Source organism: Chitinophaga pollutisoli (genome assembly GCF_038396755.1).
GTDB lineage: Bacteria > Bacteroidota > Bacteroidia > Chitinophagales > Chitinophagaceae > Chitinophaga > Chitinophaga pollutisoli.
The window spans coordinates 3,689,561-3,747,231 of record NZ_CP149822.1 but is presented as its reverse complement, the minus strand read 5'-3'; the positions used below and the strand labels follow the sequence as shown (position 1 = coordinate 3,747,231).

Here is a 57,671-nt window from a genome sequence, read left to right as displayed (position 1 = left end):
GGTAAGGCCAACAGCATCAGCCGTAGGCGCTACGAAGTTGAACTGTCCGTTTGCGGTAGCCATGGCCTGCAGCGCGGCGATGCCTTCGTTGATCATGGCAGTACGGTCTGCGGCCGACAGCGGATCAGCGGGATATTTGTTACCGGTCACGTAGCGGGCGGTAGCGGAATCCGTGCTGAAAGGTTTGGTTACGGCAAATACGATATTGTTTTTCCATTTGCTCACGTTGTTTTTATAATCGTCCCAGGAAGCGGCAGACTCGATGGAGAAACCGCCTTTCTGGTTACCGAGCAGGATGGAGTTCACAAAAGTGAAGTTGGTCGCCCTTCTCCAACGGTTGCCCAGGTTGTGGTTGGACAAAGTACCGGTGGCATTGTTCGGGCCAACGATGGTCATGTTGGAAATAACAGGGTGCGTGCGGGGAGTGGCGGTGTTACCCTGGCCGTCGTTGTCGCACTCGATGCCGTTACCGGCATCTCCGGGATCCACGAAAGTGGGCTGGCGGAGCGCTACGGCGTATTGTACGGTACCGGTGTAGCCGAAATCGAAGTCGAAATCGTCGTCAGCGGTAGCGAAAGCAACCAGGTGGGTAGGGCTTACGGTGCCGCCGAAGAATTCGAAAGCATCGTCGTTTGCCCAGGAAGTCATCACGTGGTCGATCACGGTATTTTTACCAACTGCGCCCAGGGTGAGGGCGTTGATTTCGGAGTTGGGTTGTGCCGCGATACCTGCGTATTCGATACGCACATATTTCAGGATGCCGGAGTTGTCGTTATCGTCGGTGCCACCGTAGTAACGACCAACACCGCCTTCGATCTGGGGCTCGGTGCTACGGTTGGTTTTGGCGCGGCCCAGGATGATGATGCCACCCCAGTCGCCGGGTTGGCGCTGGCCGGCAGCTTTGCCGGAAGTGAAAACGATGGGTTTGGAAGCAGTACCTGTTGCGAAGATCTTCGCGCCGCGCTCGATGATCAGCGCGCCTTTCTCGGTAACGTCGCTTTTGATCACGGTGCCTTCCTGGATGGTCAGCGTCGTTCCTTCAGGGAAGTATACATAACCTTTCAGGGTCCATACTTTATCTGCGGTCAGCGTTTTGCTGGATGTTTGCACACCGCTCAGTACCGTAGGCTCGTCGGGCGTCAGATCGTCTTCGTTAGTGTCGTTGTTACGGCAGGAAGAAAGTGCCACCGCGGCCCCTAAAGTAAAAGCAAGGAATTTTACAAGTTTCATTCGAACAGATTTTCAGTGATTGAATTGCAGTGCAAAAGTGGTGTCTGAATGTTACGCGCACTTTAACACGGCGTTATGAAATTGTTACTGTCTCTGGTTTATTTCTTTTTGCCCAAACCGAACTGGTAAGAGAAGTTCAGGCTGATGTTGGTACCCTGGCGCTGTGATGTGATGATCTGGTCAACGCTTTCGTTATACGACTTCTTGTTGTCGTTGTTCTGGTAGAAAATAAATTTCTGGTTCAGCAGATCGCTCACGTTCAGCCGCAGGTCGCCACGTTTGTTGAGGATCTTTTTACCGATCTGCAGGTCCAGCAGGTCGCGGCCTCTTTCGTAAATGTGCGGATAACCTTCAAAGCCCACCAGGTAAATGCGCTGCCCCATTTTGTTATAGAGCAGGCCGAAAGAAAGATTCGTTTCGGGATGATCGTATTGCAGGCCGGCATTGATCAGATAGGGGCTCTGTCCCTGGAGGGACCGGGAAGGCCCGTCGGAAGAGCCGCCTACCAGGTTAACGGAAGAGTGGATGTACGAGAAGTTAGCAAACGCGGTCATATTCTGGAAGAAAGGCTCGGCGGAAATGAAGTCCAGCTTCTTGCGCAGCTCCAGCTCAAACCCGAACGCCTCGGCGTTGTCGGCATTCTCTACACGGATCTGGCGGCGGTTAGGCGTAGATCCCGCATCCACCGTTTGCTCGATCGCATTCTTGAAACGCTTGTAGAACACGGAAGCCGTCACCGCTTCACCCACACCCGGGTACAATTCGTAACGCAGGTCGGCATTGGTGATGAGGGCGCGCTTCAGGTCAGGGTTACCCTGCAGGCTGCTGTACGTCACAAAGTCATAATACACGAAGTTGCTCAGCTCGCGCAGCTCCGGACGCGACACCGTCCTGCTACCGCTCAACCGGATGTTCGATTTTTCGTTCACCGCGTAAGAGATATTGGCGCTCGGCAACAGGTCGAAGAACGTCATGTCTTTCTTGATCGATTTGCCGGAAGCATCCGCCGTGCTGATGTATTGATAGTAAGATTCTCCGCGCGCGCCCCAAACGATGCGCAGTTTGTCCGCGATCTTGTTGTCGAATTGAATGTATCCGGCGATCAGGTCGGAATTGGCTTTATAGCGATCGGAGTTGTTGGTGATCTCATCCATCACAAAACCATTCTGACCAATATTGGCGGGGTCGAAGATCTGGCCCGGCGCAAGCGTCAGCAGGTCGTCGTTGAAATCAGCCGTATTCGTGCGGATATAACCGAGTACACGGGCGCTGAAGTCACGCTCGCGGTACAGCTTCTGCCCGCCGATTTTCAGGTTCTGCTTCTGTCCGCTGATGGTGAACGGCACGGTCAGTGATCCCATTCCGCCAACGGCGTATTCTTCCAGGGTGGAATAGAAACGGGAAACGTTGCGCGCAGCCGTTCCGAAGGGCACCATCGCCTCGTAAGGCACGTTGCCGGTGGCATTCAGGTCGCGGCGGTAGCTCAACACTTTCATGTCGGGCTGGTTGCGGTCGGTCAGCGAATAGTTCAGGTTCCAATCCAGTTTCCAGTCGCGGGGATTGATTTTGTGGCTGCCTTCCAGCTGGGAATTGAGCATCGTTTTGATGGTCAGTTCCTGTCCGTGGCTCAGGATCTGCGCATTGGCATCGTTGTTGAGGCCGGAGCGGTAGATGTAATTATTATCGAGGATACGGTTAAAGATGTTCTTCAGGGAAATCTTGTTATTACGCTTCACGTAAGTGAAATTGGCGATGGCGCCGAGGCTGGAGTTGAAGCGGTTGATGTCTTCACTGAAGTTGAAGCTCCGCACTTTGCCGCTTTCGTAGTCCATCCGCTCGCCTTCATAAATGTTTTCCGAATTGCGATAGGTAAGACTGATAATGCTGCCGAAAGAGCCGTCGTTCTTCAGGCGTGTGCGGTTGCCCCAGGTAACCTGGTAGCTTTGCGCGGGGAGCGCTTTACCACGGTCGCCCACGCCCCAGGTATTGTTGAAATCGCGGGTGAGGCCGAATTTCTGTTCGTTGGATAGCGGGGCGTATTTGCCGCGGGAAGAAGGCCAGGAGCCCGGGAGCTTCAGCGTTCCGTCTTCCATCGTGAGCCACTCGCTTTTGCCGCGGTCCATGCCGCGGGTTTCCTTGAAAGTGGTTTGGGTGTTATATCCCAGCCCGATGTTGAAGGAAAGGAAGTTTTCGGTGGGGATGTCTTTGGTGATCACCTGGATGAGGCCCCCCGCGAAGTCGGCAGGCATCTCCGGCGATGCGGTTTTATTGATAACGATGTTATCGATGAGGTTGGAAGGAATGAGGTCGAAGGAAAACGCCTTGCGGTCGGGCTCGGTGCTGGGCAGCATGGCGTTATTGATCGTGGCGGTATTGTAACGGTCGTTGAGGCCGCGCACGATGATATACCGGTTATCCTGGATGCTGGCGCCGCTTACGCGTTTGAGCACGTCGGAGGTATTGCGGTCGGGACTGCGGCGGATGCTTTCGCCGGAGATGCCGCTGGAGATGCTTACGTTATTCTTTTGGGCAACGTACAGGGCGTTGATGGTTTCCTGCTTGTAAGAGCCGCGGATCACCACTTCCTGGAGCTCCTTGGATTTAGGCTCGTCCAGCGCGATGTCCAGATTAGTCACCTGGCCGGCTTTCACCACCACGTCCGCGATGGATTTGGTCTGGTAGCCCATGTATTTATAATCCAAAGTGTAGGTGCCGGGCGCAATTTGCAGCAGGTAGCGCCCTTCCACGTCGGTTACGGCGCCTTTGGAGGTATTCTGTACCATCACTGTCACACCGATCAGCAGTTCGCCTGTTTTCTTATCCGTCAGTTTCCCGGACACTTTGCCGGTTCCGTCCTGCGCGAAAGAAGGAAGGCAGGCGATACATAAAATCCCGATAATTTGTACAGCAGTAATAATGCGTTTCACGTATTTGTGTATTGATTACGGCCGCAAAACTACCATGGCGCCATTACGCCAATGTTAAGGCAATATTACCAGAATGTTAATTGTTAAGAAATCATTAAAGAATTATTAACAGATAGCCGAAACCCGCTACAGCACGTAATTCCATGCAAGAGCACAACGTTACAGTGCCGGGTTTCCGCCCTGACGCAGGAGCCATTCGATGGAGAGGTCGATGCCGCGGGCCGGCGGAGGCGGCGCTTCGGAGATGGGCGGTAACTGGAACAGGCGAAGGCTTTTGTTCATGAAGGGCTTCAGGTTCATGTTGCAGAGTTCCAGCGAAAAATGGAAACGTTCTTCCAGGTCTTCTTCGAACTCGCGCAGGCTGAGGGTTTCGTCTATAGGATATTCGATGAGCGCATCGTCTTCGAGACCTGCTTCGCGGAGGGTATTGAAACCATTGGCGAGGGAATGACGGATATACACGGCGGCATTACAGTGGAGGAGCCGCTGTATCTGCATCTGTAACAGGGATATCGTCATGAGTGGGTGTAGCTTGAGCGTCTTCATTATCATCGGATCGGTTACGCAAACTTAACCGCTCAGCGTTACCTTAATATTAAGCAAAAGTTATAAATGTGTGAAAATTAACGGGGGAAGGAAACCGTCCGTGCAACCGCGCTCCATTCCAGCTGCAGGGTTTCATCGTCTTCTTCCATCGCCGGCGCTTTCTTTTCGGCGTGCTGGTAGAGGCGCCACTGCCCGCCGGTGTACTCCAGGGCTGTGAGGCTTTCGACCCAATCGCCGGAGTTGAGGTAGGTGACGGTTCGCCCGTTCACTTGTTCTTCCCGGATCACCGGCTGGTGGATGTGCCCGCAGCAAACCACGTCTATTTCCTTATCCGCCGCGATCTCCACCACCGTTTGTTCGAAATCGGAAATGAACTTCACAGCCTGCTTGACGCCGGCTTTTACTTTCCGGGAGAACGACATTTTCTCCCGCCCCATTTTTTCGAGTAGATGGTTGACGAGGCGGTTGAGGATAATTAGGAGATCATACCCCTTTCCGCCGAGCTTGGCGAGCCATTTGGAATTCTTCATGGTCACATCGTACACGTCGCCATGGAAGAACCAGTGCTTCTTACCATCTACATCTAACATTAATTTATTATCTATCAGGAAATTCCCCAGGCCGAACCCGGCGTATTTGCGGAGGGCTTCGTCGTGGTTGCCGGTGAGATAATACACGTCGGTGCCTTTGCCCATCATTTTCAGGATGCGGCGGATGACTTTCGTGTGGGATTTGGGAAAATACCGTTTGCTGAACTGCCAGATATCGATGATATCCCCGTTTAGGATGAGGATTTTGGGCTGGATGGAGTCCAGGTACTGTGCGAGCTCTTTGGCGTGACAACCGTAGATTCCGAGGTGGACGTCGGAAATTACTACAATATCCAGTGGTCGTTTGTCTGACATTTGATGGATTATGAGGGTTTCTGCAACTTTTTTACATCATAATTGTTAATTATATGATACAGTTGTAAGGCCCTGGTATTCTGTCACAAAGGAAAAAATGCTATATTACTCTTATATTAATTCAATGTTACCAAAACATTAATTCTTACTTTTTCCTGGCTCCATTTCTGATAGAAAACTAATTTTGCGGCAAATTTTCAACAAACACTAATTTTTATGGGAGGCTTTAATTCTATTGTGAAACTGTTCATGCCGAAAGACAGGGTGTTCTATTCTCTTTTCGAGGACGTGGCGGCAAACCTGGTGGAAATGGGTAAAGTGCTGGTGGAGCTGGTGGAAACCAAGGACCCTGCGGTTCGTAAAGACAAAGTGCACCTGATCGAGCGGCTGGAGCACAAGAACGATGACCTTACGCATCGTATTTTCGTAGAATTGGGGCAGAACTTCATTACGCCTTTTGACCGGGAGGATATTCACTATCTCGCTTCTACGCTGGACGACGTGGCCGACTACATACATGGTTCCGCCAAGCGTATCGACATGTACAAGGTAGTGGAGATCAACGATAGCGTGCGAAAGCTGGCCGACCTGATCAACCAGGGTGTTGCGGAACTGGCGAAAGCGATTCCCGAGTTGCGCAACATGAGCAATATGCGTGCGATTACGGATGCATGTGTGCGGATCAACAGCCTGGAGAACCATGCCGACGATATTTACGACCGTGCGATCGCGGATTTGTTTGAGCAGGAAAGCAATGCGGTGGAGCTGATCAAGATGCGCGAGATCTATCAGGCGCTGGAAATCGCTACCGACAAGTGCGAAGATTCCGCCAACGTGATAGAAACCATCATCATTAAATATGCGTAGCCGCTAATCCCGACAGCTCATGACATTTCTGGTAGTCATCATTATACTGGCATTTATTTTCGATTATATCAACGGATTCCACGACGCAGCGAACTCAATCGCCACGATCGTGTCCACTAAAGTGCTGACGCCGTTCCAGGCGGTATTGTGGGCCGCGTTGTTCAACTTTGCGGCGTTTTTCGTTTCCAAATACATTTACGGGGAATTCAAGGTGGGTAATACCATCGCGAAATCGGTGTTTGAGGAGTTCATTACCCTGAAGGTGATTTTCTCCGGGTTGGTGGCCGCCATTACTTGGAACCTCCTGACCTGGTGGTACGGGATCCCGTCCAGCTCTTCCCACACCCTGATCGGGGGTTTCATTGGCGCTGCGGTTGCCAACGCCCACGGTTCTTTCGACGTTATCAACTTTTCCAAAGTGTTGCCTACGGTGTATTTCATCGTACTGGCCCCCTTCATAGGGATGGTGGTGGCTTTTATCATCACGGTGATCATCGTTAACATCTCCCGGAAAGCCAATCCTTACAAGGCGGAAAATTGGTTCAAGCGCCTGCAGCTGGTTTCGTCCGCTGCTTTCAGCCTTGGCCACGGCGGTAACGATGCCCAGAAGGTAATGGGCATTATCGCGGCGGCCATGGTGGCGCACGGGAGCATCGCCACCCTCAAGGATGTGCCCGATTGGGTGCCGTTCGCTTGCTTCGTGGCCATCGGCCTGGGCACCCTGAGCGGCGGCTGGAAAATCGTGAAAACGATGGGTACCCGCATCACCAAGGTAACCCCGCTGGAAGGCGTGAGCGCCGAAACCGCTGGCGCCATCACCCTCTACATGACGGAAAGCTTCGGTATCCCGGTGAGCACCACGCACACCATTACCGGCTCCATCATCGGTGTGGGTGCCACCAAACGCCTCTCCGCCGTACGCTGGGGCGTTACCGTGAACCTCCTTTGGGCCTGGATCCTCACCATCCCCATCAGCGCCGCCCTCGCGGCCGGTGTGTTCTTCATCGTGAACCTCTTCGTGAAATAAGCATTCGCACCCACTGCAATAGAAAAAGCTGTCCGCCTGGACGGCTTTTTTCATATATCATATTGATAATCAAATTTGATCGACTGAATGGGAGACTACAGCGGGACCTGGTACCCGCTCAGTAGGGATACAGTACAGATACAGTACAGATACCGTACTGTAACCGTACTAAGCCTACCGGCATGACAAAACCCCGCCACTGGCACAGGAATTGTCATAAAACAGGGTATGATGCATTTGAATATTGCATTAATTCACAAAATAATAGGGGAATAGGGACAGTTCGACTATTTTTGTGCCTCCAAAAACTGGTTTCAAGCCATGAAAGGAATAATTCTGGCAGGCGGCTCCGGAACCCGGCTCCACCCCATCACCTACGCGATCAGCAAGCAGATCATGCCTGTTTATGATAAACCGATGATCTATTACCCGCTTTCCACCCTTATGCTGGCTGGAATCAGGGAAATACTCATTATCAGCACCCCGCACGATCTTCCTGCTTTCCAGCGCCTTTTCGGTGACGGCAGCCAGTATGGGCTGGAGATTTCCTACGCGGAACAACCCGAACCCAACGGGCTGGCACAGGCCTTTGTGATCGGGAAGGACTTTATCGGTAATGATGCGGTGGCCCTTGTTTTGGGCGATAATATCTTTTATGGCGCCGGCCTTGGCAGGCAGCTGGCCAATAATACCACTCCGCAGGGCGGCATCGTGTACGCCTACCATGTGTCGGACCCGCAGCGGTATGGCGTGGTGGAATTCGACGCAGACATGAAGGCGGTTTCCATCGAAGAGAAGCCCGCCGTTCCCAAATCCAGCTACGCGGTACCGGGGCTTTACTTTTACGATAATGAAGTCGTGGAGATCGCTGCCGGGCTGAAGCCCAGCGCGCGCGGCGAATACGAGATCACCGACGTGAACAAAACCTACCTGGAAAAAGGCCGGTTGCAGGTTTCCATCCTCCCGAGAGGCACCGCCTGGCTCGACACCGGCACCTTTGATTCCCTTATGCAGGCCGGCCAATTCGTACAGGTCATCGAACAGCGGCAGGGCATCAAGATCGCCTGTATCGAGGAAATCGCCTGGCGGAAGGGTTTTATCAATAACGAACAGTTACTTAATCTCGCGCAACCGCTCTTAAAAAGCGGTTATGGCGCTTATTTGATGAATCTGATTAAATAGTCACTCAGTATGCAGAAAGTCCTTGTAACGGGCGGTTGCGGATACATCGGATCGCACACCATCGTAGATCTTATCAACAACGGCTTCGACGTGGTATCGGTCGACAGCAACATCCGCAGTTCCACACAGCTCCTGGAGGGAGTGGAAAAAATCACCGGGCGTAAGATCCGCAACTATAAAGTGGACCTTTGCAACCTGGAAGACACCAATGCCGTTTTTCATGAAAACCGCGACATCGTGGGCGTTATCCACTTTGCGGCGCTGAAGAGCGTGGGAGAATCCGTAAACGAGCCGCTGCTGTATTTTCAGAACAACCTCACATCGCTCGTCAACGTGCTGAAATGCATCCGTGAGTACAAGATCCCCAATTTCGTATTCTCCTCTTCCTGTTCCGTGTACGGCAACGCCACCGAGCTTCCGGTCGTGGAAACCACGCCGCTGGGTGAGGCCCAAAGCCCTTATGCCCGCACCAAACAGATGGGCGAACAGATCATCGAAGATTTCAGCCGGGTGAACACGGCCAACAGCATTCTGTTACGTTATTTCAACCCCGTAGGCGCCCACCCTTCCGCCCTTATCGGCGAACTGCCCCTCGGCAAACCCGACAACCTGGTGCCGGTGATCACGCAGACCGCTATCGGCAAAATCCCGAAGCTGACCGTATTCGGCTCCAAATACAATACCCGCGACGGTTCCTGCATCCGCGATTACATCCACGTGATGGACATCGCCAATGCCCATACCAAAGCGTTGCAATACCTCCTGGAGAAACGCAACAGCAGCAACCTGGATGTATTCAACCTCGGCACCGGCAACGGCGTAACCGTACTCGAAGCCATTAAAGCATTCGAAAAGGTATCCGGCCAGCAACTGAATTACGAAATGGGCCCCGAGCGCCCCGGCGATGTTATCGCGATTTATGCCAACAACAGTAAGGCGAAATCTTTGCTGGGATGGGACCCGCAAATCGGTATCGAAGACTCGATGCGTACCGCCTGGCAGTGGGAAGTTGCCCTGCGCGACCGTGTTTTACAGAATTAATTTATTTTATTTTCTAGCTTTGCGACACAAATTTCTGGCATTATGGTAAAAGACATACAAGTACTGAACGAGAAGGAAACCCGCGGCGGATTCGGCGAAGGTATCCTGGAAGCAGGCAAAAGGAACCCTAATGTGGTGGCCCTCACGGCCGACCTGCTCGGTTCCATGAAACTGCAGGCGTTTATCAAGGAATTCCCCGACCGCTTCGTTCAATGCGGTATCGCGGAAGCCAACATGATCGGCGTGGCGGCAGGCCTCACTATCGGCGGCAAAATCCCCTACACCACCACTTTTGCCAACTTCTCCACCGGCCGCGTTTATGACCAGATCCGCCAGTCGGTAGCCTATTCCGGCAAAAATGTTAAAATCTGCGCATCCCACGCCGGCCTCACCCTCGGCGAAGACGGCGCCACCCACCAGATACTCGAAGACATCGGGATGATGAAGATGCTGCCCGGCATGACCGTGATCGTACCCTGCGACTTCAACCAGACCAAAGCCGCCACCATTGCCCTCGCCGATCACGAAGGCCCCGCATACCTGCGCTTTGGCCGTCCCAAATGGCCCAACTTCACGCCCGAAAACCAGGAGTTCCAGATCGGCAAAGCCCAGATCCTGAACGAAGGTACCGACATCACCCTCTTCGCCTGCGGGCACCTGGTATGGAAATGCGTGGAAGCCGGCCGCATCCTTGAAGAAAAAGGCTACAGCGTGGAACTTATCAACATTCACACCATTAAGCCCCTCGACGAGGAAGCCGTGATCAAATCCATCACCAAAACCGGCTGCGCCGTTACTGCCGAAGAGCACAACGTGCTCGGCGGCCTCGGGGATTCCATCGCCCAGGTAGCTGCCCGCCACAATCCCATCCCCATCGAATACATCGGTACCAACGATACCTTCGGGGAAAGCGGCAAACCCAACGAATTGCTGACCAAATACGGTCTCGATACACCTTATATCGTAGCAGCGGCTGAAAAGGCCATTGCCCGAAAAAAGGTTAAAATGCTATAGCGACATTAAACCTTCGCCCGAAAAAACCATCTTAATGATGGTTTTTTCTGTTTTTACAGCAAACCCGGAACGCGGATAATGGTTATATTAGGTGTTAAAACCGGTATCCTCCAGGAGATTCCGCTCATATTATCGTAAAAACGCCTATGGGTGTAACGCAAGAAGATAAAGAACTACTGTCGATATTCAGACATCCGGATACCCGGGAGAAAGGTTTCACGCTCATTGTCAGGAAGTACCAGGAGAAGCTCTACTGGCACATCCGGCGCCTCGTGATCAGTCACGACGACGCCAACGACGTGCTGCAGAACGTATTCATCAAAGTCTGGAAGAACCTGGATAATTTCCGGGAAGACGCCCGGCTGTACACCTGGCTGTACAAAATCGCCACCAACGAATGCCTCACCTTCCTGGACAGCCTGAAACGGAAATCCGCCCTTTCCCTGTCCGACATGGAATCGGGGCTCGCCAATAAACTGGAGGCCGATCCCAACTACGATTCGAAGAAAATTGAATGGAAGCTGCAGAGCGCCATTCTCAGCCTCCCGGAAAAGCAGCGCACCGTTTTCAACCTCCGGTATTACGACGAAATGCCATACGAGGAAATGAGCCGGGTGCTGGACACTTCCGAAGGCGCCCTCAAGGCATCGTATCATCATGCCGTTAAAAAAGTAGAAGAATTCTTAAAAAATAATTGACAGTTAAACCATTCCCCTGTAGAATGGTCATACTTACATATGCCGCAGAAAGGAAAAGATATCGCAGATGAACTGAAGCAGGTTTCGCCGGGGCTGCCCGAATTGGGCGATACGCCCGGGTACGGCCTGCCGTATGCGTATTTCGACCGGTTCCCGGATATCCTCATGGACCGTGTACGCAACCTGGCCGCAGAAGAAGAAGTGACGGACGAACTGATGGAAATCGCGCCCATCCTCGCTTCCATTCCCCGCAAAACCGCGCCTTTCTATACCCCGCATGGGTATTTTAAAGGGCTGGACCGCCAACTGATCCAGGGCAGCGGCAAGGAGCCGACCACCAAAGTGATTCCTATCGGCCGGAAAATCCGGTTGTTCAAACGCTGCCTCGCGGCCGCGGCCATCGCCGGTGTGGTGGTAGTGTCCGCCATCTGGGGTGTAAGGGAATGGACAGGCAGCAGCATCGACCGAAAAATGGCACAGATCAGCGACCAGGAAATCGTAGATTTTCTGCAATACCGCTCGGATGATTTCGATGACGACAATATCTTTGCCAACGTATCGCTCGAAGCCGGCATGCCCTCGGTACTGCCCGAAGAGCTGAGTACAGAAGAAATCGATCTTATGCTGGAAGACAACCTCTTGCGGCAGACACAGTTAAATAATTGATAACCAGATGAAACGGATTAAGTTGATTGGGATATTATTCGGGTTCATCGGCATTTTCATGTTGCCGGCCATTTCCCTGCCTGCGCAGAAAGCGCCGCAGGAAAAGCCTGCCTCGAAAGAAGATAAGGTCAAATCCCTCGAAATCCTCTATATCTCCCGCGAATTGGACCTCACACCCGAAGAAGCCCAGAAATTCTGGCCCGTATACAAACGGTATTCCGAGGAAGTGAACCAGCTCATCGCCGAAAGGCGCAAAAAGAACAAGGAACTGAAATCCAACCCCCGCACCGATGCCCTCGCCAGCGAGGCCCTCGATAAGGAACTGGGTTTCGAGAAACGCATGGTGGATATCAAAACGCGTTACAAACAGGAGTTCCTCAAAGTATTGCCCGCCGCCAAAGTTACCCAGTTGTACCGCGCGGAAAGGGAATTCAGGTCCATGATGATCCGCCAGCTCAAAGAACGGCGCGAGCACCGGGACAACGATAATCGCCGGTAAACAAAATCCAGGATATAAGAAGCCCCCGTTTCAGCGGGGGGCTTTGTTTTATTGCTCTTTGTAATGCGCTCTCACTTCTTTCACTTTTCCATCCGGCCCCAGCACCATCATCTCGGCGGAAAGCCGGTTACGGATGCTTTTGTAAAATAACACCACCGAATCCACGCCTTCGAGCACGTGATACAGCTCGAAATGCAGATCGGGGTAAGCGGCCAGGCCTTTCTCGAAATAAGCGCGCAAGGCGGCCTTTCCGGTTAAACGGCCCAGGGGGTCGTTGTTCAGCTGCTGGATAACGGGGGAATGGAAAACAATATCGTCGGCATAATGTTCCATAATGGCGTCGAGGTCGTGGCTGTTCCACGCCTGCACCCAGGCTTCAGCGAAATGGTTCATGACTGGAATTTTGTAGTGGGTTGCTTGGTATCGTGATAGAATAAAAACGTCCATCCTTCCGTAATTCCCCGTTCCAAGTACGCCTGCCGCAATTCGCTCGCCCGCTTCCCGTCATAATCATACTTTGCCACAAAACGGCTCCGCATCTGGGAATTCTGCGGCGCTTCGTCCCCACCGAAAAATACTTTATCCTCCCCGTCGTCGATCAGGAACACCTGGTGCTGCGGGCAATGCCCACCCGACCATTCATAATGGATATACCCGTCGATCGTGCCTTCGCCTTCGGTGAACACCACGTTATCACGCTGGGCGAGCAGGTCGAAATCTTCTTTTTGGTAAGATTTCCCGTCGTGCGCAAAAGCGTAATCCAGCTCGGGTTTGGATACATAATAAGTGGCATGCGGGAAACTCAGACTGCGGTCGCCGGTAACAGGATCGGTGACGATGACGCCGCCGGAGTGGTCCTTATGCAGATGGCTCATCAGCACCTTTGTCACTTCCATGGGATTGATGCCATTGTCGATAAGGTTTTGATGGAGTTGCAGGATACCATCGGCATTGCGGAACCCCAGTCCCGTATCCAACAAAATAATATCCCGGTCTGTAATCACGAGAAAAGGCTGGATTTCTACCAGCAATGAGCCTGCGGCCCTGTCTTTCAGTTGATCGTTCCTGTCGTCGAATGGGACGAATTGCTTGGTTCCGTCTACGGTAAAGCTTCCTTCCGAAAGTGGTATGATACGTGCCATTGCACAAATGTAACAAATCGGCCCCTATCTCAGTACCATCTGCCGGTCGGCGTCCAGCCGCAGCATGATGAAGATGAGCATGGAAAATGTCATCAGCGACGACCCGCCGTAAGACACCAGGGGCAAGGGTATCCCGATAACCGGGGCCAGACCGATGGTCATCATGATATTAATCGCCAGGTGGAAAAAGATGATGGAAGCCACGCTATAGGCATATACGCGGCTGAATGTACTTCGCTGTCGCTCTGCGATGAAGATGATCCGTAAGAGCAGGGAGACGTAAATCGCCAGGAAAACAACGCTTCCGACGAAGCCGAAGTCTTCGCCGATGGTGCAGAAGATGAAGTCGGTGGATTGCTCCGGTACAAAGTCGAACCGGGTTTGTGTACCCTTGAGATACCCTTTCCCCAGCAACCCTCCCGAGCCGATGGCGATCATGGACTGGCGGGTGTTGTACGTGGCTTTAGGATCGTTTTCCTGCCCCAGCATCACGTAAATGCGGCGCACCTGGTAATCTTTCAACACGTTTGTGAACACAAAAGGTACGATATACATCACGAAGGAGGAGCAGAACGCCCATACGGCGATGATCACCACCAGCCGCGATTTGCTTCTTCTGATCTGGAAGCGGTTGAAATATACGACGAGTGCGGCCACGCCGGTAAAAATGTATAATAGAATGAATTTATCGATCAGCAGGGCACTCAGCACGAGTACGATGCCGGAGAACGCGATCACCAGCAATACGCCGGGCAGGCCTTCGCGGTACATCACCAGGAAGAAGGCGAGGTATACGAGCGCCAGGCCGGTTTCGTCCTGCAGGATAATGATCGCCAGGGGGAACATCACCATGCCCACCGCGATGAGGCGGGAGCGCAGTTTGGTGAAATCCGTTTCCATGGCCGACAGATATTTGGCCAGGGCCAGGGCGGTACATAGCTTGGTGAATTCCGCCGGCTGGAAGCGGAAGCCGCCTAGTTCGAGCCAGGAGTTGGATCCCTTCACCCCCGTTCCGATGGCCAATACTACGAGCAGGAGCAGGATGCCGAATGCGTAGAAGAGATTGGCGGTGGCGGTGAAGAACTTACTGTCGGTGAGCCAGATACCCGACGCCAGTACGATAGACACACCGAACCACAGTACCTGCCTGGCCCAGTTTTTATTCTGGGAAAGGAGGTTCTGTATCACATTGTCGCCTTCGCGGTATTCCGCGGCGAAGATCGCCAGGAAGCCGATGAATACCAGCGCGAGGTACATCCCGAGAACGGGCCAGTCGATGCCGGCGGTGAGTTTCGTTTGTGAGCGGTTCATGGTGTCTGTTTGCGCGTTTTATTTAGTGTCCGAGTATTTTCCGCATGATCACGGCTCCTTCGGCGCCAGCGTAGTTTACGCTGTTGAGGGAGTCGAGTTTCGATTTATTCTTGATCTCCTGGGAGAACGTATTGGCGGCGAGCATTTGTTCGAGCACGGGCTTACGTTTCGCGGAGATGGTATCCGTCAGGTATTTTTCCATGAGGATGCTGGCGATGGGCACGGCGTAAGTGGAACCGAAGCCCGCGTTTTCCACCACAACGGCGATGGCGATCTTCGGATTGTCTTTCGGCGCGAAGCCCACGAACAGCGAGTGGTCTTTCAGTTTCACCAGCTTCCCGGCTACTACGGCATTGTTTTCCGCCGTACCGGTTTTACCGCACACTTCGATCCCTTCGATCTGGGCTTTACGGGCGGTACCGCTGGTCACTACGTCGTGCATACCGTCTACCACCGACTGGAATGCGTCGTTGGAGATATGCGCAACGGAGTGTTTCTCCTTGTATTTTTTCAGCTTATCAGAGTTATCGGAATCGATGCTTTCCACGAAGTGCGGGATGTAATACCATCCGCGGTTGGCGATGATGCACATGGCATTGGCGAGCTGCATGGGTGTGAGGATGAGTTGCCCCTGGCCCATGCCTACATACATTTCTGAGCAGGAATTCCATACGCCGCGGTAAACGCGGTTCATGCGGGCGGTATCAGGAACCACGCCCGGCGCCTCCGAAGGTATATCGACGCCGATGCGGCGGCCGAGGCCCATGGCTTTAAGGTATTCCACCCATTTGGCCTGCCCGTTCTTGGTGCCGCCCCATTTTTTATTATCTACCGACAGTCGATAGATGTGCATGAAATAGCTGTTGCAGGAATTCGCCAGAGCAGTACGCATATTGGCAGCGTGGCCCGGGTTGCTGTGCGTACAGCGGGAGAAGCGGCCGCAAAGGCCGTATCCGCCGTGACAGGGGAACCCGAAACTCGGCGTGATCACCCCCTCGTCGAGCGCGATAAGTCCTGTAATGGGCTTGAATGTTGAACCGGGCGGATAAGCCGACTGGATAGCGCGGTTGAGCATCGGCTTCACGGTGTCGGTGAAGAGGATGCCGAGATTCTTGGCGCGGTAGGAGCCGGATAACAAGTTCGGGTCGAAGGTGGGGCCGCTCACCATTGTGAGGATGCCGCCGGTCTGGGGGTCGATGGCGACGATGGAGCCGATCTTTCCCGCCATCATTTTCTCGCCCAGCACCTGCAGATCGATGTCCAGCGCCAGTCGCAGGTTTTTACCGGCTACGGCGGCGGTATCGAATATCCCTCCTTCCAGGGAGCCTTGCGGACGGTTGAGGTTGTCTTTCACCAGGTACTGGATACCGCGCTGCCCCATGAGAATGTCCTCATAAGTACGCTCCAGCCCCGTCATACCGATATAATCGCCCTGTTGGTAGCCGCTGTATTTGCCGCTGGTATCGCCCAGCATGCCGGGCGTAATTTCGGAAATATAACCGAGGAAGTTGGCGCCCACGCCGTAGGGGTACGAGCGCACCGGCCGCTGCACCAGCTCGAAGCCGGGCTGGAACAGGTACATACTTTCCTGCAGCTTGCCGTACATATCTGGCGAGAGCAGGCTGGCAAACACGGATGGGCGGCGCGGCCCCTCGCGGTTCCTCGCCACCTGGATCCTGCGGAGGAATTCCTTCTTCTCGATCTCCAGTATCTCGCACATATAGGCCGTATCGATATTTTTAACGTTGATGGGCGTTACCATCAGGTCGTACAACGCTTCGTTCCGCATCACGGCGCGGCCATGGCGGTCGTACACGATGCCGCGGCTCGGGTAGATCACTTTGCGAAGGTGGGCGTTGGCATCGGCCAGTTTGGAATATTTGGTTTCCACCACCTGCAGGAAAAACAGTCTCGCCACGATCACCAATACGGTGCCGAGCATGATAAACTGGATGACGCGCTTTCTGGACTGATTAAAAACGGACATGGCAGGTTGCTGGATTTATAACTTAATGGTTCCCTATTTCCTGCTGAAGAACAACAACTCATATATCAGGATCAATAACAAGCTGGCTGCTGTAGACAACAAGATCTTCATCAGGAGGTACAGGGGGTCGGAAAAACTGAAAACGGACAAACAAAAATACGCGATGTGATGCAACAAGACCATCACGGTCACATAAATCGCGAACTGGGAAATCCCCATGGTGGTCACGGAAGGCGTTCGCTGGGGCCCTTCGAAGCCGCCCTGCGGACTGAGAACGTTGAGCACGAACGGGCGCAGGTAAGCGATGAAGACGCATGCCGCGGCGTGAATGCCCATGGAATCGGAGAACATATCGAGCGTGAGGCCCAGCAGGAGGCCCAGGAGCTGAAGCGCCGGGCGGGGAATGTTGAAAGGCAGCAGCAGGATGAAGAGCATGTAGAGATATGGGTTCACCATCTGGTGAACGAGTATCCGGTCCAGCACCAGTACCTGGAACAGGATTAGAAGGATGAAACGGATGATATTTCTTAACAGTATGCTCATTTCAACATTTTGCGTGTCGAATCTTCCAGTCTGGTTTGCTCATCGCGCAACAGGTTCTCGATCACGTACACGTATTGCAGGTTATAAAAGTTGGTAGCCAGTTTGAGGCGGATGGTGTAAGACGTGCTCGCCTTCTCGCCCGTATAAAACGTATCGATATACCCGATATTGATGTTTTCCGGGAAAACGGCCGAAAATCCGCTCGTTACCACCGTATCGCCCTTGTGCAGTTTGGCGCTCCTCGGCACGTCTTTCATAGTCACGTATCCGCCGTCGTACCCGTCCCAGTACACCGTCCCGATTTCGCCGGAGTTCCGGAGGCGGGAGCTGAAGCTGAAGGAAGACGTGCTGCCGTTGGATTTGGTGAGCAGGGAGATGATCACCGCGTAGTTTTCGCTGGCGGTGCGCACCACGCCTACCATACCGTTTGGCCCGATCACACCCATGTTGGGACGAATCCCGTCTTTGGTGCCGCGGCGGATGGTGATGAAGTTGGTGGTCTGGTTAACCGAGTTGTTGATGACCTTGGCCTCGCGGTAGAGGAACTTGCGCACCTCCGTGCTGAGGAGCTTGCGGGCCGTATCGTTGGTAAATTTCCGGAGGGTGTCCATGACGATGACTGCGGAAGTGTCGCGCTGGTCAAAACCCGTGGCCAGTTGCTGGCGGAGGGCCAGGTTTTCGGCTACGAGGCTGTCGTTGGTTTCTGCCAGGTGGAAATAATATTGAACGTCGTTGTAGCGGGAGTACAGTTTGCCGGAGACGCCGTTAGCGGAATTGAGGTAAACGGATCGTTGGAAATTGTTGGTCCGGAAAACGAAAATCAAACAAATCACTTCCAGCAGCAAAAACAGAAAGAAGTTGAAGTACCGCCGTAAGAAAATGATCAGATTGCGCACTGGATACGAGTCTTAGGATTCCGGATATCATCCCGGCATGCCTTGGGCATGCCGGGATGTGTTAGTTTTATTGCATCAGGAAAGGATACTTGCCGATGTGTTTCAGGGCAATACCGGTGCCTCTTACCACGGCGCGCAGCGGATCGTCGGCCACATGAACGGGCAGTTTGATCTTCTGGCTCAGACGCTTGTCCAGCCCTCGGAGCAGGGCCCCGCCGCCGGTGAGGTACAGGCCGCGGCGGTAAATATCCGCTGCCAGCTCGGGGGGCGTGGTTTCCAGCGCCTTCAGGATGGCTTCTTCGATCTTGAAGATCGATTTGTCCAGCGCTTCGGCTATTTCCTGGTACGATACCATGATTTGTTTGGGAATACCGGTCACAAGGTCGCGGCCGTTCACCGGAATGTCGTCCGGCGGATTGTCGAGCTCCTTCAGCGCAGACCCGATCTGGATCTTGATCTGCTCTGCGGTACGCTCACCGATCAGCAGCGAGTGGTAGCGGCGGAGGGCTTCCATGATGTCGGCGGTGAACTCGTCGCCCGCGATGCGGATCGACTGGTCGCACACGATACCCGCCAGCGCGATCACGGAGATACCGGTGGTACCGCCTCCGATGTCGATGATCATGTTACCTACCGGCTCCTCCACGTCTATACCGATACCGAGGGCCGCAGCCATCGGCTCATGAATGAGATACACTTCCTTGGCGCCCGCCTGCTCGGCAGAGTCGCGCACTGCGCGCTTCTCCACCTCCGTAATGCTGGACGGGATACAGATCACCATCTTCCAGCTGGGGGCGAACAACGGCTTCTTGGGATAAACCATCTTGATCAGCTCGCGGAGCATCCCCTCAGCCGCATTGAAGTCTGCGATCACACCGTCCTTCAGCGGACGGATCGTACGCAGGTACTCGTGCGTTTTCTCGTGCATCATCATTGCTTTCTTACCCACGGCAACGATCTTGCCACTGGCCCTTTCGATGGCCACGATGGAAGGTTCGTCTACCACCACCTGATCGTTATGAATGATCAGCGTATTGGCGGTGCCGAGGTCTATTGCAATCTCCTGAGTTAAAAAGTTAAAGAAGCCCATTGTTTGATACGGTCAAAAATATTTGAATGCAAAAATGAATAATTCTAACGAATATACGATGCAATTATTGGATTATTCAAGAGTTTAGCCGGAAATAAATAAAAGAAATGCTATATGCATATTTTCACTATCCGTGAACCCTGTACGACGAATTGCTTAGCGGAATTCATATCCAATATCACGACGATAATACTTGCCCCCGAACGAAATGCTTTCGGCAGTCTCTTTGGAATGCGCCAAAGCCTGCTGCAAATCGCTTGCCAAAGATGTGACAGCAAGCACGCGTCCGCCGTTGGTCAGCGTTTTGCCGCCATCGGCTTTGGTACCTGCCTGGAACACGATCTGATCGGCCGTGGGCGCGGGAATGCCGGTGATTTCCTTGCCTTTCTCGTAGGCTTCGGGGTACCCTCCGCTCACGAGCATCACGGTGGCGGCGGCTCTCGGATCTTCCGAAACCGTTACCTTATCGAGATTCTGCCCTTTCACTGCGGAGAACAGCTCCAGCAGGTCGTTCTGCAGGCGGGGCATCACCACTTCCGTTTCCGGGTCGCCCATGCGGCAGTTGTATTCGATCACGAAGGGCTCGCCTTCCACGTTGATGAGGCCGAAGAAGATGAATCCCTGGTACACGATGCCTTCAGCGGCCAGTCCGGCCACGGTGGGGCGCACCACCCGGTCTTCCACTTTCTTCATGAAAGCTGCGTCTGCAAAAGGAACGGGCGAAATAGCGCCCATGCCGCCGGTATTGAGGCCGGTATCTCCTTCGCCGATGCGCTTATAATCCTTGGCGGACGGCAGCAGTACGTAGTTCTTGCCGTCGCTCAGCGCGAAAACGGAGAGCTCGATGCCGGTGAGGAACTGTTCCACCACAACTTTCTTGCTGGCGTCGCCGAATTTGGCGGATTTGATCATTTCCGTGTATTCCGCGATCGCTTCTTCGTGGAGGGAAGAGATCACCACGCCCTTGCCCAGCGCGAGGCCGTCGGCCTTGAGCACGATGGGGAGGGAATGTTCGCTGAGATAGGCGAGGCCTTCTTCGAAATTGGCTTCGCTGAACTCGCGGTAAGCGGCGGTGGGGATATTATGCCGGAGCATGAACTCCTTGGCGAAGGCTTTGGAGCCTTCGAGCCGGGCGCCCGATTGGGAGGGGCCGATCACGGGAATGTGCTGCAGGGCGGGATCGTTCGCGAAGAAGTCGAAAACGCCCAGTACCAGGGGCTCTTCGGAGCCGGGCAGCAGCAGGTCTATTTTTTTATCGATGCAGAAGGCTTTGATACCTTCGAAATCAGAGACGGAAAGATGGACGTTCTCGCCATAGGCAGGAGTTCCCGCATTGCCCGGGGCGATGTAAAGCTTCGTACATGCAGGACTTTGAGCCATTTTCCAGGCCAGGGCATGCTCCCGGCCACCGCTACCTAACAGTAAAATGTTCATAATGGATTGAGACGTAAAATATTCGAGGAGATCCGTTTGCGTTGCGCGCGGAAATTTTTGCAAAGTAAGGTCAAAAAAACCGGTTTTTGGACGTGTTCTACCGAATTTCTTTATCTTTCCGCCTATTTTTAGCAAGTAACTGTATTCAGAAACTGTAATATCGTCAAGAAAGCAAATCTAAACTGACCATTTATGAATCAACGGGCTCCTCAAACCGGGCACCCAAAGGGGTTGTATGTGTTGTTTGCAACGGAAATGTGGGAAAGGTTCAACTATTACGGGATGCGCGCCATCCTCGTGCTGTTCCTGACCAAAGCGCTCGCTTTCGATAAAGCGTTCGCTTCCAGCCTTTACGGCAGCTATACCAGCCTCGTGTACCTTACTCCCCTCATCGGCGGCTTCGTAGCCGACCGCTACTGGGGCAACCGCAAATCCATCATCATCGGCGGCCTCCTGATGGCGCTGGGCGAATTCCTCCTGTTCGGGTGCGCATCCGTTTACACTTCATCGCCACAACTTTCCACCTTCCTCTTCTTCTCCGGCCTCGGCTTCATGATCGCAGGCAACGGGTTCTTCAAACCCAATATCTCCTCGATGGTAGGGCAATTGTATCCTGAAGGCGACCGCCGGATCGATGCGGCCTACACCATCTTCTACATGGGAATCAACGTGGGCGGAGCCCTCGGCCCCGCCATCTGCGGCGCCGTAGGCGACACCGGCGACCCCACCGACTTCAAATGGTCCTTCCTCGCCGCCGGTATCGCCATGCTGCTCAGCGTGATCGTTTTCCAGTGGCTGAAAGACTTCTACATCCGCCGCCCGGACGGCTCCCCGCTCGGTGTCCGCCCGGCAGACGCCAAGGAAGGCAAAGCCATTCTGACTTACATTGGTCTGTTCGTCATGTCTGCCGCCATGATCGGCATGCTGTATACAGATGCGCGGATCGTTCCGTTCATCACCTATCTCCTGCTTATAGCCGTTCTGGCGATCGGGTACATGATTTTCTCCGACAAGAAACTTACCAAGGGCGAAAAAACCAGGATCCTCGTGATCTTCATCGTCGCCTTCTTCGTGATTTTCTTCTGGTCCGCCTTTGAGCAGGCCGGCGCTTCGCTGACCTTCTTCGCCGACGAGCAAACCAACCGTATGCTCAACTGGAATATCCCGGTATGGCTAATTTCGGCGCTTTCCGCCGCACTGATCTATCTGCTGGCCAAAGCTTATATGGGCGCGCGTAAGCACCTGCAAAACGATCCCCCGGGCGTTCGATACATCATTTACATCCTGCTGGCCGCCTGTATCGGGTACCTGGTGTATGTCAATATCGGTTTCCTGGTGAAAGGCCAGTCCACGATCTTCCTGAACGAGATCCCCGCTTCCACCTTCCAGTCGCTCAACTCGATCTTCGTGGTAACCTTTGCACCGGTATTCGCTTTCCTTTGGCTGAAACTGGGCAAATACGAGCCTTCATCCCCCACCAAAATGGCGATTGGCCTGCTGCTGCTTTCCATTGGTTACCTGGTTATCGCTTTTGGCGTGAAAGATGTGGCGCCGGGCGTGAAAGTGACCATGATGTACCTGATCGGCATGTACGCCCTGCATACCTGGGGCGAGCTTTGCCTCTCGCCCATCGGCCTGGCACTGGTGAACAAACTGGCGCCCGCCAAATTCGCTTCGCTGCTCATGGCTGTTTGGTTCCTGGCCAACGCCATCGCCAATAAATTAGCCGGTGAGCTCAGCGCACTGTACCCCGATGGCAAAACCACTGTTTTCCTGGGCTACCATATGAGCAACCTGTATGAGTTCTTCATGCTGTTCGTGGGCATGTCGGGCGTGGCGGCGCTTATCCTGTTCCTGCTGACCAAAAAACTGCAAAAAATGATGGCGGCGGCGTAACCGTGCCATCTCCAGTTGATAAAAAAGCATGCAGCGCCCTCCGGCCCTGCATGCTTTTTATTTACACAACACGATAAAATCCTATATTTAGCCTTTGCAATAACCAACAACTGCTTATGTCGTCGAAATTCAAACCTTTCGTAGCCCCGGAAATGAAGATGAAGGAGCTGACGCTCAAGTCGATCCTCCTGGGTTGCCTGGCCGGCATCATCTTCGGCGCCGCTACTGTTTACCTGGCGCTCAAGGCCGGCCTTACGGTATCGGCATCCATCCCTATCGCGGTAATCGCCATTACTTTGGGCCGGAAGTTCTTCAAAACCACTATCCTGGAGAATAATATCATCCAGACCACCGGCTCCGCGGGCGAATCCATAGCGGCGGGCGTGGTGTTCACCTTGCCGGGGTTCCTCTTCCTTTCCGCCGGCGAAGGCGGCATCAGCAGCGGCGAAAAGTATTTCGATTACCTTACCATCCTCGTGCTGGCCATTTTCGGCGGTTTGCTGGGAACGCTGATGATGATCCCCCTCCGGCGGTCGCTCATCGTAAAAGAGCACGAAACCCTGCCTTATCCCGAGGGAACGGCCTGCGCTTCGGTACTGAAGGCGGGCGAAAAGGGCGGCACCTTCGCCAAAACGGCCTTTATCGGGCTGGGCGTGGCGCTGGTATATGCCATGTTGCAGAAAGTACTGCACGTGATCGCGGAAACACCGGCGTACATGACCAAACAGGCCAACAAGATTTTCCCCTCCGCCAAAGTTTCCGGTGAGATCACGCCGGAATACCTGGGCGTAGGCTATATCATCGGGCCTAAAATCGCAGGCGTGCTCGTGGCTGGCGGCGTACTGGCGTGGCTTTGCCTCATCCCCTTGCTGGCCTCCCTCATCCCCGGCGACATCGTAGCCGCCCAGCTCGTAAAACTCGGCATGCTGGCGAATCTCCAGACGCCTGGCGGGCCCGGCGCATGGGATCCCTCCACGCATACATTTAACGACTGGTCACTGGCCATCTACCAGGCCTACGTTAAACAAATCGGCGCGGGCGCGGTGGCGGCGGGCGGTTTCATCACCCTGCTCAAAACCATTCCCACCATCATTTCTTCTTTCAAAGACAGCCTTGGCTCCCTGAAAGAGAAAGGCGAAACCGGCAACGTACCCCGTACCGAAAAAGACATCTCTTTCAAATATGTTATCATTGGCAGCATCGTGCTGGTACTCCTCATGGCGTTCCTGCCCCAGCTGCCGGGTGAATCCATCCTTAATAAGTTGCTGGTAGGCCTGCTGGTGGTGATTTTCGGCGCGTTCTTCGTCACGGTGAGCTCCCGCATCGTGGGGCTGATCGGCTCCAGCAACAACCCCATTTCCGGGATGACTATCGCCACTATCATGGGCACCTGCCTGATCTTCATCGCCGTTGGCTGGACGGGCAAAGTATATGAGCCCATGGCCCTTGTGGTGGGTGGAATGATCTGCATCGCGGCTGCCAATGCCGGCGCTACCTCTCAGGACCTCAAATCCGGGTACATCGTGGGCGCTACGCCGCGCAACCAGCAGATCGCGCTGTTCGTTGGCGCCATCGTTTCGTCGCTGGTGATCGGTTGGACGGTCCACTACCTAGACACGCCCACCAAAGCCATGATGGACCAGGGCATCACCCACGCCATCGGATCCCCCACCTATGCTGCGCCCCAGGCAACGCTCATGGCCACGCTCATCAAAGGAATCCTCGGCGGGGATCTCGACTGGCAGTTTGTACTGGTCGGCGTTTTCATCGCTATCACCCTGGAACTCTGCGGCGTAAAATCCCTCTCTTTTGCAGTAGGCGCTTACCTTCCGCTTTCCACCACATTGCCAATCTTTATCGGCGGCGCCATCCGCGGGCTGGTAGATTGGAGGCAGAAACGCTCCGGCATCCAGCTTTCCGCTGAAGAAGAAGAACTCGGCAAGGGCAACCTCTTTGCCACGGGGCTCGTGGCAGGAGGCGCGGTAGCCGGGGTGATTGTTGCGATCCTTTCCGTGAACGACAATATTTCGGCAACGCTCGCCAAAGTGAGCGCGCACGAAGGGCTCCAGCGGGCGCTCGGCGCAGGCGGGTACCAGCTGCTGGGAGTATTGTTCTTCGGCGCCATGGGCTATATGCTGTACCGCATCGGCCGCCAGAAACAAGTTTCTATTGATAAACTATAAATTTTAACCTCCTATGCCCCTCCGTTCCATCACCCTCGCGTTGCTCGCCACCTTGCTTTTCTGCACGGGTTGCAGCTCCGAAACCGAGGAACCCGAGCGCCGGTTCATCTCCTTCCGGATGAACAACGAAGTCATACTGTCCGAACAAACAAACCTGGCCTATTACTCACCCGGGGATATAACCGACACCGACCCCACGAACGACAAGGCCCAGTTGCTCATCCAGGGCGCAACAAAGACAAAAGACGTTGTCTATATCCACGTGCTGGCGCATAACGAAAAGCTTGTGCCCGGCGTTTATACCAACGCCCAGCCCGGCAACGCATTCACCATGGAAAGATTTCCCTCAAGGGATTTCCTCAAAGCCGACGAATCTTCCGGCACATGGTCGGTCACCGTTCACCGTGTTTCAGGCGACCTCGTGGAAGGCGAATTCCTCGGATCGGCAGTGTCGATGGATCTGGGAACCATACACACCATCACGCACGGTTATTTTAAAGTCAAATACAGGGTGGCCACATCGCCCGCCATACCATAATAGAAAATCCCCCCGCAATTCCGGGGGGATTTTTCTTTTCAGCCTCCACAACGGAGCAAAAGAAAGCCCCCGGCCGGAATCGGTGAGGGGGTTTCACTTTCGGACGTTATCGTATCCACGTTACTAAAGCTGGTAAATCTGTTCCATCCCCACCCATTTCTCGTTGCCGGTAGCCCAGGGCAGGGGTTGCTGGTATTTCCACATCAGCATTTCCCATTCCTGGACTTTCGGATTGGCGGCGTCCAGGGCGGCTTTTTCTTCGCTCCGGTAATCGTCGGCCGTTTCCATGATCATGAACAGGCGGTTACCGGTGCGGTAGATTTGCATGTCGTAAATGCCGGCGTCGAGGATGCTTTTGCGGACCTCCGGCCAACCGTTTTCGTTTTTGTGCCAGTGCTCGTATTCGGCGATCAATTGCGGATCATTCTTCAGATCGAGGGCAAAACAGTGTCTTTTCATATGCGATAGCTATTCGTAAAGATAGGTTTCCGCGAATCCCGCATCGATCAAGCCCTGCGCCACCAGCTGTTGCCAGAATGCAAGGGGGATCTGGGTTTGGGCTGTAGCGGCATGGTGCTTCGCGCTATGGCGGCGGCTTATATTCAGCGCGATGCTCTGAACGCCTGGCGCCCTTTTCGCAAAAGCGATGCAGGCCGCGGCGGGGCTTACATCAAACTTATCGCAGACCGCGTACAACCATTTGCGCCAGCGGAAAAGTTGCGGATGGGTTATCGCAGCAACGGGTTGATAATTGTAATAATCCAGGCCGGTAAGGAATCCGCCGTTGAAAACCGCCGCATTGATGATGGCGACCCCCATTTCCTGCAGCTGCAGCAAGAATTCCACGAGGCTTCCGGGATGGGAATGCATCGTCATGCTATTTGCAATCATCACCCAATCGGGTGTTGTATGGCGGCATATTTCCCGGATAACCGTCCAGTCTTTGGCGCCGATACCCACCGCTGTCACCTTTCCTTCCCGCTTTAATTCCTGCAGCGCAGCGCAGGCGCCCAAAATGTCGCGGAAGCGTTCCGTCTTTTCCTGGAGCGTCGGCGCCGCGGCAAGATATTCATCGGGATCGTGAATAGATACCCAGTTGGCCCGGTAATCCCCCAACAGCTTGTCCCCTTGTTCATAGCAGGCCAGGATGCCATCGTAGCTGATGGATTGCACCGCGTCGTGCTGCAGGTTTTTCCACACGCCCGGCTCGAAAGTTGGTTCCGGTGTTTGCAGCGGTGTTCGCAGCCAACCTAGTTTGTTGCTGATGACGACATCGCGCGGCGCCACGCCGGCGGCTTTCAGTCCGGCCCCGAGCGTTTCAAGCGCCATGCCCGCGCCGTACTTCCCGGCGGAATCAAAAACCAACGGCCCCGGCGCATGTAGCACGCATTCGCCGATGACTTCCATCTTGACGCTTTGTGGCCATGCTTCGTAAAGGTTTCCCAGGCCGCTGGTTCCGAAGATGATCTCCGGAAATTTCAATTTATACATAGAGGAGTAGCACGAGTGGATCAGTAATCCGGGTTCTGTTTCAATGCAGGCGCATTCCGGTCGATTTCTGTTTGCGGAATGGGCCAGTATTGGTATTTGTCTTCATATTTCAGTTTGATGTTCGGCGCGAGCGGATTGGTCACGAAACCATTGAGCTTTTGCGTGGCGATGCCCCAGCGGCGGAGATCGAAGTACCGCAATCCTTCCAGCGCAAATTCCACCCGCCGCTCCTTGCGGATCCGTTCCCGCATCTGCGCCTGCGACAGCCCTGCCGGCAATCCCGGCATGTTCACGCCCGGCCTGTCGCGCACTTCATCGACCTGCTGGTAAACGGAAGCATCGGCACCTACCGCTTCGTTCTGCGCTTCGGCGTACATCAGCTTCACGTCCGCGAAGCGCAACAGCACGAAGTCGTTGTCGTCCAGCGTGCCGGAAGACGGGTTTTCGATCCCCGGCGTCAGCCATTTCTTCGGCATGTGATAACCCTGCAGCCATCCGCCTTTGCCGGGCGTCGCTACGGACATATCACCCGTAAAGGGCCAACCTTCCGCCTTGGTATCGCCGTCCGAAAACCAGGTCATCGTTTTGCGGGGATCGTTGGCTTCGTATTCGTTGAGGAGGTCCTGGGTGCCGAGGTAGCCGCCCCAGGCAAACGTGGTAGCGGCCAGCGGCGCATCCTGGTGCGGAACGTTGGGCAGGAGGTATTTCACAGAGAACATGATTTCCCTGCTGCTGTTCTGCCCGGGCTTGTAGAAGTTAGCGGCATAATTATCATTCAACGAAAACTTTTGCCCGTCGATGATCTCCTTCGCCAGCGCCGCGGCTTCCGCGAACTTCTTCTCGAAAAGCAACACCCGCACTTTATACCCCTGCGCCGTTCCCTTCACCGCGTGGCCGTTCGAATATCCTACATCCGGCAGCCCGGCAATAGCGAGATCCAGGTCTTCCTTCACGAAAGCCAGCACCTGTTCGCGCGTGGATTTCCCCAACACCGTGGTGTAGTCGATGGTGAAGGGATCATCTTTCACGATGGGCACATTGCCATACAGCTGTGCCAGCCAGAAGTAGTTGAAAGCGCGCAGGAAATACGCTTCCGCTTTATAAATTTTCAGTTTGTCGCCGCTGATCACCTTCTCCACGTTTGCAAGGAAGTGGTTCGCGGCGGCGATGGCTTTGTAGTTGTTCGTGTAATAACTTTCCACATACGCCTTCGTGTTGGGCGTAAGACCGGAACTGCCGGCGCTTCTCCCACCGCCATAATCATGCTGGCCATAGGCGTCGTCGGTATAAGTGTCCCACGCGTAAATGTTGTATTGCGAACACGCCCAGTTCCCGCCGGGCATATACAGGAAATTGTAAAGCCCCGTTAATGCGAAATCCGCATCTGCTTCCGATTTCCAGAAAATGGACCGGGGCAGCCTGTCTGTAGGCGATACGTCCAGGTCTTTGCACGCGCCGAAAACCAGCACGCAGCCCAATGCGATGTATATATTTTTGATAATTGACTTCATGATAAAAAATTTAATAACCCAGTAATCAGAATTGCACCATCGCTCCGAAAGTGAATGTGCGGACCTGCGGATACGTCACATACAAACCATCTCCTGCCCTTTCCGGATCCAGCCCGGGATAATCGCTCACCGTGAAAACGTTGTCGGCCGAGAAGTACACGCGCAGCGATTTCATGGCGGCTTTCCGTGTGAGGCTGGATGGCAGTGTATATCCCAACTGCAGGTTTTTCAACCGCAGGAACGACGCGTCTTTCAGGAAGTAGGTGGAAGCGTAGCCCTGTACTGGGTTGTAGCTGTCCGCGATGTAAATTTTGGGCATCGTGTTGGTGGGGTTGGTGGGCGTCCAGCGGTTGCGCCAATCTGTTGTTGGCATCGATCCCTGGCGGAAAGGCTCCGCACCCCATCCGTTCACATAGATCTTCTGCCCGGCGGAACCGAAGAGCATTGCGCTGAAATCGAATTGCTTCCAGTTGAGGCCGAGGTTGGCGGTATACTGGAAGGAAGGATACTTCCCGTTGACGTATGTGCGGTCCAGGTCGCTGATGATCCCATCGCCGTTGACGTCTTTGATCTTCAGATCGCCCGGGCTGGGCGCGATCGGCTGCTTGGGAGAACGGGCGATTTCATCCACGCTTTGGAAGATGCCGTCCCAGATATAGAGGTAATATTCGTCCAGTGGCTTGCCTTCTTCCCGGATATTATTGCCGAGAATTTCGCGCTTGCCGTATTTCTCCAGCGTGTTTTTGTACATCTGGACGTTGCCGCCGGCGGAAAACATCAGGTCTCGCGTGATATTGCCCCTGTAATTCACACCGACTTCAATGCCCTTATTGCGGACGGAACCGTTGTTGAGAACAGGCGCATCCAGGCCAAGCCAGAGCGGCACCTGCGACTTGCGGAGGATGTCATAAGTGTTTTTATTGAACCAGTCGAAAGTGACGTTCAGTTTATTATTGAAGGCGGTAAGATCGGCGCCGATATCGAGCACCTGCGTGGTTTCCCAGGTGAGCGTGGGCTCCACGAGCATGCTGGCGCTGTATCCGGGAATCACTTTCCCGTCGAAGGCATAAGCCCTGTCGTCAAGAACAGCCTGGTACGGGTAGGTACCGATGTTCTGGTTACCCAGTTTCCCCCAGGAACCGCGCAGCTTCAGATCGTTGATCCAGCTTACGTTTTGAAGGAATGATTCTTTGGAGATGCGCCATCCCGCGGAAAAGGAATAAAACAATCCCCAGCGGGTATCGGAAGGCAGACGGGAGGTGCCGTCGTAGCGGACGCTGGTGCCAAACAGGTATTTATCCTGGAAGTCGTAGTTGGCGTTGCCGTAGAAAGAACGGATGGCCCATTCGGAAGAAGCGCCGCTGTTCGTCATGCCGGGGTTGGGCCCCGCGTTCAGCTCATGCAGGAAATTCGTGGTGTATTGCAATCTTCCCGCCGAAAGGTTGCTGCCTTTGTTGTACTCCTGCTGGTAGCCCGCCAGCGCCGACAGGGAATGCTCTCCGAAAGTCCTCCTGAAATTCAGCTGGCTGTAATACACGAGATAAGCGCTATCCGTCCTCTTCACATTGAAGCCTGGCGTCCCTACATCCAGGGGCCCGGCATAAGACATATCGTTGTAGTAGTAGATGGGTACTACCGGGCGGAAATCGCTGAACTTGAAAGCATCAAAATTGCCGCCGGCCCTGTTCTCCCAGGTAAGCCCGCGGATTAATTCCACGTCCAGGGAGATATTCCCCTGGATATAAAAATCTTCGCTCCGCGCGCGAACGTTTTCGCCCACAATTGCCGGGATATTCTTGTTACCCGCTTCGCCCGGATACGCTTTCATGATCCAGCGCCCGTCTGCCGCGCGGGGTGGATATAAAGGCGACTGCGCCAGCGTGGAAAGGAAGCTATCGTCGGCCCCCTGCCGCGGATTCACTTTGTTACCGTAATTCAATTGGATGTTGGTGCCCAGCGTCACGCGCTTGTTTACTTTAGACGACAGCCCCAGGTTCATCGTATATTTCTTGTATTCGAACCCGATCATCGTGCCAGGCTGGTCGGTGTACCCGATCCCGAGGTTGTATGTTGTATTGTCCTTGCCGCCGGACATATTCAGGTAATGATTTTTGGTATAGGCGGTCACGAAGAGATCGTCGAGCCAGTTGTGGTTGGGATACTTCACGCGGTCGGTGGCGTTTTCGTACAGATCGATCTGCGCCTGGGTGTAGATGGGTTGCTTGCCGGAGTTGGCGGAAGCTTCGTTGGAGAGGCGCATGTATTCCGCGGAGTTCGTGATCACGTCCGGGATGCTGGTGGGGTTGGAAATGCCCAGGTTGAAATTGTAACTGAGCGTGAACCCGCCTTCGCGCCCTCTTTTGGTTTTGATGACAATGACGCCGTTGGCGCCGCGCGACCCGTAGATAGCGGCCGATGCGGCGTCTTTCAACAGGCTGACCGATTCTATGTCGTTAGGGTTCAAAGCCGCGAGGTTCCCTGGCAAACCGTCCACGATCACCAGCGGATCGTTGCCTGCGCCGCTGAAGGTGCTGATACCGCGGATGCGCAGCCGGACGTTTTCCCCACCCGGTTCTCCCGATCCCTGGACCACCTGCAACCCGGGCAGTTGCCCTTGCAACAGGGTTGTTGGGTTGGTGGCCACCCTTTTATTCAGTTCTTCGCCCGACACGGTGACTACCGCGCTCGTGAGCTTCCGCCGTGATTGCGTGCCGTAACCTACCACCACCACCTGGTTCAGTTGCTGATCGGCGGACTGCAATGCGATGTTGAGATTGGACTGCCCGCCCACGGGCACTTCCATCCCTGCGAACCCGATGGCGCTCACGAGCAGTATGCCATTGCCCGGTGCGTTGATGCTAAATTCCCCGCGGGCGTTGGTTTGTGTGCCCACGGCAGTGCCCTTCAGCTGGATGGTCACGCCACTCACCACGGTGTCCGCGGAGGTTACGCGGCCCCTGACCGTTTGCTGCGCCGAAGCGTGAGAAAAATGTAATAACAATAAAGTAAGTAAGGCGATGCCACTACGCACGCCTGGAACATTCCATGATATGCCGGGAGGGATCACCCTCTGCAAGCAATTTTTCATAACGTCTGTTTTAGATGATTTGTGGAATTGGAGTATGTATTGATTTTGATTGATATTCCTGGCAGATGGCAATGGCATTCCCTTCCGGTCCACGGGAACCGGTTTGGCAAGGTGGTGTTGTAAATTTCCGACTTTGGCTTTTCGTCAGGCGATGGCGCCTTCTATTTTCAGCACGAAGGCTTCTTTGCCCGGGGCGCTACCGGGCAGCCGCACTTCCAGGCCGTTATCGTTTTGATGGAAAGTAAGCATTGCATCATGCCCCAATAACCGCACTGCCGTTACTTTTCCTTTACCGGCGAGGCTGCTGATGAGGGTTTTGTTGTCCGCTGGCCAGCCCAGCAGGATGGCGTAAAGCGTACCTTGTTTTTTGGTGAAGCGGATGTCTTCGGCTGTGAAAGCTTTACCTTTTCCTTCGTTGAAGTTCTGCGCGCCGAGCGCCGTAGCCGCGGCTATGGCGGGCCCTTCACCGAACACGTCCCAGGGCCGGGTGCCGTAGATCGCCTCGCCGTTGACTTTCAGCCAGGCACCGATGTTTTCCACGATGGCGCGTTCCTTCTCGTCGATGGTGCCGTTGCCGCGCACGGGAACGCTGAGCATGAGGTTGCCGTTTTTGCTCACCACATCACACAACGTATGGATGACGGTTTTAGCCGATTTATAGCGGTCGTTTTCGTAAATCCGCCGGTCGTAATGCCAGCCGCCGATGCAGGTGTCTGTTTGCCAGGGCAGCGGTTCGATGGCGTGACTTTGCCCCCGCTCGATATCCCAGACGAGGCATCGGCGTTGCTGCGGATCAAGCCCTTTTCCGGTGAGCACCGCTTCCAGCTTGCCTTTCATTTGGATGCTGCGGTTGTAGAGATGCGCGGCGATGCGCAACCCCACATCGCTGACAGGCCACAACGGCAATACGGAATCATCGAAATACACGAGATCCGGATCATAATTATCGATGAGCGCAAGGGTGCGTTTGTAGAATTTATCGGCGTAAGCTTTCGAAGGAACGGAAGCGCCGTCGGCCCAGTCCCATTTCTTCAGATGGTCGCCTCCCGGCTCGCTCAGCGGATGATCCTGGGCGTAAAGCTCCTGGGGATCCAATCCCTCCCACCAGGTCCCTTTCCCGTCTGCAGCGGTTAGTTTTCCATCGTAAGGGACGCCGGCGAGCGGACCGTTCTTATCCGCCTTCTGCGCAGCTTCGAACCATGTCCAGGCGTGGGAGGCATGTACACTCACGCCGAAAGGAAGCCCTGCTTTTCGTGCCGCGGCCGCCCAGCCGCCGATGATATCTTTGCGGGGGCCAACGCGGGTGGAATTCCATTGCTGATATTTGTTCGGATAGAGGTCCAGGTTGTCGTGGTGATTGGCCATGGCCACGAAGAATTTCGCGCCGGCGCTTTTGTATAAAGACAGCAGTTCTTCCGGGTTCCAGTCCTCCGCTTTCCATTCGTTGATCACATCCTTGAACCCGAATTTGGAAGGATGCCCGTATTTTTCGCAATGATACTTGTACACCGCACCACCTTCGTGGTACATCTGCTGACCGTACCAATCCCCGAATTCCGGCTGGCACTGCGGCCCCCAGTGCGCCCACAAGCCAAACTTGGCGTCGCGGTACCATTCGGGAACAACATAATTTGAAAGGGATTGCCAGTTGGCCCGGAACGGACCCGCCATTTCCGCCATCAGCGTATCGGTCAGCGAAAACGAACGACCGAAAGCGCCGGTAATCAATAACGATGGAATGCCGGTAAGTACGCCCTTTACCAAGGTTCTTCTTTTCATATCAATGCAAAACTTTTAGCCGTAAATCAATGATGCCGATGCAGCCGCGTGGCCGGCCTGCCGTTTAGTATTTCTTAACGTGAATTCAAACTTACTACGAATCGCCGGCCAATAACTTGCCTCAAATGGACTTTTTTTGTACAAATCCGACCTGCTGTTTACATTAATCACATGTTTATCCTTAATTTGACCTTACATTCTCCACGACATGATCAAAAGAAAATTCCAGCATACTTTCACCTTGTTGAATGTAGACCGCGTGATGCTCGACACCCGGTGGAACTACCAGCACGTTATCAGCCCGTACTACCGCATTTACTATATCCACGAGGGCGAAGGCATCCTTTCCGGTGCGGGAGAAACGGTAAAACTGGAGCCGGGTTTTCTTTACATCATCCCCAGCTTCACGCTCTGCAACATGCGTTGCGAGAATTATCTGGACCAGTATTTCGTGCAGTTCTTCGAAGATTCCACCGACGGCATTTCCCTGTTTGCGCAACATCGCAGCATCGGGAAGTTAACGGCCACGGAAACCGACCGGCTCCTGTTCAACCGCCTCCTGGAAATCAATCCTGGCCGGGGCATCAACCGGTCCGACAATCCGAAGGTGTACGAAAAAGACGTGTACTACAAAGAATACCAGGAGTTGAACAACCTCCAGAACATTTCCGTGTCCATGGAAACGCAAGGCATCCTCTGGCAGCTGACCGCCAAATTTCTCAACCCGAACATCCCCGATAGTCAGCCCGCGAAGATGATCCCGCTTAAACTGGCGGAAACGCTGGATTACATCGAGCTGAACATGCATGCGGAGCTAACGGTCAATTTCCTCGCTTCCCGCATCAACCTGCACCCGGATTATTTTTCCCGGCAATTCAAAGCCTACACGGGCACCCGGCCGCTGAACCATATCCATGAAAAAAGGATCGAACGCGCGCAATACCTCATGGCCACCACGCGGATGAACTACGCGGAAATCGCCGCCAAGCTTGGATTCAGTGATCTTTCCCACTTCTCCAAAGCTTTCAGGAAATCGACCGGCATGGCGCCCAGGGATTACCGGAAACAGATGTACCTCGTCGGCTTCCATCATCACCCGAAAAAAAATCAGGGATAACGGTGCGGTCCAAAAATCATTTGGCTTAATTTGCCGGCCTAAACCCACACTCAATATGCGACCCGTCATCATTTCCGCCGCCGCCCTCTTCCTCCTGTCTGCCTGCGCCAATAGCGGCAAACAGCCTGCGTCCGACAGCCTGACCGTTTCTTCCGTTCCCGCATCCACCGATTCCCTCCGCCAGCAGATCGCCACGATCGCTGCCGAAGCCGGCGGCACCGTGGGCGTATCCATCCGGCACCTCGGCACCGGCGATACCCTCACCCTTAACGATACCGCGCGCCTCCCCATGCAAAGCGCTTTCAAATTCCCCATCGCCATGGCTGTCCTCAAACAGGTCGACGAAGGCAAACTGAAACTCGAACAAACCGTTCCCGTCTCCACCAAAGATTATTGGGACACCTACAGCCCGCTGAAAGACAGCTTTCCGAAAGGCACGAAAGAGAAAACCATCGCCAATCTCATCTACCTGATGGTTTGCAAAAGCGATAACGTGGCCTGCGATGTGCTGCTGGCACTAACCGGCGGGCCCAGGTTCACCAACGATTTCGTCCATGGGCTCGGCGTCAGCAATATGGGAATCGCTTTTTCCGAACAGGATATGCAACGCAACTGGGAGAACCAGTTCCTGAACTGGGGCAATGCATCCGCCTACACCCACCTGCTCGATATCCTGCATAAAGGCACCGCGCTTTCCAAAGCCAGCAACGATTTCATGATGAATACCATGCTCGCCACCACCACAGGCGCCAAACGCCTGCCCGGACTTTTGCCTGCCGGCACTCCCGTTGCCCATAAGACCGGTAGCGGTCCCACCAAAGATGGTATCTGTTCCGCCACCAACGACGCTGGCATCATCACCCTGCCCAACAACGAACAGGTAGCCGTGGTCGTATTCGTTGGCATGAGCCCGGCGGAAGAAAGCGTCCGCGAATCCGTGATCGCTAAGATCGCAAAAGCCGTATACGATCACTATTCAAAATAACATGACGTTTCCCGCAATAAAACAGGCCTCCCGCAAAAGCAGGAGGCCTTCATTTTTTGGTTTGTATACGCGGTCAGATAAATGACAAATGTTCGTAGGATTGCTGCAGGATGGCCTTGTCGTCGGCTCCCAGCCACTTTTTCAGCAGCGTGGCGTACACTGATTTGAAATCCACCTTGTACTGGAGGTCGCCGTCTTTCAGCTGCGTAAGGTCCGGCCCGGCGTTGAGGACGCCTTTTTCTTTGAGCCCGCCGCCGATAAGGAACATATTATTCGCCGTTCCATGATCGGTGCCGCCGCTGGCGTTTTGCGCCACCCGCCGTCCGAATTCGCTGAAAGTCATCACCAGTACATCGTCGAACCGGTGGTTCTTTTTCAGATCCGCCACAAAGGGCTCCAGTGCATCGCTGAGTTGCGAGAATAGCCGCTGCTGCTGGTTTTGCTGGCCCACATGCGTATCAAAGCTGCCATGGGAAACGTAATACACGCTGGTATTGATATCGGTCATGATCAGCTCGGCTATCGTTTTCATATTCTTTCCCAGTTCGCTGTTGGGATAGTTTTCCTTGCTTTTGTACGTTTTGAATTGCTGCTGGATATAGCCCGCCGAAGAGATCGTCTCCGCCATGGTTTTGTAGAGGTAATCCACGTTGTGGTGCTCGTCGTCGTGCCGTTGCTTAGCGAGCAGCTCCCGGAAATACTTATCATTGCTGGCGCCGTACAGCCGTTGCGGATCGGTGAGCGCGAGCCCTTTCACTTCGTTGCCTTTCATGGCGAGGCTGAGGGTATCGTCGATCTCAAGGGCCTGCGTGGGTTTGTCGCACCCTTGGCATTGCGCGTCGAGGTAACGGCCCAGCCATCCGGTTCCCCAGTAGTCTTTGGAATCGCTGGCGCTTTGCCAGATATCCATGCTGCGGAAATGCGAGCGGTCGGGGTTGGGATAACCCACGTTGTTGAGGACGCCCAGGGCGCCGTCGTCGTACAGGTTTTTGAAAGATTTCAGGGCGGGATGGATACCCAGCTCGTCGTTGAGGGCGAGGGCATCGTTGCGCTTGATGCCCAGTTGCGGGCGGAGTTTGTAGTAAATATCGTTCCGGTAGGGGATGATGGTATTGAGGCCGTCGTTGCCGCCGGAGAGCTGGATAACCACCAGTACTTTATTGCCCGGGGGCACGAATTGCCCCTGTTCCATCGCTTTGAGGAATTTGGGGAGCATGAGGCTGGCCGAAGCCAGGGAACCTACCTGTAAAAATCGCCGTCTGTGAATGAGCATGTTCGATAGTTTCAGTGTTAGCACATTTGGTACTCCGGCGTGCTCATCACGTCGATCGTTACCGTTTTAATATAGTTCTCGCGCGTGGAAGCATCGGAATATTTTTCCAGCAGCTGCCGGTCGATACCTTTGCTGCGCACTAGCAGCGACTGCGCGATGGCATCCGCCAGTTCTTCCCGCTTCACGTCTTTATATCCGTCCACATACGGCTGCCAGTCGACCTGTGCGTTTACGCGACGGGCATATTGCCGTTTGAGCAATTCGTTCACCTGCATCGTCATTTTATAATTTTGCCCCTCACCCATTTCAGGTGTGATTTCTTTCGGTTTGACGTTCAGTTCCTGGGAATAGAGGATGATTTGCGGAACGCGCAGGCGGAACATGAGGCTGGAGCTGTCGATCCAGTTTCTGCCGCCGGGCCATCCGGCCACGTTGGGAGGATAGAAGAGTGTTTGCCCGAGTACGCGCTGGAACACCAGCATGGCCTCTTCCTGTTCGAATTGCATGGGCACGGCCCGGCGCAGGCCCACGATCAGTTCCACCGGCGATTTGATGCGGGTGCCCACGATTTTATCGTCATAAAACCAATCGGAAATGAAGATGTTCTCCATGAGCGCGCGGAGGTCGTAGCCGCTGCGGTAGAACTTTTCGGCGAGCTCCTGTTCGCGTGCTTCGTTGCCGTTTTCGTGTACGAAGTAGCGGTATATTTTTCCAGTGATGAACCGGGCGGTTTGTTTTTGTTCGAGGAGGATGTTGATGACGTCGTCGCCATTATAATTCCCGGTTTTGCCGAGGATGGTTTTGGCGCCTTCGTCGTGGACGTTCTTCCGGAACCGGAATTGTCCCATTTCGTCGTATCCCCATCCTGTGAAAGCCCTGGCGGCTTCCTTCACGTCTTTTTCCGTGTAATGCCCGCGCCCTAAAGTGAAAAGCTCCATCACTTCCCGCGCGAAGTTTTCATTCGGCCTTTGCTTGCGGTTTTGCTGGTTATTGAGGAAGCCCAGCATCGCGGGGGATTTGGACACTTCGCTAAGCAACATCCCGAAGTTACCCAGGCCATGGCGGCGCAGGGTATCGAGCAACTGCTGATTAAAGAGCACATTTTGCGTGCGGCAGGCGAAATGCCCGTGCCAGAACAACGCCATCTTTTCCTGTAGCGGATGATCGCTGGTGATCATGGCGTGCGTCCATAAAACATTGAGATCCTTAATACCGTCGGTATTGAGCTTTTGCACCATTTTGCGCTCTTCCGCACCCATGTTGCGCTGACGCTGGTAATCGGGGAGATCGGTTTCGTCCATCACGCGGATGGGCGACGGGGCAGACTGCGGGCCGAGGATCACTTTCTTCACCACTTCCTTACGCTTCTTCTTCATCCAGGACCGTATCTCGGGAAGGCCTTCGCCGAAACCGGCCCTCCAGCCCAGATGCTGCATTTGTGTCTGCAAGGGAACAACTGGCATATGCGGAAATATTTTCAGGTAAGACGGATCAACAATGACCAAAGTTTAACCGGCCATCCTCCGAAAGCTGAAAAAAACGCAAATACCGTTCCACCGTTCAATATCGCACCATGGAAAGGTCGATTTCGCTCGCCCAGGCATGTATCCCGCCCGTAACATTATATACGTCCGGGAACCCGGCCTGCAACAGCAATTCGGCCGTTGCCCGGCTGCGCATCCCGTGGTGGCAGATCATGGCTACCGGCGTATCGCGCGAAAGGGTGGACAATGAAGCCGCCACCCGCCGCATGGGAATATGGACCGCCCCATCGATATGGCAATAATCCCATTCGTCTTTCTCCCGGACGTCCACCAGCTGAAAGTCGCGCCCTTCATCGAGCCAGCTTTTCAGCTCCTGGACGGTGAGCAGCTGCAGGGTGCGCGCGTCGCAGACAAAGTTGCCGTAACTGTCCTGCAATGCGGTAATATCGTGGTTGCCGGGTTGCGGCTGGAAGGTGAACACCTGGTGGGAATTGTCTAGCAACTGGATCGTCAGCAACTGGTTCGCCAGCGGCTCCCCGATGCCGGTGAGTACTTTCACCGCTTCGGAAGCCTGGTAACAGCCGACAATGCCGGGGAGCACCCCAAGCACACCCACGTCGTTGCAATCCGGCGCGTCGCCCGGTTCGGGGAACAGGCAACGGTAAGTACCGCTGCCGTTGTAGTTCAGTACGCTGACCTGGCCTTCGTACCGGAAAATGGAACCGTACACGAAAGGCTTTCCGAGCAAAACGCAGGCGTCGTTGATGAGATAGCGGGTGCCGAAGTTGTCGGAGCAATCCACTACGAGGTCGTATTGCGCGATGATATCGAGAGCGTTTGCCGTGCTGAGATATTGGGGGTGCGGAACAAAAACGGTTTCGGGATTGAGCTGCTCCAGCCGCGCGATGGCCGCGGCGATCTTGGGCTTTCCTTCGTCGGCGACGGTATAGATCACCTGCCGTTGCAGGTTGGTGACGGCAACGGTATCTTCTTCCGCGATCCCGATCCGCCCTACACCCATGGCGGTAAGGTATTGGAGCACCGGCACGCCGAGCCCGCCGGCGCCTACCACCAGCACGGAAGCGGCACGCAGTATTTCCTGCTTTTCGATGCCGAAGCCGTCCAGCCTGATTTGTCTGTCGTAACGGTTCATTTTTCCCCTGCTTTTTTGCTACTTAAATTTCGTGAATATTTTTATTTCAAACCAGACCTGATCTGTTCCCAGGTTGCTGTAAGCACTGCCGGCATGGTCGGTTCGGGTTGTATGATCTTCTCTTCCACATATTTCGCGCGCCGGTCGAGGTCGGGATGCGAGCTAAGCCATTCCGAAGGCGCGCTGCCGCCGGATTCGCCGAGGGTTTTAAACAACAGTCCGAACCCATTGCCTGGTATCCGCTGGTTTTTCAGCATGATGAGGCCGTTGAGGTCCGCTTCCTTTTCGAGACTCCGGGAGTATTCGAGGCTTTTGAGCTGGCTGGCGTTCTCCACCAGCACGGCTCCCATCCCCGTTACATCCCCGAAAATCAGGCTTACCGCGGTAAAAGTGCCGAGGCTCTGCATCAGGGAGCGGGTGGTGTGGCGCAGGTTGATGTGCGAGCTTTCATGCGCCAGCAGCGCCGCCAGTTCTTCGGGATGCCGCATGCGTTTGAGCAGGCCGCTGTATACGACGATATGCCCGCCGGGAACAGCGAACGCATTCGACTGGTCGAGATCCACCACGGTAATTTTGATGGGGTACGGCGACGAAACGCCCATCTGTTTGTAAAAAGTATTAACCTGTTCCGTCTCCTTTGGCAGGATTTTATATGCTTTGATGAGGGATTGATACGCCTCCTCGCCTATGGAAACTTCGTATTCCACCGGCAGCGCGTTGGCCGCTTTGCCGGCCAGCCAGGGTACGATCCAGACAAAAGCGGCCACCACGAGCCCCACTACGATGAGCGCCGTGGCGAAGAAAGTCACATACGCCACGGGGAACACCCTGCGTTTCTTCGCCATTTGCATGGCTGCGAGCGGCGCGAAATCGCCGTTGGGAACGATCAGCGTTTGCAAGGGCCGGCCGGTGTGATGGAGGACGCACCCGCCCGGGCGCTCCTCTCCCTTCACCACATTTTCCCAATACCAAAACACGGTGCGGGGATTGCCATGCGCATCCTTCAGATGGATTTCTATGCGTTTGTTCGTAACGGTTACATCGGCGCCCTGGATATGGTCGGGCGTTTCATAGGAGTAATAACCCTGAAAAGCTTTCATCGGTCGTTATATGGGTTTGATTCTTTTGCTCATCACCACGAGGTCCACCGTGGAACCATCCGGCTGGATGATACCCTGGGGAATGCGGCCATGTTCGGTAAAATTGAAATTCCTGTACAGCTGGATCGCCCTTTCGTTGTTGGCCAGCACTTCAAAATGAATGATGGCGATGCGGGGATGTGCTTCCGCCCAGCGGATGGCCGACGTCAGCAAACGCCGCCCGATGCCCATGTTCCAATACCTATGCAGTACCGCGATGCCCAGCAGCGCCATGTGGTGCTGCTTGCGCGTACGCCCCTGGTTGAGGCTCACCATCCCGGCGATATCCCCTTCCACATCCGCCACCAGAAACATGTTGTTCGGGTTATCCATGTAAGCACGGATAAACGCTTCTTCCTTCGCCAGGTCGTACTGCAACGATTCCTCATGCGTAAACAACAGGAAATCCGTTTCCCCCGTTACCGCCTGGAAAGTGTGTAAACATGCTTGCGCATCCGTAACCTGGGGAGGACGGATGACCAGTTGTTTACCATTGGGAAGGAAGTGGCGCATGCGACAAATATACTGCACCCGTCTGGCTTACGGGCATAAAAAAGGCGGCTTTTCGGCCGCCGGTTCATTGCATTTGCGCTGGTTATCAGGATGCCTTGGCGTGTTTGGTCACAAACGCCACTACAGCCGCTTTCTGGTCGTCGTTCAGCTTGGCTTTGCGGGCCATCCTGTCCATGATACCTGGCCATTTCTCCGCGGTTTTGGTTTCGGGGAGTTTGTAGTGGTGGCATTTGGCGCATTTCTCACGGAAAATGGCCTTGCCGTCCGAATCTTCATACTTCGCGAAAGCTGCTTCCACCTTGGCCGTGTTCTTGGGGTTGATGCCACCGGCACATCCCCACAGCACTACGGCGAGGAACGATAACTGGATGAGTTTTTTCATAATTTGCATTTTTGACCTGCAACAAATTAAAGGAAAATTTTCAAAGCCGGTCCATTAAATCCTGTTGTAACGCATGGCTATACGCATAAAAAAAACGCCCGGTTGCCTGACCGGGCGTTTTAATTGAGGACTGCCGAAGGGCGGATTACGCGATCCTGTCGGCCCCGAAATATTTGTGCAGTGCTTCCGGCAGCAGGATGCCGTCGGGCGTCTGGTTGTTTTCCAGCAATGTGGCCATGATGCGGGGGCAAGCGAGCGAACTGCCGTTCAGCGAGTGCACCAGCTGGTTCTTGCCGTTTTCGTCCTTGAAGCGCACCTTCATCCGGTTCGTCTGGAACGTTTCGAAATTGGAAACGGAAGATACTTCCAGCCACTTCTCCTGCGCGGCGGACCATACCTCGAAATCGAAAGTCTGCGCAGAAGCGAAGCTCATATCGCCGCCACAAAGATTCAGGATGCGGTAAGGCAGGTTGAGGCTCTGCAACAGTTTTTCCACATGCGATACCATTTCCTGCAGGGCCTGGTACGATTTGTCGGGATGTACGATCTGCACGAGCTCTACTTTTTCGAACTGATGGAGGCGGTTGAGGCCGCGCACGTCTTTGCCGTAAGAACCAGCCTCCCGGCGGAAACAGGGGCTGTAAGCCGTGATCTTCACCGGCAGCTCGCTTTCTTTGAGGATCTCGTCCCGGAAAACGTTGGTCAGCGGCACTTCGGAAGTGGGGATCAGGTAGAAGTTATCTTCCTGCATGTGGTACATCTGGCCTTCCTTATCGGGTAGCTGGCCGGTGCCGTATGCCGAAGCCTCGTTCACCATAAACGGCGGCAGGAATTCCGTGTAACCGTTACCTGTGTTGAAATCGAGGAAATAGCTGATGAGGGCGCGCTGCAGGCGGGCGCCTTTGTTTTTATAGAAAGGAAATCCGCTGCCGGTCACTTTATTGCCCAGCTCGAAATCGATGAGATCGTACTTTTTTGCGAGGTCCCAATGCGGAACGGCGCCCTCCGCCAGGGTGGGGATATCGCCACCACGGCGGATTTCCAGGTTATCTTCCGGCGTTCTGCCATTGGGCACGTCGGCGCCGGGCAGGTTGGGGAGCTTCACTAGGGTATCGTGCAGCAATTTTTCCGTCGAACGCAGTTGCTCGTCGATCGGGCCCAGCGCCTGCTTGAAGGCAGCCACCTCCTGCTTGCGGGATTCCGCGCCCGACTTATCGCCTGATGCCATGAGTTTTCCGATCTCTTTTGATGCGGAATTCACCTTGGCTTGCGTTTCATCGTATTCGAGCGTCAGTTTCTTGCGCTGATCGTCGAGGGCCAGCACTTCGTCTACTACCGCAACCGCGTCCGCGAAATGCTTCACGGCCAGCCGTTCGAGTACCAGCTCCTTGTTTTGACGGATAAATTGTACCTGTAACATTTTATAATGAATATTGAATTTGGACAAAGATAACGGGGTTCTCCCTTAACTCAAATATTTCCCTACAATGGGCACCCGCCTGCCAATCCCGAAGGCCTTGGACGACACCCGGATGATCGGGCAAAACTGGTTCCGCTTGTATTCGTTGGTATTCACCAGCTTCAGCGTGCGCGCTACCAGCGCGGCGTCGAACCCCTGGGCGATAATCTCCTTCGGCCCTTGCCGCCGCTCAATATACTGATACAGGATGCGGTCCAGTATCGCATATTCCGGCAAACTGTCGGAATCTTTCTGGTTGGGCCGCAACTCCGCCGAAGGCGCTTTGTCGATGATATTCACCGGGATGATCTCCCGCTCGCGGTTAATGTGCCGCGCCAGGGCGTAAACCTGCATCTTGTAGAGGTCCCCCAGCACTGAAAGCCCCCCGCCATATCGCCGTACAACGTACCGTAGCCGGTCGACAACTCGCTTTTATTGCTCGTATTGAGCAATATGTACCCGAATTTGTTCGACAGCCCCATCAGCAGGTTGCCCCGGATGCGGCTTTGTGTGTTTTCCTCCGCCACGTTGAAAGGCAGCCCCTTGAAATGGGGCTCCAGCGTCTGCAAAAAGCTTTCGTAAATATCGTTGATGCGGATGATGTCGTAAGGATTCTCCAGGTTTTTCGACAGGGCCACGGCATCGTCTACCGAATGCTCCGTGCTGTAAGGCGAAGGCATGAGGATGGCGCGGACGTTCTCCTTGCCCAGGGCCTCCACGGCCAGCGCCAGCGTCACAGCGCTGTCGATCCCGCCGGAAGAACCCAGGATAGCCTGCTTGAAACCCATTTTATGGAAATAGTCGCGGATGCTGAGCACGATGGCCTGCCGGATGCGTTCAATGTTATGGTCGAACACCAGCTCCTCCATCACCGAATTCGGGACGATCACCGCATTGGGATTGGGTTTCTTCTTCCCGAGGGCTTCCAGCTCCACGCCCGCCATATCTTCTTCGAAAAACGATAATTGCTTCACGATCTGCCCTTCCGCGTCAAAGACCATCGATCCTCCGTCGAACACAATCTCCGTTTGCGAGCCTACGGTATTGCAATAATACATGGGCAGGCCGTACTTCTTCACATTCTCCCGGATGATCTCGCGGCGGCTCTCGTCGTGGTCGTAATCGAAGGGTGAGGCCGACAGGTTGATCATCACATCCGGGTCCTGGAGGATGAGGCGGTCCATGGGACAGATCCGGTACAGCGGGTTGTCGCCCAGGTTCCAGATGTCTTCACAAATGGTAACTGCCAGCTTTTTTCCTTTAAAAGGGATGACGTTCCATTCGAACGCCGGTTCGAAATACCGGTATTCGTCGAATACATCGTAGGTGGGGAGCAGGGTTTTCTGCACCACCTGTTTGATTTCGCCTTCGTAGAGGAAGAATGCGGCGTTGAAGAGATCTTTCCCTTCGCGGTGGGGATTGCGCTGCGGCCCTCCCACCAGTACGGCGGTTTTCTGCGTATGCTTCCGGATTTCGTCGATGGCGGCGTAACTCCGGGCGATGAAGTCTTCAAACTCCAGGAAATCCCGGGGCGGGTAACCGCACACGCATAGTTCGGAAAACACGACCAGGTCGGCCCCACGGGCCTCTGCGGCGTGGATCGCTTCGATGATCCGGGCCGTATTGGCTTCGAAGTTGCCGATATGATAATTCTGCTGGGCGAGAAATATGTTCATCCGTACTTTTTTTGTCTGGCAAAGGTACGGACTAAAGAGGGTTAAAAATATATCCCGAGCCGTAAAATGAAGCTGTTGGCGGTCACCCGGCCATCGTTCCATTTGCCGTTGCGGGTGATATCCACGAAATTATTCTGGTAATTGATGCCCACCACGCCGGTGAGGGTTTCGCTGAGGGGATATTCGATCCCCGCGCCCAGGAGCATCCCGGCGGTCAGCGGCTGTATCTGCCGGAGCACGCCTTGTTTCTCGAACCGCTGCATGTTGCTGATTACATTGGCGCGTGCGCGGATGGGCATGCCCACGATTCCGCCGAACTGCCCGTAAAAGTCGAAACCTTTCTCCGCGGTGGTCCGCAGCTTCAGCATCACCGGCACTTCGATATATTGCAGCCGCAGATCGTATTCCGCGGAAGTGGTCGCAAAACCGTTGAGACCTTTGCCGGCTTCGTATTGCATCACGCTGCCAAGATGGGTAACCTGGACACCAGACGCCACGGCATATCGCTCTTCATTATCGATAAACCAATCCGCCAGCACGCCGTAGCTGAAATAAAAACGGCCGCTGTTGCGGGTTACGCCGGATTCCTGGGGATTGAGGAACGAAGCCCCGGGATCGATCTTAAAACCAAAACGCACCTTCCGGCCCGATTTTTCTGACATACGCTCGCTAAAAGACTGTGCGGAGAGGGAAGCGGCCGACGCCAGCAAGATGGCGGCCATCATAAAGGATTTCCGGAATACGCTCCGATGCAATATTTTTACCATTTCTAAAGTTATTATAGGCGATGCAAAAGTACCGTAAAATATATATCCTGTATACCCTGATCTTCATTTCCGCCACCATGGCGGGTTGTAGCCGTAAAAAACCCGTCCCCGACGTCAGTCACATTCCCATCACGGTCAAAATCGAGCGGTTCGACAGGGCATTTGCCGGTATCGATACCACTAACGTTGCCGGCGGTGTAAAATTGTTGCAGGAATTGTACCCCGGATTCACCAACGATTATTTCTCGCATATTCTTTTCCTGCCCAATACGGGAGACAGCGCCGGCCTCACCGCAGCGGTGCGCAGCTTCCTCACGAATCCGGACATCCGTTCCCTGAACGATTCGGTAGGAAAGCATTTCGCCGACCAAAGCCCGCTCGAAAAGGAGCTGCAGCAGGCCTTCCGCCTCGCGAAGCATTACCAGCCCAAATTCCACGCTCCCCAGGTGCTCACGTTCATTTCCGCCATCAACAACTACGGCGCCATTACCATGGATACCATCCTGGGAATCGGGCTGGATATGTACATGGGTGCGGATTTCCCGGTATACAAGCTCATCCCCGATTTGCCGGAATACATGGTGCGGCGCTTCACGCCGGAGAACATCCCCGTGAACGCCATGACCGTCCTCTACCAGCAACTCGACGCTCCCCGCGAAGAAGCCACCCTGGCCGAACAGATGGTGTACCTCGGCAAGCAACAATACTGGCTGGAACATGTATTGCCCGAAACGGACGAACACCTTCGCCTCGGCTACACACCGGCACAACTGAAATTCTGTAAGGAAAACGAGGAAATGATCTGGCAGTATTTCGTGGAGAATAAATTGCTGTATAACCGGGAAGGACAAACGATCGCGCGTTATATCGGAGAAGGCCCCTCCACGCAAGGGATGCCCGCAGAAGCACCCGGGAAAATCGGCGCGTATACCGGGTACAACATCGTACAGGCATTTATGGAGCGCCACAAAGATTATACATTGGAAAAACTCATGAACACGCAGGACGCGATGCTCATCTTCAACGGAGCCAGGTACAGGCCTTAGTTCATTTTAAAGGGAACCACCATCTGGAACTCAGGAATCTTCACATCGAAGAGTTTCTTGTTCAGTTGGTTTTCCATCTGGTAAGTACCGTACATCTTACCGATTTCGGTACGGAGGTTGGATCCGGAAACATACTGATAGCTTTCGCCCGGCGCCAGCAGCGGTTGAACACCTACTACACCCTCTCCTTCCACCTCACGGTGCGAGCCGTTGGAATCGATGATATACCAATGGCGGCGCAACAGTTTTATCGGGAAAGTATTATTGTTCTCGATAGTGATACGGTAAGCGAACATGAACTCACTGCCGATCGGATTGGAGTAATCCGGCTGGTAAAACGTCTCCACGCTTATCGTGATTCCCTCTGTGACCTTCTTAACCATAGAATCAGCCTTTACCGTAAAAATAAGGAAAAAAACCGCGTTGTAACATTTTTGTCTCCGGGGCCTGGCGTTTTAACGAATCTTTATCGTATTTCGACCCCTTCCAGCTCCCCGGCGTTCCCCTCGGCCCGCCGGGCATCCTGCTCATACGGAATGTTATAATAGCCATAGCGGGCCCAGTCCCGCACATAGCGCCACAGGAACCGCCAGTAGCCCGCTTCCCGGTACTGCCTCACGTGCCGCACCTCATGCCGCACCCAGGCCGTATTACCCAAAAATTGCTCCCGCGACACCCCGTGCAGGTGGATCACACTCCCGAAAACGATCGCGATGTTGTTACTTCCCATCTTCCAGGCGGCCAATCGTGCTACCATAGAACACTCACGGATACTGCATTTCAGTGTTGCCATGCATGCAATTTAACCGCTTTCATGCCAAAAACAGCACAATCGTACCTATTCACTTCCCATTAACCGATTAACGGCCGCCCAGCGCGAACCTCCGGGAGATGTTGAAACCCCACCGGAACTGCCCGTGCGTCCAGGTGCTGACGGTTTCCGGGATGAACTGGTTCTCCAGGATGGCCGTGGCATTCGTGAAATTCAGGTGGAACACGTGCCCGCCCGTCTCAATCTCCACCCCCACGCCCAGGGAATTGTAAAACTTCGTACCGCGCGATGCGTAATAATCCTTGCTTTCGCTATCCCGGAACGAATAGAAATAATCCGCCACAAAAGCCACGCGGTTGCTGAAACGCAGCCTGCCGCCCACGCCCATGGCAAACATATTGTTCATATCCTTGAAGCCCACCCGGTTGCGATGTACGAACGAAGGCGTCAGCGCCAGGCTGAAAGCATTGCCGAACTTCCGCGCAATCACCGCCTGGGCCACGTAGCTCACCCGGTCGGAGAATTGATCGAAATAATTGGGGTCCGCCTTATCCGGACTACTTTTCATGGACGAAGCCACCGCATTGGCAAACAGCGTCACCGCCACGGGCGACCGGTTGTCGTGCGTTTGTTGCAGCAGCCGGTATTTGCCCAGCACTTCCCACATCTGGGAGAAATTGCCGCTGCCTTTGGCCCGGCTCACCCCGGCCGTCAGCCGGTTGGTAATGCCGTATTCAAAGGCGATGCGGATGTCGGTGGAGTTGTCGAGCCCGAAAAAGTCGACGATCCGCCTCCGGAGCCGCCCATATCCCCGAATCGGTGCGCTACGCGGAAGTCGAGGTCGCGTTTGGCCAGGGTTTCGTTAGACTGGCCGTTGATAATGCGGGTGCTTTTGAAGGTGGAAGTCACAGGGTCGCGGCGGACGGAGTCCTTCCCGAAAATAGCCCCCAGGTCTTCCTGCGCCATGGCCGCGGGGGCCGTGAGCAGCAAGGCGGTGAGCAGGCGGAGATGCAACATATGCGCTGGTTTGATGGTCTTTTTCATGTCAAGGTTGGGTTGCGGCCTGGTATTCGGCGGTCATGGTCACTTCCACTACTTCCGCGATATTTTTTACCACCAGGCTGGGTATTTTGATGTGATGATCAGCTACGCGCACATTGAACTTCGCTTCGGCGGACATTTTGCCGCCGGAAACGGTGATAGTCCCGGCTACGCGGTAGTTTTTGGATACGCCGTGGATGAGCAGGTCGCCTTCCGTTTCCACGGGGTAGCTGCCATCTTTGGTGAGGTCGGCGTCGCCGAGGATTTTGCCTTTAAACTCGGCGTACGGGTATTTATCGCTTTCCAGGTAATTTTCGTTGAAGTGTTCCTGCATCAGCTTCTTTTTGAACTGGAAAGTGTTTACCGGCACTTTGAAGTAAATGGCGCGGGAGGCGGGATTGATGGCGGAGACGCCTTTGTTGGTGGTGGCCTCGATATCTTCCAGCGGGGCGCTGGAAAAGAAGCGCAGGCGTACGTTGCGGCACGATCGCACGTCTTGCCCCAGGGCAGTTGCGGCGCAGGCGAGAAAAACGGTGATGATGAAGATACGTTGCATGTGGCGGGTGTTTGATGAATCAATCCGGCATTCCCTTGTTAACCCAGCAGGCGATCGAATCGCGGACGGCCCTGGAGAGCGCGGGGTAGCCCTGGCTCTGGGGCATGTCGGCATTGCTGTGCGTAACCCTGAACATCCAGTTTTCGCCGTTGGCTGAAATGTAGTTCTTCAGCTTCGCCGGCGTGGAGAAATCGGAAATCAAGGGCGAGCTGCCGCCGGGATGGCAGTTGCGGTTGGTGCAGTTTTGCTGCACGATCTCGTAGATCCGGGTGGTTGTTACGTTAACGGAAGCACAATCCGCACTGGCGGAAGGCTCCGGGGCCTGTTCGGAGGTACAGGCGGATAGGAAGCAGCCGGCCAGTAAAACCGGCCAGATCCGGAAAAGTGTTTTGCGCCTGGGCATGGTGATATGGGTTTGCATAGTTTTCTGTACGATATAAGGTCGGGATAGGTTGCCTGCGAAAGATAATAAAGAAAATGAGGGCCTTCATTCCTTATTTTTGTGAGCAAATACCGAAGACGTGAACATCGAACAACTATACAGCATCTACCGCCTACACCCCTCCGTACAAACGGACACCCGCCAGCTCCGGCCGGGCGATATCTTCTTCGCCCTGCGCGGGCCCAACTTCAACGGCAACCAATACGCCGCCGCGGCCCTGGAAGCCGGGGCCAGCTTCGCAGTGGTCGACGATCCGGCGTTTCATACGCAGCCGGAAAAAATGATGCTGGTCGAAGATGCATTGGCGGCCCTGCAGGACCTGGCGCGCCATCACCGCCGGCAGTTCAACATTCCGTTCATTGCCATTACCGGCACTAACGGGAAGACCACCACGAAAGAAATGCTCCGCGCCGCGCTGGGAGCGGCTTTTCGTACATACGCCACCGAAGGCAACCTGAACAACCATATCGGCGTGCCGCTGACCATCCTCCGGATTCCTTTGGACGCGGAAATGGCCGTGATCGAAATGGGCGCCAACCACCGCCATGAGATCGCGGGATACTGTACCGTGGCGTTGCCCACGCACGGGCTCATCACCAACATCGGAAAGGCCCACCTGGAAGGGTTCGGCAGCGAAGAAGGGGTGCGCCTGGCCAAGGGCGAGCTGTACGATTACCTTCGCGAAAATGGCGGCACGGTGTTCGTTTGCAAGGATTATGATTACCTCGTGGAAATGAGTAAAGGCATCGGCACCGTGATCACTTACGGGCACGAACCGGCCGATTACGCCGGCGCTCCCTTCCCCGGGACCGCCCTCCTGGAGCTGGAAGCCGTGGAAGCGGGACATGTACGCACCCATCTCGTGGGCGCCTACAATTTCCCGAATGTGATGGCGGCGATTGCCGCGGGGCTGCATTTCAAAGTGCCGGCCGATAAGCTGCGCGCCGCGCTGGAAGCATATGTGCCCTCCAACAACCGATCGCAGGTAATGCGCAAGGGCACCAATACCTTCGTGATGGACGCTTACAACGCCAACCCGTCCAGCATGAAAGCCGCCGTGGAAAACTTCGCCACGCTCGACGCGAAGCAGAAAGTGCTGTTGCTCGGCGCCATGAAAGAAATGGGGCCCGACAGCGAGAAGGAACACCAGGCACTCGCAGATCTGCTCCAGCTGCACCATTGGAAAGCCGTGGTACTGGTGGGCAAGGAATTCTCCAAAACCCAGCACCCCTATATCTCGTTCGAAACCGCGGACGAAGCGAAGGAATGGCTGGCGCAGCAACGGTACGAGGACACCCATTTTCTCGTAAAAGGTTCGCGCAGCGTGGGAATGGAAAAAGTCGTGAATTGAAGTGAATACTAAATCCAATACGCCCTCGCCGGATAAGGAGGGGCTTTTTTATTGGACGTTCCCCCTTAGTTTTAAAAAAATCGCGGGCTTGGATGCTGGGTCGATAGTGCCCATATCCAGCAGGCGCGGGGATTTGACCATGTGCATCGTGGCAGTTTTGTACTTCAGGAAATGGGGCGTTTTCAGGTGATAGTCGTAGGCCTCTTTGCCGGCGTATATTTCCAGGATTTTTATCCGCGCGGGATCCGACTTTTCGAACATGGGGAATATAGCGATCACGCCGGGCTCCAGTTGCACGGAAGCGGCGGCTTCCTCGCGTAGGATTTCCTTGTATTTTTCCAGGTGAACGGTGTCGATTTCAATTTCCGCGATGCGGACCATCATGCCCTGTTGCGCCAATGCATCGTTACCCACCAGCAACAGGAGCGCCAGCAACGCGGTAAAAACCGGCAGAGAAAGTGATTTGCGTGCATTCATACAGACGAGTTTGTGGTTTTGACAAGTATCAAACGCCGGGTTCACAGTGAAGATAATGCATGTTGAACGTATCGAATGTCAGGACGGAAGCGATGTAGATAACAAAGCAAAAGTTGAAGTGTGCGACGCAACGGCGGTGGAAAGTTGAAAATCCGCCGGTTTCCATGCTATTATACCCCGAAATGCAGGACGATGGCGCAAAAAAAGAAACCTGCGAGTTAAAAAACTCACAGGTTTTCATAACCTATGCCAACTTTAGAGTATTGTTTGAAGCCTTGCGGCTGCATTCGCTCTAACCTATACCAATATCAACGCGGGATTAAATAAAAGGTTTAAATACCGCCAATTATTTTCTGGCTTTTTTCATAACAGGCTGATTTCGTTCTATCAGCTGCGTTCCTGCGTCAGCTCAATGAGTACGCTGTTGGTGCTTTTGGGATGGAGGAAGCAAACCAGTTTGTTATCGGCGCCGGGCTTGGGCTCGGGAGAAAGGAGTTCGAAGCCTTCTTTTTGCAGGCGGGCCATTTCGGCGCGGATGTCTTTGACTTCAAATGCGAGATGATGCACGCCTTCACCTTTCTTTTCCAGGAATCTGGCAACCGGGCTGGCGGGCGACAAGGCTTCCAGCAGTTCGATTTTTGTTTCGCCCTGGCGGAAAAATGCGGTGGCCACGCCTTCGGTGGCTACTTCCTCGGTTTTGTAGCATTCCGCGTCCAGCAGTTTTTCGAACAGGGGAACGGAAACGGCCAGCGACTTCACGGCGATGCCGATGTGCTCAACTTTTAACATATAGGTGTATGATTTAATGCCCGAAAGATGACCCTGCGGTTACCCGCACGTAAGGGCCCTTCCGGGTAAAAGTAGAACTTATATCGTAATTTTGCGTGGATGCAGACACTGCCCGTTTACCTTGACAACAACGCCACCACGCCCTGCGATCCGCGGGTGCTGGAAGCCATGATGCCTTACTTCACCCACCAGTTCGGCAATGCCGCTTCGCGCGCGCATGCCTGGGGCTGGGCGGCCGAAGAAGCGGTGCAGCAGGCGCGGGAAGAAGTAGCGGCGATGATCGGCGCGGAACCCCAGGAGATCGTGTTCACCTCCGGCGCCACCGAATCCCTCAACCTCGCGCTGAAAGGAGCTTTCGAGGCCTACGCTGTAAAAGGGAAACACCTCATCACCGTGCAAACGGAGCATAAAGCCGTGCTCGATACCTGCCTTCACCTGGAGAAAATGGGGGCCAGCGTTACCTATCTGCCGGTGGACGGCCGCGGACTCGTGAGCCCGGATGATCTGCAGGCCGCCATCCGTCCGGATACCATACTAACGGCGGTGATGTACGCCAACAATGAAACGGGCGTGATTCAGCCGATAGCGGAGATTGCCAAAGTAGCGGCGGACCATGACATTCTCCTGCTCACCGACGCCACGCAGGCCGCGGGAAAAATTCCGCTGGATGCGGGAAAGGAAGCCATCGGGATGCTGGCGCTTTCGGCCCACAAACTGTATGGCCCTAAAGGCGCAGGCGCGCTGTTCGTGCGCCGCAGATCCCCCGGGTAAGGCTGGCAGCCCAGCTGGACGGCGGCGGCCATGAGCGCGGGATGCGCTCCGGCACCCTGAATGTGCCGGGTATCGTAGGCCTTGGCAAGGCCTGCGCCATCGCGTCCGCCGAAATGGCAGGCGAAGCTTCCCGGCTGGCGAGCCTCCGTGACCGGCTGGAAATCGGCATTATCGCCCAAACGGGCGCCATCGTCAACGGCGGGGGCGCTCCCAGGCTGCCACACGTCAGCAACCTGCGGTTCCGGGATGTCAAGGGGGCGGACCTCCTGCGCGGGGTAACCCGGGAAATAGCCGTATCTTCGGGTTCGGCATGCACTTCCGCCAATCCCGAACCGAGCCATGTGCTCCTGGCCATGGGCGTCCCCGAAGATCTGGCACATTCTTCGCTCAGATTCGGATTGGGACGGTTTACCACCGAAGCGGAAGTGGACCGTGCCATTGAGACAGTCAATCAAACCGTGCGCGAATTGCACGCAATATATAACCTGTAAAAACGGATAAAATGATCTATATAAGTGATAAAGCCAAGCAAAAAGTAGATGCGCTCCGGGCCGAAGGGACCCTGGGGCAGGACTACTTCCTGCGCGTGTCCGTAGTGGGCGGAGGATGCTCCGGCCTTAGCTATAAACTGGATTTCGACAATGAAACCAAACCCAAGGACCAGGTGTTCGAAGACAAAGGCATTAAAGTGGTGACGGACCTGAAAAGCTTCCTTTACCTCTGCAATACCACCCTCGAATTCTCCGAAGGGCTCAACGGCAAAGGGTTCTACTTCAACAACCCCAACGCCGCCCGCACCTGCGCCTGCGGCGACAGTTTCGCCGTGTAAGCCTGAAAACACCTTCTTCAAACGATAATAGCCGCCCGGTCCACCATAACCGGGCGGCTTTTTTTGAATCGTTTACGGATGATTAAAAATTCAAATATTGTGGAAACGTAATTGAATTATATTTGCTTCCGTCATGTATGCCATTTTCAAGAAAGACATCCACCAATTTTTCAGCAGTATTACGGGCTATGTAGCCATTATCGGGTTCCTGCTCGCCAACGGGTTGTTCCTGTTCATCTTCCGCGACACAAGCCTCCTGGAGGCGGGGTACGCGGACCTGGACGGGCTTTTCGAGCTGGCGCCCATGATTTTCCTTTTGCTGATACCCGCCATCACCATGCGCAGCCTGTCGGACGAATACCGCAGCGGCACCATGGAGCTGCTGAGCACCAAGCCGGTGACGCCGTGGCAGATCGTATGGGGGAAATACTGGGCCTGCCTGCTGATCGTGGCCATTGCGCTCATCCCTACGACCGTGTACTATCTCGCCATTTCGCAGCTTGCGGCGGCGGGGAACGGTCCGGATACGGGGAGCATCCTGGGTTCGTACCTGGGGTTGTTTTTGCTGGGGGGCGTGTTTACGGCGATCGGGCTGTGGGCTTCGTCGCTCACGGGGAATGCGGTGGTAGCCTTCCTGGTGGCGATCTTCACCTGTTTCATTTTATACAACGGGTTCGATGCGCTGAGCAAATTGCCGGTGTTTGAAGGAGGAGCGGATTACTACCTCGCCATGGCCGGCATCCGTTATCATTATACTTCCATCAGCCGCGGGGTGGCAGACACGAGGGATATCGTGTATTTCGCCAGCGTGGCCGGACTCATGTTATATCTTACCAAAATATCGCTGGAAAGGAAAATCTGGCAGGGTTGATTTTATGGAACCAACGAGAAAGGACAAACGCAAACAATACCTGAAACGCACGCTGGGCCTTGTGGCTGTGATCGTGGCCATCAACGTGGCGGCGGGGTACTTCCATGCCCGGCTGGATCTTACTGCCGAACAGCGTTACACCCTGGCCCCCTCCACCCGCGAGCTCCTCCGCAAGCTGGACGCACCCGTTGAGATCGAAGTTTATCTTAAAGGCAAGTATCCCGCGGGGTTCCGTCAGCTGTCCAACGCCACACGCGAGCTGCTGGAAGAGTTCCAGCAATACGGCGGCACCAACATCCGCTTTACATTCCTCAACCCCGGCTCCGACCTCCCCGACTCCATGCGCGCCGCTTTCCAGGATACGCTCATGGCCCGGGGCATCCTGCCGTTTAACCTGCAGGTGCAGGACGACGGCAAGGATTCCTACGCCGAAAAGCTCATCTTCCCCGGGGCGATCATTCAATACAAAGACCGCGAAACCGCCATCAACCTCCTGAAAAGCCAGGGCGGCATGGATCCCATGCAGGCGCTCAACAGCTCCGAAGCCCTCCTGGAATATAAATTCGCCAACGCCATATACCAGCTGCAGCAACCGCACCGGCCGCTCATCGGCTACATGCTGGGGCACGGCGAGCCGGAAGGTCCCGAAGTCTACGACGCCCTTAAAACGCTCCACGAGCTCTACCAGGTGGATACCGTCAACCTCGCCACCACACCCGTCATCTCCGGGGAATTCGACGCGCTGCTGTTCGTGAGGCCCACGCAAACCTTCAGCGACGCCGACAAGCTGAAGATCGACCAGTACGTGATGCAGGGCGGCAACATCGCCTGGTTCATCGACAACCTGACCGCTTCTGCCGATAGCCTCCGCGGGCGCGACTTCGTGGCATTCGACCGCAACCTGCAGCTGGAAGACCTGCTGTTCAAATACGGCGCCCGCGTCAATCCCGACTTGATCCAGGATCTCCGGTCCGACATTATCCCGCTCGTGGTAGGCAATATGGGCGACAAGCCGCAGATCCAGCCGGTGCCGTTCCCTTATTTTCCGTTGCTATCCTCCACCAACGCCCATCCTATCGTCAAAAACCTGGACCTGGTGATGAGCCGTTTCGCCGGGTCGGTAGACACGGTGGCCGGCGGCGACGTGCATAAAGCCATTTTGCTCACATCATCGGACCACAGCCGCACCGTACGGAGCCCGGCGCGGATTACACTGGAAAGCGTACAGCAGCAACCCAACCCCAGGGAGTTCCGGCAGCGGAATTTACCGGTGGCCGTATTGCTGGAAGGACGTTTCCCGTCCCTGTTCCGCCACCGGATCGGCGCGGAAGCGCAGACGCAGTGGCAGAACGCCAGCGGGCAGCCCTACCGGGCGCAAGCCGATACAGCCGGGAAAATGATCGTTTCAGGAGACGCCGACCTGGTTTTGAATGCCGTGACAAGGAAAAGCGGTCCTTTGCAAATGGGCGTCAACGAGTTCAACCCCGATTACCAGTTCGCCAACCGCGACTTCTTCCTGAACGGTATGGATTACCTCGCCAGCAAGTCGCCGGTGATGGAAACGCGCAACAAAGAACTGACACTCAGGCTGCTGGATACGGAAAAAGTCCGTGCGGAAAAAACCAAATGGCAGATCCTCGCTTTTGCCCTTCCCGTGGGGGCTGTATTGCTGTTTGCCATGGCGTTCCAGTATTTCCGGCAGCGCAAGTATGCTAAATAAAGCTCCCGGAATCCATTATCTTTGCCATTCATTAAATTTTCCGATCTACATGACACCGCAACTATGGACGTATACAGTTTTTGGAATTGTCATCGTTCTGGCCCTGATCTTCGACCTGGGATTATTAAGTAAAAAAGGTGAGGTAATGTCCATAAAGAAGGCGCTCATCCAGACTTGTTTCTGGGTAGTGCTGTCTATGGGTTTTTGTGCATTCGTATGGTACGAAGCCGGCTCCAAGATGGCCGTCGAGTACCTCAGCGCCTACCTGATGGAATGGTCGCTGTCCATCGATAATATCTTCGTATTCATTCTCATTTTCGGTTTTTTCAAGATCAAGGAAACGAATTATGCGCGTGTGCTGCTGATTGGTATTCTGATGGCGATCGTGTTCCGCGCGATCTTCATTACCGTGGGCGTGGCCCTCATTCAGCAATTCGGATGGATCCTCTACATTTTCGGCGCCTTCCTGGTGTACACGGGTGTAAAGATGTTCATGGTAGATCAGCATGAGGAATTCAAACCGGAAGAAAATTTCGCCTATCGCTTCATGCAGAAGTACCTGCGGATTTCCAACCAGCCGAATGTGGATAAATTCACCGTCCACCAGAACGGCAAGGTGTATCTGACGACGTTATCGGTGGTAGTAGTGATGCTCGCCGTGACAGACATCGTGTTTGCGCTGGATTCCATCCCCGCCGTATTTGCTATTTCGAAAGAACCGCTCGTGGTATATACATCCAATATTTTCGCCGTACTGGGTCTGCGTTCTCTCTTCTTTTTATTGAGAGGTGCGGTAGACAAGTTCGATTACCTGCAGCAGGGCATCGCCATCGTGCTGGTATTCATCGGTCTGAAAATGCTCGCCGAGATCTGGCACTTCAAACTGCCTGTATGGGTTTCGCTCGTAGTGATCGTTACCTGCCTGGCGGGATCCATTGTGTATTCCATCCTTTTCGACAAGAAATTACCGGTTAAACCGACCGAGACGACAGAGAGTTAGTTGATCCGAACCAAAAGCGCCCGTACATGAGAGTCTGCGGGCGCTTTTTGATTAAAACCATATAACATTGTATACAGCAGAGAGTATCAGTAAGATCCTGAAGGGAGAATTGTTGCAACAGACCGGGCATCCGGAGATCGAACATATTTTGCTGGACAGCCGGAAATTGCTTGTTGCCGAAACATCCTTGTTCATTCCCCTCGTGAGTGAGCGCCGCAATGCGCATCAGTACATCGACGATCTGTACAAAAAAGGCGTCAGCAACTTTGTGGTCAGCGAGCCCATCGCTGCAGGCCTCTACCCGAATGCCAACATCATTTTAGTCAAAAACACCCTGCAAGCCCTCCACGCCCTCGTGGCCTGGCACCGCCAGCAGTACAACATCCCCGTGATCGGGATCACCGGCAGCAACGGCAAAACCATCGTGAAAGAATGGCTCTACCAGCTGCTGGATGAAGACTACAACATCGTCCGCAGCCCGAAAAGCTACAACTCGCAGATCGGCGTGCCGCTATCCGTCTGGCAGATGAAACCCGAAAACGAGCTCGCCATTTTCGAAGCCGGCAT

General features: G+C 54.5%; 51 protein-coding genes and 3 pseudogenes (2 of these 54 running past the window's edge). 21 read left to right on the top strand and 33 right to left on the bottom strand.

Translation table 11 applies throughout. The features are described 5' to 3' along the window. The 4 genes from WJU16_RS15750 to WJU16_RS15735 form a co-directional block, all read right to left on the bottom strand. On the bottom strand, window positions 1-1,230 hold the 5' portion of the coding sequence (locus WJU16_RS15750; protein WP_341834442.1) for a hypothetical protein. 174 nt of this gene lie to the left of the window's left edge; only the first 1,230 of its 1,404 coding nucleotides appear in the window; its start codon is at window positions 1,228-1,230; its stop codon lies beyond the left edge, outside the window. Window positions 1,231-1,328: 98 nt separating this feature from the next. Beyond that, entirely contained in the window at window positions 1,329-4,157 is a 2,829-nt protein-coding gene (locus WJU16_RS15745) for an outer membrane beta-barrel protein (protein WP_341834441.1), read from the bottom strand. Between the two features lie 159 nt (window positions 4,158-4,316). Next, window positions 4,317-4,703, bottom strand: coding sequence for a hypothetical protein (locus tag WJU16_RS15740; protein ID WP_341834440.1), 387 nt, complete (start codon window positions 4,701-4,703; stop codon window positions 4,317-4,319). 77 nt (window positions 4,704-4,780) lie between these two features. Beyond that, on the bottom strand, window positions 4,781-5,608 hold the full coding sequence (locus WJU16_RS15735) for a UDP-2,3-diacylglucosamine diphosphatase (protein WP_341834439.1): 828 nt from the start codon (window positions 5,606-5,608) through the stop codon (window positions 4,781-4,783). Window positions 5,609-5,824: 216 nt separating this feature from the next. On the opposite strand from WJU16_RS15735, the gene WJU16_RS15730 reads away from it, so the two are divergent. The 8 genes from WJU16_RS15730 to WJU16_RS15695 all read left to right on the top strand — a co-directional run bounded on the left by WJU16_RS15730 (window position 5,825) and on the right by WJU16_RS15695 (window position 12,602). Beyond that, the gene (locus WJU16_RS15730; protein ID WP_341834438.1) at window positions 5,825-6,475 is read left to right on the top strand and encodes a DUF47 family protein; all 651 of its coding nucleotides are present in this window, start codon (window positions 5,825-5,827) and stop codon (window positions 6,473-6,475) included. 19 nt (window positions 6,476-6,494) lie between these two features. After that, on the top strand, window positions 6,495-7,502 hold the full coding sequence (locus tag WJU16_RS15725; protein WP_341834437.1) for an inorganic phosphate transporter: 1,008 nt from the start codon (window positions 6,495-6,497) through the stop codon (window positions 7,500-7,502). A 321-nt stretch (window positions 7,503-7,823) separates the two neighbouring features. Next, complete coding sequence (gene rfbA, locus WJU16_RS15720) at window positions 7,824-8,684, top strand: glucose-1-phosphate thymidylyltransferase RfbA (protein WP_341834436.1); 861 nt, start codon at window positions 7,824-7,826, stop codon at window positions 8,682-8,684. A 9-nt stretch (window positions 8,685-8,693) separates the two neighbouring features. Further along, window positions 8,694-9,725: a UDP-glucose 4-epimerase GalE gene (gene galE, locus WJU16_RS15715; protein ID WP_341834435.1), complete on the top strand. Its 1,032-nt coding sequence runs from the start codon at window positions 8,694-8,696 to the stop codon at window positions 9,723-9,725. A 42-nt stretch (window positions 9,726-9,767) separates the two neighbouring features. Then, a complete protein-coding gene (locus WJU16_RS15710) occupies window positions 9,768-10,739 on the top strand; it encodes a transketolase C-terminal domain-containing protein (RefSeq protein ID WP_341834434.1) in 972 nt (323 codons plus the stop codon). A gap of 146 nt (window positions 10,740-10,885) precedes the next feature. Continuing rightward, entirely contained in the window at window positions 10,886-11,437 is a 552-nt protein-coding gene (locus WJU16_RS15705; RefSeq protein ID WP_341834433.1) for a sigma-70 family RNA polymerase sigma factor, read from the top strand. 39 nt (window positions 11,438-11,476) lie between these two features. Further along, the gene (locus tag WJU16_RS15700) at window positions 11,477-12,103 is read left to right on the top strand and encodes a hypothetical protein (protein WP_341834432.1); all 627 of its coding nucleotides are present in this window, start codon (window positions 11,477-11,479) and stop codon (window positions 12,101-12,103) included. 7 nt (window positions 12,104-12,110) lie between these two features. Continuing rightward, the gene (locus WJU16_RS15695) at window positions 12,111-12,602 is read left to right on the top strand and encodes a hypothetical protein (protein WP_341834431.1); all 492 of its coding nucleotides are present in this window, start codon (window positions 12,111-12,113) and stop codon (window positions 12,600-12,602) included. A 48-nt stretch (window positions 12,603-12,650) separates the two neighbouring features. Here WJU16_RS15695 and WJU16_RS15690 read toward each other — a convergent pair whose 3' ends face one another. From WJU16_RS15690 to purD, 8 genes are all read right to left on the bottom strand, one after another. Continuing rightward, complete coding sequence (locus WJU16_RS15690; protein WP_341834430.1) at window positions 12,651-12,995, bottom strand: nuclear transport factor 2 family protein; 345 nt, start codon at window positions 12,993-12,995, stop codon at window positions 12,651-12,653. Further along, complete coding sequence (locus tag WJU16_RS15685; RefSeq protein WP_341834429.1) at window positions 12,992-13,744, bottom strand: MBL fold metallo-hydrolase; 753 nt, start codon at window positions 13,742-13,744, stop codon at window positions 12,992-12,994. The genes WJU16_RS15690 and WJU16_RS15685 overlap by 4 nt, the downstream gene beginning before the upstream one ends. Before the next feature lie 24 nt (window positions 13,745-13,768). Continuing rightward, window positions 13,769-15,055: a rod shape-determining protein RodA gene (gene rodA, locus WJU16_RS15680; protein WP_341834428.1), complete on the bottom strand. Its 1,287-nt coding sequence runs from the start codon at window positions 15,053-15,055 to the stop codon at window positions 13,769-13,771. A 22-nt stretch (window positions 15,056-15,077) separates the two neighbouring features. Continuing rightward, on the bottom strand, window positions 15,078-17,042 hold the full coding sequence (mrdA, locus tag WJU16_RS15675) for a penicillin-binding protein 2 (RefSeq protein ID WP_341834427.1): 1,965 nt from the start codon (window positions 17,040-17,042) through the stop codon (window positions 15,078-15,080). A 33-nt stretch (window positions 17,043-17,075) separates the two neighbouring features. After that, complete coding sequence (locus tag WJU16_RS15670) at window positions 17,076-17,585, bottom strand: rod shape-determining protein MreD (protein ID WP_298708713.1); 510 nt, start codon at window positions 17,583-17,585, stop codon at window positions 17,076-17,078. Then, window positions 17,582-18,481 carry a rod shape-determining protein MreC gene (mreC, locus tag WJU16_RS15665; RefSeq protein WP_341834426.1) on the bottom strand — a complete coding sequence of 300 codons (900 nt, stop codon included), beginning with the start codon at window positions 18,479-18,481 and terminating at the stop codon, window positions 17,582-17,584. The genes WJU16_RS15670 and mreC overlap by 4 nt, the downstream gene beginning before the upstream one ends. 67 nt (window positions 18,482-18,548) lie before the next feature. Beyond that, the gene (locus WJU16_RS15660; protein ID WP_126244279.1) at window positions 18,549-19,571 is read right to left on the bottom strand and encodes a rod shape-determining protein; all 1,023 of its coding nucleotides are present in this window, start codon (window positions 19,569-19,571) and stop codon (window positions 18,549-18,551) included. A gap of 156 nt (window positions 19,572-19,727) precedes the next feature. Then, entirely contained in the window at window positions 19,728-21,005 is a 1,278-nt protein-coding gene (gene purD, locus WJU16_RS15655) for a phosphoribosylamine--glycine ligase (RefSeq protein ID WP_341834425.1), read from the bottom strand. A gap of 192 nt (window positions 21,006-21,197) precedes the next feature. Here purD and WJU16_RS15650 point away from each other — a divergent pair, with 192 nt between their 5' ends. From WJU16_RS15650 to WJU16_RS15640, 3 genes are all read left to right on the top strand, one after another. Then, the gene (locus WJU16_RS15650) at window positions 21,198-22,901 is read left to right on the top strand and encodes a peptide MFS transporter (RefSeq protein ID WP_341834424.1); all 1,704 of its coding nucleotides are present in this window, start codon (window positions 21,198-21,200) and stop codon (window positions 22,899-22,901) included. 116 nt (window positions 22,902-23,017) lie between these two features. After that, window positions 23,018-25,084 (top strand): OPT family oligopeptide transporter, encoded by a 2,067-nt coding sequence (locus tag WJU16_RS15645; RefSeq protein WP_341834423.1) that lies wholly within the window; start codon window positions 23,018-23,020, stop codon window positions 25,082-25,084. Window positions 25,085-25,097: 13 nt separating this feature from the next. Further along, entirely contained in the window at window positions 25,098-25,622 is a 525-nt protein-coding gene (locus tag WJU16_RS15640; protein WP_341834422.1) for a hypothetical protein, read from the top strand. Window positions 25,623-25,745: 123 nt separating this feature from the next. Here WJU16_RS15640 and WJU16_RS15635 read toward each other — a convergent pair whose 3' ends face one another. From WJU16_RS15635 to WJU16_RS15615, 5 genes are all read right to left on the bottom strand, one after another. Then, window positions 25,746-26,081, bottom strand: coding sequence for an L-rhamnose mutarotase (locus tag WJU16_RS15635; RefSeq protein ID WP_341834421.1), 336 nt, complete (start codon window positions 26,079-26,081; stop codon window positions 25,746-25,748). A gap of 9 nt (window positions 26,082-26,090) precedes the next feature. After that, a complete protein-coding gene (locus tag WJU16_RS15630; protein WP_341834420.1) occupies window positions 26,091-27,113 on the bottom strand; it encodes an aldo/keto reductase in 1,023 nt (340 codons plus the stop codon). Window positions 27,114-27,133: 20 nt separating this feature from the next. Further along, on the bottom strand, window positions 27,134-28,624 hold the full coding sequence (locus tag WJU16_RS15625) for a RagB/SusD family nutrient uptake outer membrane protein (RefSeq protein ID WP_341834419.1): 1,491 nt from the start codon (window positions 28,622-28,624) through the stop codon (window positions 27,134-27,136). 25 nt (window positions 28,625-28,649) lie between these two features. Further along, a complete protein-coding gene (locus WJU16_RS15620) occupies window positions 28,650-31,712 on the bottom strand; it encodes a TonB-dependent receptor (protein ID WP_341834418.1) in 3,063 nt (1,020 codons plus the stop codon). A gap of 144 nt (window positions 31,713-31,856) precedes the next feature. Next, the gene (locus tag WJU16_RS15615; RefSeq protein ID WP_341834417.1) at window positions 31,857-33,491 is read right to left on the bottom strand and encodes an alpha-L-fucosidase; all 1,635 of its coding nucleotides are present in this window, start codon (window positions 33,489-33,491) and stop codon (window positions 31,857-31,859) included. Between the two features lie 208 nt (window positions 33,492-33,699). Here WJU16_RS15615 and WJU16_RS15610 point away from each other — a divergent pair, with 208 nt between their 5' ends. Together WJU16_RS15610 and bla are read left to right on the top strand one after the other, a co-directional pair. After that, the gene (locus WJU16_RS15610; RefSeq protein ID WP_341834416.1) at window positions 33,700-34,608 is read left to right on the top strand and encodes an AraC family transcriptional regulator; all 909 of its coding nucleotides are present in this window, start codon (window positions 33,700-33,702) and stop codon (window positions 34,606-34,608) included. Window positions 34,609-34,663: 55 nt separating this feature from the next. After that, window positions 34,664-35,593, top strand: a complete 930-nt coding sequence (gene bla, locus WJU16_RS15605; protein WP_341834415.1) for a class A beta-lactamase — start codon at window positions 34,664-34,666, stop codon at window positions 35,591-35,593. A gap of 73 nt (window positions 35,594-35,666) precedes the next feature. Here bla and WJU16_RS15600 read toward each other — a convergent pair whose 3' ends face one another. From WJU16_RS15600 to WJU16_RS15560, 9 genes and pseudogenes are all read right to left on the bottom strand, one after another. Further along, window positions 35,667-36,866: a DUF1501 domain-containing protein gene (locus tag WJU16_RS15600; RefSeq protein ID WP_341834414.1), complete on the bottom strand. Its 1,200-nt coding sequence runs from the start codon at window positions 36,864-36,866 to the stop codon at window positions 35,667-35,669. Between the two features lie 17 nt (window positions 36,867-36,883). Then, window positions 36,884-38,329, bottom strand: coding sequence for a DUF1800 domain-containing protein (locus WJU16_RS15595; RefSeq protein WP_341834413.1), 1,446 nt, complete (start codon window positions 38,327-38,329; stop codon window positions 36,884-36,886). 97 nt (window positions 38,330-38,426) lie between these two features. Continuing rightward, window positions 38,427-39,503, bottom strand: coding sequence for a ThiF family adenylyltransferase (locus WJU16_RS15590; RefSeq protein ID WP_341834412.1), 1,077 nt, complete (start codon window positions 39,501-39,503; stop codon window positions 38,427-38,429). A gap of 41 nt (window positions 39,504-39,544) precedes the next feature. Then, entirely contained in the window at window positions 39,545-40,603 is a 1,059-nt protein-coding gene (locus WJU16_RS15585) for a M48 family metallopeptidase (RefSeq protein ID WP_341834411.1), read from the bottom strand. A gap of 6 nt (window positions 40,604-40,609) precedes the next feature. Next, window positions 40,610-41,155 carry a GNAT family N-acetyltransferase gene (locus WJU16_RS15580; RefSeq protein WP_341834410.1) on the bottom strand — a complete coding sequence of 182 codons (546 nt, stop codon included), beginning with the start codon at window positions 41,153-41,155 and terminating at the stop codon, window positions 40,610-40,612. An 85-nt stretch (window positions 41,156-41,240) separates the two neighbouring features. Continuing rightward, window positions 41,241-41,537 (bottom strand): hypothetical protein, encoded by a 297-nt coding sequence (locus WJU16_RS15575; RefSeq protein WP_341834409.1) that lies wholly within the window; start codon window positions 41,535-41,537, stop codon window positions 41,241-41,243. A gap of 145 nt (window positions 41,538-41,682) precedes the next feature. After that, window positions 41,683-42,957 (bottom strand): serine--tRNA ligase, encoded by a 1,275-nt coding sequence (gene serS, locus WJU16_RS15570; RefSeq protein ID WP_341834408.1) that lies wholly within the window; start codon window positions 42,955-42,957, stop codon window positions 41,683-41,685. Between the two features lie 45 nt (window positions 42,958-43,002). Then, window positions 43,003-44,672 (bottom strand): annotated as a pseudogene (locus tag WJU16_RS15565) (NAD+ synthase). 41 nt (window positions 44,673-44,713) lie between these two features. After that, window positions 44,714-45,397: a porin family protein gene (locus tag WJU16_RS15560; RefSeq protein ID WP_341834407.1), complete on the bottom strand. Its 684-nt coding sequence runs from the start codon at window positions 45,395-45,397 to the stop codon at window positions 44,714-44,716. Window positions 45,398-45,459: 62 nt separating this feature from the next. On the opposite strand from WJU16_RS15560, the gene WJU16_RS15555 reads away from it, so the two are divergent. Next, complete coding sequence (locus tag WJU16_RS15555; RefSeq protein ID WP_341834406.1) at window positions 45,460-46,485, top strand: hypothetical protein; 1,026 nt, start codon at window positions 45,460-45,462, stop codon at window positions 46,483-46,485. Here the strand turns inward: WJU16_RS15555 and apaG are convergent. The 5 genes and pseudogenes from apaG to WJU16_RS15530 all read right to left on the bottom strand — a co-directional run bounded on the left by apaG (window position 46,482) and on the right by WJU16_RS15530 (window position 49,275). Further along, entirely contained in the window at window positions 46,482-46,868 is a 387-nt protein-coding gene (gene apaG, locus WJU16_RS15550; protein WP_109699698.1) for a Co2+/Mg2+ efflux protein ApaG, read from the bottom strand. The two genes, WJU16_RS15555 and apaG, sit on opposite strands and share 4 nt — an antisense overlap. An 83-nt stretch (window positions 46,869-46,951) precedes the next feature. Continuing rightward, the gene (locus WJU16_RS15545) at window positions 46,952-47,242 is read right to left on the bottom strand and encodes a DUF4157 domain-containing protein (RefSeq protein WP_341834405.1); all 291 of its coding nucleotides are present in this window, start codon (window positions 47,240-47,242) and stop codon (window positions 46,952-46,954) included. Window positions 47,243-47,345: 103 nt separating this feature from the next. Beyond that, window positions 47,346-48,223 (bottom strand): annotated as a pseudogene (locus WJU16_RS15540) (DUF5777 family beta-barrel protein). Between the two features lie 79 nt (window positions 48,224-48,302). Continuing rightward, window positions 48,303-48,854, bottom strand: a complete 552-nt coding sequence (locus WJU16_RS15535) for a YceI family protein (RefSeq protein ID WP_341834404.1) — start codon at window positions 48,852-48,854, stop codon at window positions 48,303-48,305. Window positions 48,855-48,873: 19 nt separating this feature from the next. Beyond that, on the bottom strand, window positions 48,874-49,275 hold the full coding sequence (locus WJU16_RS15530; RefSeq protein ID WP_341834403.1) for a hypothetical protein: 402 nt from the start codon (window positions 49,273-49,275) through the stop codon (window positions 48,874-48,876). A 100-nt stretch (window positions 49,276-49,375) separates the two neighbouring features. Between WJU16_RS15530 and murF the strand changes: the two genes are divergently transcribed. Then, a complete protein-coding gene (murF, locus tag WJU16_RS15525; RefSeq protein ID WP_341834402.1) occupies window positions 49,376-50,647 on the top strand; it encodes a UDP-N-acetylmuramoyl-tripeptide--D-alanyl-D-alanine ligase in 1,272 nt (423 codons plus the stop codon). Between the two features lie 48 nt (window positions 50,648-50,695). Here murF and WJU16_RS15520 read toward each other — a convergent pair whose 3' ends face one another. Then, complete coding sequence (locus tag WJU16_RS15520) at window positions 50,696-51,124, bottom strand: antibiotic biosynthesis monooxygenase (protein WP_341834401.1); 429 nt, start codon at window positions 51,122-51,124, stop codon at window positions 50,696-50,698. 387 nt (window positions 51,125-51,511) lie between these two features. Continuing rightward, complete coding sequence (mce, locus tag WJU16_RS15515) at window positions 51,512-51,913, bottom strand: methylmalonyl-CoA epimerase (RefSeq protein ID WP_341834400.1); 402 nt, start codon at window positions 51,911-51,913, stop codon at window positions 51,512-51,514. A gap of 99 nt (window positions 51,914-52,012) precedes the next feature. Here mce and WJU16_RS26125 point away from each other — a divergent pair. From WJU16_RS26125 to WJU16_RS15480, 6 genes and pseudogenes are all read left to right on the top strand, one after another. Beyond that, a pseudogene (locus WJU16_RS26125) lies at window positions 52,013-53,175 on the top strand (cysteine desulfurase family protein). Window positions 53,176-53,186: 11 nt separating this feature from the next. Beyond that, window positions 53,187-53,513, top strand: a complete 327-nt coding sequence (locus WJU16_RS15500; RefSeq protein WP_341834397.1) for an iron-sulfur cluster assembly accessory protein — start codon at window positions 53,187-53,189, stop codon at window positions 53,511-53,513. 133 nt (window positions 53,514-53,646) lie between these two features. Continuing rightward, window positions 53,647-54,384: a gliding motility-associated ABC transporter permease subunit GldF gene (gene gldF / locus WJU16_RS15495; protein WP_341834396.1), complete on the top strand. Its 738-nt coding sequence runs from the start codon at window positions 53,647-53,649 to the stop codon at window positions 54,382-54,384. 4 nt (window positions 54,385-54,388) lie between these two features. Continuing rightward, entirely contained in the window at window positions 54,389-56,104 is a 1,716-nt protein-coding gene (gldG, locus tag WJU16_RS15490) for a gliding motility-associated ABC transporter substrate-binding protein GldG (protein WP_341834395.1), read from the top strand. Window positions 56,105-56,153: 49 nt separating this feature from the next. Continuing rightward, window positions 56,154-57,104, top strand: coding sequence for a TerC/Alx family metal homeostasis membrane protein (locus tag WJU16_RS15485; protein WP_341834394.1), 951 nt, complete (start codon window positions 56,154-56,156; stop codon window positions 57,102-57,104). Window positions 57,105-57,171: 67 nt separating this feature from the next. Beyond that, window positions 57,172-57,671, top strand: partial view of a bifunctional UDP-N-acetylmuramoyl-tripeptide:D-alanyl-D-alanine ligase/alanine racemase gene (locus WJU16_RS15480; RefSeq protein ID WP_341834393.1) — the 5' end (the start) only. The gene runs 1,993 nt beyond the window's last position; 500 of the gene's 2,493 nt are visible here — the first part of the coding sequence; it begins with the start codon at window positions 57,172-57,174; its stop codon lies beyond the right edge, outside the window.

Excerpts from the sequence above, each read along its gene's own strand:
- WJU16_RS15740 (WP_341834440.1), bottom strand. The coding sequence starts at position 4,703 with ATGAAGACGCTCAAGCTACACCCACTCATGACGATATCCCTGTTACAG.
- WJU16_RS15735 (WP_341834439.1), bottom strand. The coding sequence starts at position 5,608 with ATGTCAGACAAACGACCACTGGATATTGTAGTAATTTCCGACGTCCAC.
- WJU16_RS15730 (WP_341834438.1), top strand. The coding sequence starts at position 5,825 with ATGGGAGGCTTTAATTCTATTGTGAAACTGTTCATGCCGAAAGACAGG.
- WJU16_RS15725 (WP_341834437.1), top strand. The coding sequence starts at position 6,495 with ATGACATTTCTGGTAGTCATCATTATACTGGCATTTATTTTCGATTAT.
- rfbA (WP_341834436.1), top strand. The coding sequence starts at position 7,824 with ATGAAAGGAATAATTCTGGCAGGCGGCTCCGGAACCCGGCTCCACCCC.
- galE (WP_341834435.1), top strand. The coding sequence starts at position 8,694 with ATGCAGAAAGTCCTTGTAACGGGCGGTTGCGGATACATCGGATCGCAC.
- WJU16_RS15710 (WP_341834434.1), top strand. The coding sequence starts at position 9,768 with ATGGTAAAAGACATACAAGTACTGAACGAGAAGGAAACCCGCGGCGGA.
- WJU16_RS15705 (WP_341834433.1), top strand. The coding sequence starts at position 10,886 with ATGGGTGTAACGCAAGAAGATAAAGAACTACTGTCGATATTCAGACAT.
- WJU16_RS15700 (WP_341834432.1), top strand. The coding sequence starts at position 11,477 with ATGCCGCAGAAAGGAAAAGATATCGCAGATGAACTGAAGCAGGTTTCG.
- WJU16_RS15695 (WP_341834431.1), top strand. The coding sequence starts at position 12,111 with ATGAAACGGATTAAGTTGATTGGGATATTATTCGGGTTCATCGGCATT.
- WJU16_RS15690 (WP_341834430.1), bottom strand. The coding sequence starts at position 12,995 with ATGAACCATTTCGCTGAAGCCTGGGTGCAGGCGTGGAACAGCCACGAC.
- WJU16_RS15685 (WP_341834429.1), bottom strand. The coding sequence starts at position 13,744 with ATGGCACGTATCATACCACTTTCGGAAGGAAGCTTTACCGTAGACGGA.
- rodA (WP_341834428.1), bottom strand. The coding sequence starts at position 15,055 with ATGAACCGCTCACAAACGAAACTCACCGCCGGCATCGACTGGCCCGTT.
- mrdA (WP_341834427.1), bottom strand. The coding sequence starts at position 17,042 with ATGTCCGTTTTTAATCAGTCCAGAAAGCGCGTCATCCAGTTTATCATG.
- WJU16_RS15670 (WP_298708713.1), bottom strand. The coding sequence starts at position 17,585 with ATGAGCATACTGTTAAGAAATATCATCCGTTTCATCCTTCTAATCCTG.
- WJU16_RS15660 (WP_126244279.1), bottom strand. The coding sequence starts at position 19,571 with ATGGGCTTCTTTAACTTTTTAACTCAGGAGATTGCAATAGACCTCGGC.
- purD (WP_341834425.1), bottom strand. The coding sequence starts at position 21,005 with ATGAACATTTTACTGTTAGGTAGCGGTGGCCGGGAGCATGCCCTGGCC.
- WJU16_RS15650 (WP_341834424.1), top strand. The coding sequence starts at position 21,198 with ATGAATCAACGGGCTCCTCAAACCGGGCACCCAAAGGGGTTGTATGTG.
- WJU16_RS15645 (WP_341834423.1), top strand. The coding sequence starts at position 23,018 with ATGTCGTCGAAATTCAAACCTTTCGTAGCCCCGGAAATGAAGATGAAG.
- WJU16_RS15640 (WP_341834422.1), top strand. The coding sequence starts at position 25,098 with ATGCCCCTCCGTTCCATCACCCTCGCGTTGCTCGCCACCTTGCTTTTC.
- WJU16_RS15635 (WP_341834421.1), bottom strand. The coding sequence starts at position 26,081 with ATGAAAAGACACTGTTTTGCCCTCGATCTGAAGAATGATCCGCAATTG.
- WJU16_RS15630 (WP_341834420.1), bottom strand. The coding sequence starts at position 27,113 with ATGTATAAATTGAAATTTCCGGAGATCATCTTCGGAACCAGCGGCCTG.
- WJU16_RS15625 (WP_341834419.1), bottom strand. The coding sequence starts at position 28,624 with ATGAAGTCAATTATCAAAAATATATACATCGCATTGGGCTGCGTGCTG.
- WJU16_RS15620 (WP_341834418.1), bottom strand. The coding sequence starts at position 31,712 with ATGAAAAATTGCTTGCAGAGGGTGATCCCTCCCGGCATATCATGGAAT.
- WJU16_RS15615 (WP_341834417.1), bottom strand. The coding sequence starts at position 33,491 with ATGAAAAGAAGAACCTTGGTAAAGGGCGTACTTACCGGCATTCCATCG.
- WJU16_RS15610 (WP_341834416.1), top strand. The coding sequence starts at position 33,700 with ATGATCAAAAGAAAATTCCAGCATACTTTCACCTTGTTGAATGTAGAC.
- bla (WP_341834415.1), top strand. The coding sequence starts at position 34,664 with ATGCGACCCGTCATCATTTCCGCCGCCGCCCTCTTCCTCCTGTCTGCC.
- WJU16_RS15600 (WP_341834414.1), bottom strand. The coding sequence starts at position 36,866 with ATGCTCATTCACAGACGGCGATTTTTACAGGTAGGTTCCCTGGCTTCG.
- WJU16_RS15595 (WP_341834413.1), bottom strand. The coding sequence starts at position 38,329 with ATGCCAGTTGTTCCCTTGCAGACACAAATGCAGCATCTGGGCTGGAGG.
- WJU16_RS15590 (WP_341834412.1), bottom strand. The coding sequence starts at position 39,503 with ATGAACCGTTACGACAGACAAATCAGGCTGGACGGCTTCGGCATCGAA.
- WJU16_RS15585 (WP_341834411.1), bottom strand. The coding sequence starts at position 40,603 with ATGAAAGCTTTTCAGGGTTATTACTCCTATGAAACGCCCGACCATATC.
- WJU16_RS15580 (WP_341834410.1), bottom strand. The coding sequence starts at position 41,155 with ATGCGCCACTTCCTTCCCAATGGTAAACAACTGGTCATCCGTCCTCCC.
- WJU16_RS15575 (WP_341834409.1), bottom strand. The coding sequence starts at position 41,537 with ATGAAAAAACTCATCCAGTTATCGTTCCTCGCCGTAGTGCTGTGGGGA.
- serS (WP_341834408.1), bottom strand. The coding sequence starts at position 42,957 with ATGTTACAGGTACAATTTATCCGTCAAAACAAGGAGCTGGTACTCGAA.
- WJU16_RS15560 (WP_341834407.1), bottom strand. The coding sequence starts at position 45,397 with ATGATGGCCGCCATCTTGCTGGCGTCGGCCGCTTCCCTCTCCGCACAG.
- WJU16_RS15555 (WP_341834406.1), top strand. The coding sequence starts at position 45,460 with ATGCAAAAGTACCGTAAAATATATATCCTGTATACCCTGATCTTCATT.
- apaG (WP_109699698.1), bottom strand. The coding sequence starts at position 46,868 with ATGGTTAAGAAGGTCACAGAGGGAATCACGATAAGCGTGGAGACGTTT.
- WJU16_RS15545 (WP_341834405.1), bottom strand. The coding sequence starts at position 47,242 with ATGGTAGCACGATTGGCCGCCTGGAAGATGGGAAGTAACAACATCGCG.
- WJU16_RS15535 (WP_341834404.1), bottom strand. The coding sequence starts at position 48,854 with ATGCAACGTATCTTCATCATCACCGTTTTTCTCGCCTGCGCCGCAACT.
- WJU16_RS15530 (WP_341834403.1), bottom strand. The coding sequence starts at position 49,275 with ATGCAAACCCATATCACCATGCCCAGGCGCAAAACACTTTTCCGGATC.
- WJU16_RS15520 (WP_341834401.1), bottom strand. The coding sequence starts at position 51,124 with ATGAATGCACGCAAATCACTTTCTCTGCCGGTTTTTACCGCGTTGCTG.
- mce (WP_341834400.1), bottom strand. The coding sequence starts at position 51,913 with ATGTTAAAAGTTGAGCACATCGGCATCGCCGTGAAGTCGCTGGCCGTT.
- WJU16_RS15500 (WP_341834397.1), top strand. The coding sequence starts at position 53,187 with ATGATCTATATAAGTGATAAAGCCAAGCAAAAAGTAGATGCGCTCCGG.
- gldF (WP_341834396.1), top strand. The coding sequence starts at position 53,647 with ATGTATGCCATTTTCAAGAAAGACATCCACCAATTTTTCAGCAGTATT.
- gldG (WP_341834395.1), top strand. The coding sequence starts at position 54,389 with ATGGAACCAACGAGAAAGGACAAACGCAAACAATACCTGAAACGCACG.
- WJU16_RS15485 (WP_341834394.1), top strand. The coding sequence starts at position 56,154 with ATGACACCGCAACTATGGACGTATACAGTTTTTGGAATTGTCATCGTT.